The sequence below is a fragment of the Paenibacillus glycanilyticus genome, from assembly GCF_030161375.1.
In the GTDB taxonomy this organism is placed as follows: domain Bacteria; phylum Bacillota; class Bacilli; order Paenibacillales; family Paenibacillaceae; genus Pristimantibacillus; species Pristimantibacillus glycanilyticus_B.
Map to the genome: position 1 here is coordinate 230685 of NZ_BSSQ01000005.1, position 57671 is coordinate 288355.

Annotated in this window: 43 protein-coding genes and 1 pseudogene (2 of these 44 cut by a window edge); 9 read left to right on the top strand and 35 right to left on the bottom strand. The window is 51.3% G+C overall.

Going from position 1 to position 57671, the window contains the following annotated elements; translation table 11 throughout:
* From QQK89_RS06900 to QQK89_RS06910, 3 genes are all read right to left on the bottom strand, one after another.
* A protein-coding gene (locus QQK89_RS06900; protein ID WP_284237763.1) for an extracellular solute-binding protein crosses the window boundary here: on the bottom strand, positions 1 to 663 show its beginning. The gene continues 978 nt to the left of window position 1, outside the view; the window shows 663 of its 1641 coding nt (coding positions 1-663); its start codon is at positions 661 to 663; its stop codon lies off the left edge, out of view.
* A 102-nt stretch (positions 664 to 765) separates the two neighbouring features.
* Positions 766 to 1650 (bottom strand): carbohydrate ABC transporter permease, encoded by an 885-nt coding sequence (locus tag QQK89_RS06905; RefSeq protein WP_284237764.1) that lies wholly within the window; start codon positions 1648 to 1650, stop codon positions 766 to 768.
* Between the two features lie 14 nt (positions 1651 to 1664).
* Complete coding sequence (locus tag QQK89_RS06910) at positions 1665 to 2588, bottom strand: ABC transporter permease (protein ID WP_284237765.1); 924 nt, start codon at positions 2586 to 2588, stop codon at positions 1665 to 1667.
* A 181-nt stretch (positions 2589 to 2769) separates the two neighbouring features.
* Between QQK89_RS06910 and QQK89_RS06915 the strand changes: the two genes are divergently transcribed.
* Positions 2770 to 4398 carry a response regulator transcription factor gene (locus QQK89_RS06915; protein WP_284237766.1) on the top strand — a complete coding sequence of 543 codons (1629 nt, stop codon included), beginning with the start codon at positions 2770 to 2772 and terminating at the stop codon, positions 4396 to 4398.
* Positions 4395 to 6161: a sensor histidine kinase gene (locus QQK89_RS06920; protein ID WP_284237767.1), complete on the top strand. Its 1767-nt coding sequence runs from the start codon at positions 4395 to 4397 to the stop codon at positions 6159 to 6161. Before QQK89_RS06915 ends, QQK89_RS06920 begins: the two co-directional genes overlap by 4 nt.
* A 76-nt stretch (positions 6162 to 6237) precedes the next feature.
* Here the strand turns inward: QQK89_RS06920 and QQK89_RS06925 are convergent, their stop codons facing one another.
* Entirely contained in the window at positions 6238 to 7545 is a 1308-nt protein-coding gene (locus QQK89_RS06925) for a glycoside hydrolase family 140 protein (protein WP_284237768.1), read from the bottom strand.
* Between the two features lie 506 nt (positions 7546 to 8051).
* Here QQK89_RS06925 and QQK89_RS29715 point away from each other — a divergent pair.
* Positions 8052 to 8277 (top strand): annotated as a pseudogene (locus QQK89_RS29715) (IS1182 family transposase); the annotation flags it as partial.
* A 174-nt stretch (positions 8278 to 8451) separates the two neighbouring features.
* On the opposite strand, the gene QQK89_RS06930 reads toward QQK89_RS29715, so the two are convergent.
* Both QQK89_RS06930 and QQK89_RS06935 read right to left on the bottom strand, forming a co-directional pair.
* Positions 8452 to 8808 (bottom strand): nucleotide excision repair endonuclease, encoded by a 357-nt coding sequence (locus QQK89_RS06930; RefSeq protein ID WP_284237769.1) that lies wholly within the window; start codon positions 8806 to 8808, stop codon positions 8452 to 8454.
* A gap of 52 nt (positions 8809 to 8860) precedes the next feature.
* Positions 8861 to 10273, bottom strand: a complete 1413-nt coding sequence (locus tag QQK89_RS06935; RefSeq protein WP_284237770.1) for a PLP-dependent aminotransferase family protein — start codon at positions 10271 to 10273, stop codon at positions 8861 to 8863.
* 105 nt (positions 10274 to 10378) lie between these two features.
* Here QQK89_RS06935 and QQK89_RS06940 point away from each other — a divergent pair, with 105 nt between their 5' ends.
* Positions 10379 to 10927 carry a pyridoxamine 5'-phosphate oxidase family protein gene (locus QQK89_RS06940; protein ID WP_284237771.1) on the top strand — a complete coding sequence of 183 codons (549 nt, stop codon included), beginning with the start codon at positions 10379 to 10381 and terminating at the stop codon, positions 10925 to 10927.
* 86 nt (positions 10928 to 11013) lie between these two features.
* Here QQK89_RS06940 and QQK89_RS06945 read toward each other — a convergent pair whose 3' ends face one another.
* Entirely contained in the window at positions 11014 to 11991 is a 978-nt protein-coding gene (locus QQK89_RS06945; RefSeq protein ID WP_284237772.1) for a 2-hydroxyacid dehydrogenase, read from the bottom strand.
* 166 nt (positions 11992 to 12157) lie between these two features.
* On the opposite strand from QQK89_RS06945, the gene QQK89_RS06950 reads away from it, so the two are divergent.
* The gene (locus QQK89_RS06950) at positions 12158 to 13024 is read left to right on the top strand and encodes a helix-turn-helix domain-containing protein (protein ID WP_284237773.1); all 867 of its coding nucleotides are present in this window, start codon (positions 12158 to 12160) and stop codon (positions 13022 to 13024) included.
* A 25-nt stretch (positions 13025 to 13049) separates the two neighbouring features.
* Here the strand turns inward: QQK89_RS06950 and QQK89_RS06955 are convergent, their stop codons facing one another.
* The 3 genes from QQK89_RS06955 to QQK89_RS06965 form a co-directional block, all read right to left on the bottom strand.
* Complete coding sequence (locus tag QQK89_RS06955; RefSeq protein ID WP_284237774.1) at positions 13050 to 13766, bottom strand: response regulator transcription factor; 717 nt, start codon at positions 13764 to 13766, stop codon at positions 13050 to 13052.
* A gap of 91 nt (positions 13767 to 13857) precedes the next feature.
* Entirely contained in the window at positions 13858 to 15633 is a 1776-nt protein-coding gene (gene pnpS / locus QQK89_RS06960; RefSeq protein ID WP_284237775.1) for a two-component system histidine kinase PnpS, read from the bottom strand.
* A 51-nt stretch (positions 15634 to 15684) separates the two neighbouring features.
* A complete protein-coding gene (locus QQK89_RS06965) occupies positions 15685 to 16602 on the bottom strand; it encodes a bile acid:sodium symporter family protein (protein ID WP_284237776.1) in 918 nt (305 codons plus the stop codon).
* Between the two features lie 224 nt (positions 16603 to 16826).
* On the opposite strand from QQK89_RS06965, the gene yfbR reads away from it, so the two are divergent.
* From yfbR to QQK89_RS06980, 3 genes are all read left to right on the top strand, one after another.
* Positions 16827 to 17423, top strand: coding sequence for a 5'-deoxynucleotidase (gene yfbR / locus QQK89_RS06970; protein ID WP_284237777.1), 597 nt, complete (start codon positions 16827 to 16829; stop codon positions 17421 to 17423).
* 149 nt (positions 17424 to 17572) lie between these two features.
* On the top strand, positions 17573 to 18577 hold the full coding sequence (locus tag QQK89_RS06975) for an ABC transporter substrate-binding protein (RefSeq protein ID WP_284237778.1): 1005 nt from the start codon (positions 17573 to 17575) through the stop codon (positions 18575 to 18577).
* Entirely contained in the window at positions 18564 to 20195 is a 1632-nt protein-coding gene (locus QQK89_RS06980; protein ID WP_284237779.1) for an AraC family transcriptional regulator, read from the top strand. Before QQK89_RS06975 ends, QQK89_RS06980 begins: the two co-directional genes overlap by 14 nt.
* A 39-nt stretch (positions 20196 to 20234) precedes the next feature.
* On the opposite strand, the gene QQK89_RS06985 is transcribed toward QQK89_RS06980, so the two are convergent.
* Genes QQK89_RS06985 through QQK89_RS07005 form a run of 5 tightly spaced genes read right to left on the bottom strand, consistent with a single transcriptional unit; the run spans position 20235 to position 27691 of the window.
* Complete coding sequence (locus QQK89_RS06985; protein ID WP_284237780.1) at positions 20235 to 21284, bottom strand: glycoside hydrolase family 18 protein; 1050 nt, start codon at positions 21282 to 21284, stop codon at positions 20235 to 20237.
* Positions 21285 to 23927 carry a transglutaminase domain-containing protein gene (locus tag QQK89_RS06990; protein ID WP_284237781.1) on the bottom strand — a complete coding sequence of 881 codons (2643 nt, stop codon included), beginning with the start codon at positions 23925 to 23927 and terminating at the stop codon, positions 21285 to 21287.
* Entirely contained in the window at positions 23924 to 24958 is a 1035-nt protein-coding gene (locus tag QQK89_RS06995) for a carbohydrate-binding family 9-like protein (RefSeq protein WP_284237782.1), read from the bottom strand. The genes QQK89_RS06990 and QQK89_RS06995 overlap by 4 nt, the downstream gene beginning before the upstream one ends.
* Positions 24959 to 24984: 26 nt before the next feature.
* Complete coding sequence (locus QQK89_RS07000; protein WP_284237783.1) at positions 24985 to 26271, bottom strand: alpha-L-fucosidase; 1287 nt, start codon at positions 26269 to 26271, stop codon at positions 24985 to 24987.
* Positions 26272 to 26296: 25 nt separating this feature from the next.
* Positions 26297 to 27691 carry an alpha-L-fucosidase gene (locus QQK89_RS07005; protein WP_284237784.1) on the bottom strand — a complete coding sequence of 465 codons (1395 nt, stop codon included), beginning with the start codon at positions 27689 to 27691 and terminating at the stop codon, positions 26297 to 26299.
* 117 nt (positions 27692 to 27808) lie between these two features.
* Between QQK89_RS07005 and QQK89_RS07010 the strand changes: the two genes are divergently transcribed.
* Positions 27809 to 30067: a helix-turn-helix domain-containing protein gene (locus QQK89_RS07010; protein WP_284237785.1), complete on the top strand. Its 2259-nt coding sequence runs from the start codon at positions 27809 to 27811 to the stop codon at positions 30065 to 30067.
* 84 nt (positions 30068 to 30151) lie between these two features.
* On the opposite strand, the gene QQK89_RS07015 is transcribed toward QQK89_RS07010, so the two are convergent.
* From QQK89_RS07015 to QQK89_RS07110, 20 genes are all read right to left on the bottom strand, one after another.
* Entirely contained in the window at positions 30152 to 31789 is a 1638-nt protein-coding gene (locus tag QQK89_RS07015; protein WP_284237786.1) for an extracellular solute-binding protein, read from the bottom strand.
* A 41-nt stretch (positions 31790 to 31830) separates the two neighbouring features.
* The gene (locus QQK89_RS07020; RefSeq protein ID WP_284237787.1) at positions 31831 to 32739 is read right to left on the bottom strand and encodes a carbohydrate ABC transporter permease; all 909 of its coding nucleotides are present in this window, start codon (positions 32737 to 32739) and stop codon (positions 31831 to 31833) included.
* Between the two features lie 13 nt (positions 32740 to 32752).
* Entirely contained in the window at positions 32753 to 33715 is a 963-nt protein-coding gene (locus QQK89_RS07025) for an ABC transporter permease (protein WP_284237788.1), read from the bottom strand.
* A gap of 302 nt (positions 33716 to 34017) precedes the next feature.
* Positions 34018 to 36888, bottom strand: a complete 2871-nt coding sequence (locus QQK89_RS07030) for a family 78 glycoside hydrolase catalytic domain (protein WP_284237789.1) — start codon at positions 36886 to 36888, stop codon at positions 34018 to 34020.
* 16 nt (positions 36889 to 36904) lie between these two features.
* A complete protein-coding gene (locus QQK89_RS07035) occupies positions 36905 to 37879 on the bottom strand; it encodes an aldo/keto reductase (RefSeq protein ID WP_284237790.1) in 975 nt (324 codons plus the stop codon).
* 122 nt (positions 37880 to 38001) lie between these two features.
* Entirely contained in the window at positions 38002 to 38532 is a 531-nt protein-coding gene (locus QQK89_RS07040) for an HAD-IIIA family hydrolase (RefSeq protein WP_284237791.1), read from the bottom strand.
* Between the two features lie 72 nt (positions 38533 to 38604).
* On the bottom strand, positions 38605 to 40212 hold the full coding sequence (locus QQK89_RS07045; RefSeq protein ID WP_284237793.1) for a glycoside hydrolase family 3 protein: 1608 nt from the start codon (positions 40210 to 40212) through the stop codon (positions 38605 to 38607).
* A gap of 29 nt (positions 40213 to 40241) precedes the next feature.
* Positions 40242 to 41864, bottom strand: a complete 1623-nt coding sequence (locus QQK89_RS07050) for a response regulator transcription factor (RefSeq protein ID WP_284237794.1) — start codon at positions 41862 to 41864, stop codon at positions 40242 to 40244.
* Entirely contained in the window at positions 41861 to 43681 is a 1821-nt protein-coding gene (locus tag QQK89_RS07055; RefSeq protein ID WP_284237795.1) for a cache domain-containing sensor histidine kinase, read from the bottom strand. Before QQK89_RS07055 ends, QQK89_RS07050 begins: the two co-directional genes overlap by 4 nt.
* A 26-nt stretch (positions 43682 to 43707) precedes the next feature.
* On the bottom strand, positions 43708 to 44565 hold the full coding sequence (locus QQK89_RS07060) for a carbohydrate ABC transporter permease (RefSeq protein WP_284237796.1): 858 nt from the start codon (positions 44563 to 44565) through the stop codon (positions 43708 to 43710).
* Entirely contained in the window at positions 44565 to 45446 is an 882-nt protein-coding gene (locus QQK89_RS07065; RefSeq protein WP_284237797.1) for a carbohydrate ABC transporter permease, read from the bottom strand. Before QQK89_RS07065 ends, QQK89_RS07060 begins: the two co-directional genes overlap by 1 nt.
* A 257-nt stretch (positions 45447 to 45703) precedes the next feature.
* The gene (locus QQK89_RS07070) at positions 45704 to 47077 is read right to left on the bottom strand and encodes an ABC transporter substrate-binding protein (protein WP_284237798.1); all 1374 of its coding nucleotides are present in this window, start codon (positions 47075 to 47077) and stop codon (positions 45704 to 45706) included.
* A 190-nt stretch (positions 47078 to 47267) separates the two neighbouring features.
* The gene (locus tag QQK89_RS07075; protein ID WP_284237800.1) at positions 47268 to 47453 is read right to left on the bottom strand and encodes a hypothetical protein; all 186 of its coding nucleotides are present in this window, start codon (positions 47451 to 47453) and stop codon (positions 47268 to 47270) included.
* 9 nt (positions 47454 to 47462) lie between these two features.
* Positions 47463 to 50357 carry a DEAD/DEAH box helicase gene (locus tag QQK89_RS07080; RefSeq protein WP_284237802.1) on the bottom strand — a complete coding sequence of 965 codons (2895 nt, stop codon included), beginning with the start codon at positions 50355 to 50357 and terminating at the stop codon, positions 47463 to 47465.
* Positions 50354 to 51940: an SWIM zinc finger family protein gene (locus tag QQK89_RS07085; RefSeq protein ID WP_284237803.1), complete on the bottom strand. Its 1587-nt coding sequence runs from the start codon at positions 51938 to 51940 to the stop codon at positions 50354 to 50356. Before QQK89_RS07085 ends, QQK89_RS07080 begins: the two co-directional genes overlap by 4 nt.
* 133 nt (positions 51941 to 52073) lie before the next feature.
* Positions 52074 to 53822 carry a sensor histidine kinase gene (locus QQK89_RS07090; protein WP_284237804.1) on the bottom strand — a complete coding sequence of 583 codons (1749 nt, stop codon included), beginning with the start codon at positions 53820 to 53822 and terminating at the stop codon, positions 52074 to 52076.
* 80 nt (positions 53823 to 53902) lie between these two features.
* On the bottom strand, positions 53903 to 54580 hold the full coding sequence (locus QQK89_RS07095) for a tetratricopeptide repeat protein (RefSeq protein WP_284237805.1): 678 nt from the start codon (positions 54578 to 54580) through the stop codon (positions 53903 to 53905).
* Between the two features lie 174 nt (positions 54581 to 54754).
* On the bottom strand, positions 54755 to 56593 hold the full coding sequence (locus QQK89_RS07100) for a glycoside hydrolase family 127 protein (RefSeq protein ID WP_284237806.1): 1839 nt from the start codon (positions 56591 to 56593) through the stop codon (positions 54755 to 54757).
* 25 nt (positions 56594 to 56618) lie between these two features.
* Positions 56619 to 57449 (bottom strand): carbohydrate ABC transporter permease, encoded by an 831-nt coding sequence (locus QQK89_RS07105; RefSeq protein WP_284237807.1) that lies wholly within the window; start codon positions 57447 to 57449, stop codon positions 56619 to 56621.
* On the bottom strand, positions 57449 to 57671 hold the final stretch of the coding sequence (locus QQK89_RS07110) for a carbohydrate ABC transporter permease (RefSeq protein WP_284237808.1). 728 nt of this gene lie beyond the right edge of the window; only the last 223 of its 951 coding nucleotides appear in the window; the start codon falls outside the window, past its right edge; it ends in the stop codon at positions 57449 to 57451. Before QQK89_RS07110 ends, QQK89_RS07105 begins: the two co-directional genes overlap by 1 nt.

Consider the following 57671-nt stretch of genomic DNA (forward strand, 5'->3'; position numbering starts at 1 on the left):
ACTGGTCAGCGCCGTTAAACCGGCTTTGCCCATAATATCGCCGCGAGCCGCAAGCCCGGCATCCTGGTACTCAAGATAGTTACGCGGTACAGCTATAATTTTGCCGTCGACGGTCGCATTCGACCAGGCTTCAGGCGGCAGCTTTTGCTCGGCATTTGGCGCGTATTTGTCCAGCATATCTTTCGTAAGCTCCGTGAATGCGCCTTTCTTTGCGTTGTCGCTGTAACCCAGCCAACCAGCGGTATAGATCATGTCGACATTTTGGCCGGACATAAGCATAAGCGGATATTTGCTGTCGAGATCCCCCCAGCCGATCCAGACGAAATCAACGTCGGCATTTAAATCCTTGTTCGTCATTTCGTTCAGCTTTGCTTTCACCGCGTCGAAATCTTTTGGCGGGTCGCCAAGCGCTGCCCACGTCAACTTCACGTGCTTGGAAATGTCCGGCGTGGAAGCGGCTGCGTTCGTACCCTCGGAAGCGGTGTCGCTTGTAGCTGCGGCATTGTTGCCTGTCCCCTTCGTATTGTTCGCGTTGTTTGAGCTTTGGCTATTTGCCGTATTGCCGGCTCCATTGTTGTTGTTGGATCCGCAAGCTGCCAACGATGAGCTGACGATCAGCGCCAGCATGCCGATCATGATCGCTTTCTTAGTCTGCGTCTTCAATCGGTTTGACCTCCTCATGATTGTTCGTTCGATTGGTTTATTTGTTCTAAAATGGCTCTATGTTAATCCGCTGTACGGTATTAACCTAAGTAATGCCTTGCGTTACCCTTTCACCGCGCCCACCGTCAAGCCTTTGACGAAATACTTCTGCACGAACGGATAGACGAGCACGACTGGTCCGATCGAGACGACCGTCATCGCCAGCTTCACCGTTTCATGGGGCAGCTCGACTGTCGGAATGCCGTTATTGCCGGCGGCATAGGAGAGAAACTCGATGTTCGTAATCATTTTGTACAACATGTATTGGAGCGGAAACTTGTTCTGATCGTCAATGAACAAGGCCGCTTGATACCAATCGTTCCAATAGCCCAGCGCGATAAACATGCCGATTGACGCAAGCGCCGGCTTCATGAGCGGCAAGCAAAGCCGCGTAAAGATCGTAAATTCGGTTGCCCCGTCAACCTTCGCCGACTCCGGTATGGCATCTGGAACCGCATTCAGAAAGTTCCGCATGATCAGGATGTACATGGGCGACAAGAGGAGCGGCACGATGAGCGCCAGCAAGCTGTCTTTCATATGGTAATACTTCAGCATAATGAGATAATAGGCAACCAGTCCGCCGTTGAACAAGGTCGTAAAGTAGAAGAAGAAAGCGAATTTGTGCCGGTACCTGAACTCTTTGCGGTAGAGCACGTAAGCAGTCATCGCCGTTAGGAACAATCCTACGAGCGTGCCCGTTACCGTTATGAACAACGTCACGCCGTAAGCTTTCAGCAAGGAAGTCGGATCCGTCAGAATCGCGCGGTACGAGTCTACCGAGAAGACGGACGGCCACAGTCCGTAGCCCTTCGCCACAACGGCGCTTTCGGAGGTAAACGAGCCTGCCAGCACCATAAGGAACGGAATGACGCATAAGAGCGCGACAATCACAATGACGGCATAGGCGACTACGTTAAGCGCCACTTTATCTATTCGAATAGCTTTCATGTCCCGTCCTCCTTCTAGTAGAGCGCGTTTTCTTTGCTGAATTTGCGGACAATGCCGTTGACGACGCTAATGGTCAGGAAACACATGACGGACTGGATGCATGCCGCGGCCGATGACATTGGAATGTCGCCCATCTGGGATAACGACCGGAACACGTACGTGTCAATAATGTCCGTTGCGTCATATAGATTGCCGTTATTGCCGACCAGCTGGTAGAACATGCCGAAATCGCCCCTGAAAATATTGCCTACCTGCAGCAGCACCATAATGATGATCGTTGGCACGATGTTCGGCAGCGTAATCCGGAAAATTTTCTGAAATGCATTCGCCCCGTCGATATCCGCAGCTTCGTACATTTCTTCGTCGACGCTAAGAATCGCCCCGAGATAAAGCACCGAACCGTAACCGATCCACTTCCAGTTGTTGAAGAAGACAAGAATGTACTTCCACATCCCCGGCGAGCTGTATACATCCACGGGATCCAGACCAAAGGCTTTCAGCACCCCGTTCACAAGCCCATAATCGTAATTGAACAAGTTGTAGAAGAAGGCGCCTACGATAACCCAGGAGATGAAATACGGCAGAAACATCAGGCTTTGAGAGAACCGGCTAACGAACTTCGAGGAGATCTCAGACAGCAGAACCGCAACTCCGACTTGAAACACGGTTCCCGTTACGATAAAGGCTAGGTTATAGAAAAACGTGTTTTTGAAAATATTCCATATTTGCCCCGAGAGGAACAAGAACCGGAAATTGCCGAAGCCGTTCCAATCGCTGCCGAAGATACCGCGGTCGAACCGGAAGTTTTTGAAGGCCACGATAATTCCCGCCATGGGCAAATAAGAGAATAGGATAAAGAAGATTACCGCGGGCAGAATCATCAGCAGAAACGGACGATTTTGGCCAAGATAGAACAGCAAATTTCGTTTTCGGACCATAAGGTTTGCACGCTCCATTGTCGCTGATAGTGAATCGCTATAGCCTCATTATAGGAGCATGTAAGCACTTCCAATAGGATGCGCTTTTATAATTTGGTGCACTATTCTATAGTCCGCGCAATGTTTGTATTGTAGCACGGACGCACAATCTGCTATGTTGAATTTAGGAGATTTATGAAGGATGGGAGCTGGATGCTGCTTGCTCAACCTATTAATCGTAGACGACGAGAAACGGACACGGGACGGGCTTAAGATGTGCCTGCCCTGGACAGACTTTGGAATCGGTGAAATCCGCGAGGCCGATGACGGCCACACCGCGCTTGAAACCGCGCTTGCCTTCAAGCCGGATATTATACTGTCCGACATCCGAATGCCAACGATGACAGGCATCGAACTGGCGGAACGCATACAAGCCGAATTACCCCGATGCAAGCTCATCTTCATTAGCGGATACGCGGACAAGGAATATTTGAAAGCCGCCATTCAACTGAAAGCGGTCAGTTTTATTGAGAAGCCGATTAGCGTTCCCGAGCTTAGAGCATGCATCGCTACCGTGATTAACGCATGCAAGCAGGAAGCGGAGCAATCCCAGCTTCTCGCGGAATCTGCCGCCAACCTGGAGACGAGCATCGGGATGCTGCAGCGCGAGTACGCGGTTCATCTCGCCCAGGGCAATCCCGACGCCGACAATATAAGCCGGCTCTTGGCCCAATCCAAATCGGGTTTAGGACTTCCTTCGAACGGCAATTATGTAAGCGTTTTATTTCATATGCATTTCGCTTCGGGCATCCCCGTGGAACTGGCGGTCTCGCTGCGCGGCTCCCTAGAAACGGCGGTTGCGCGGGAGTTTGTCCGTCAGCGCATCGCTTACGTAGCCGGTACGATAGACGGGACGCGCCTTGTGGCGCATCTCCTGCTAACACCGGCGCTTAGCCTGAGCGATCTGCGCGCCTCCGCGAATCGAATCGCAAACGAATTTGCCGATTCTAGCGGCGAGAATGCCAGCGGGCATCTGCTCTTTGCGGGCATCGGGCAGCCGGTGAAGGGCCTTGCGCAGCTGCACCGATCTTATCAGACGGCGTTGGCCGCGGTGAAGCAGCTGTTCTTCCTTGGCCATAACCGTGCCGTTGTCTATGAAGAGCAACCCGTAAAGTCATCCTTCGCGGGCGATCTATTCGCGCAGGAGTTCGGGCAGCATGTCCATTCCTGCAACAATGCCGTCTTCCCGTTTATCGACGCGCTTGCCCGCGAAATACGCGGATCTGCCGCTGCATCGATTGATGAAGTAAGGATGCTCTTCTACAAAATGCTGGTTGTGCTCTACACCGAAGCGCAAAACAAATTCCTTGGCCGTTATATGGAAGAGCGCAAAGAAGAGTATTTATGGCACCGGGTCTCGGACAGCGGCACGTTAAACGAACTTATCGCTTTTCTGGAGTCGGAGGTACGGGCCTACTTCGACGCCATCGCATCCGTTGGCGTGCAAAGCCGCGTCGTGCATGAGACGATCCGTTACATTGAGCGCCATTACCAGAGCGGAGGCTTCACCATTAGCGATATCGCCTCCCATCTCCATCTGACGCCCGCGTACCTTAGCCAAATTTTCAAGAAAGATACCGGTCAAACGATCAACGACTATATGAATGCGTATAAAATCGACCGGGCGAAGGAGCTGCTAGCCGACCGCGGAGTCAAGCTGGTCGAGGTGGCAGCGCGATGCGGGTATAACGACGCCAAATATTTCACCAAGACATTCAAACGGATTACGGGCATTACGCCTTCTGAATACAGGGAGAATGTACTAAAATGACGGTTAGCATCAAAACAAAGCTGCTCGTCTCTTATCTCGTTCTTATTTTCGTGCCGCTGATCGTGCTGACTGGCCTCACTTATTGGCGCGTGTCGACGCAGATGGAAGACAATATGCAGCGCACGTCGCGCAACGCGCTCGCTCAATCGGCGACTTATCTCGAGACTAAGCTGAACAATCTGCTTAATGCAACGGATATCCTCTACTTCGACAAGACGCTGCAGGATGTCATCACGGTTAGTCCCGCCGTCTATGACGAGGATTATATCCAGCAGAACATGGACCAGAACAATTTAATTGCGCTTATGGGCCAGATCGAACATAATACCGACGTGCTTCACGTTCGGCTGTACATGAGGGAAATTCCCGGCTATCTATACGATAACATGCGTTTCTTTGTGTTCAAGAACATGGACGGTTTGCCGTGGTACGAAGATTTGAAGGCATCCAATTCCGTCGTCACTTGGATCGCCCCAAGCCGGTTCTCGGCGGAGACACAGGACGGCGTGCCGATCATTTCGCTCGCTAGACGGATTACTCTCAAGACGTATAATGTCGCCGACGGCGTCATTCGCATCGATATGCGCGAACCGGTCGTGAAGGATATCGTTACGCAAGCCAATGTAACTTCCACCGGACTTTCGTACATTGTGAACAGCAGCGGAGAGATTATATCCGCCGCTGGCAATCCCGACTTGCTCGCCATGACCGATCTGCGCAAAGCCGCTGAACTTGCAGCGCATGATCACCGGGACAGCAGCGATATTCACGCGAACAATGCGGATTTTCTCACCTTGTCCCGACCGATCGCGAATACGGATTGGACGTTCATATCAGTCATTCCGTACAACGAAATTAAATCAAGCGGCAACGATATCCGGTTCTACATGATCCTCATGCTGCTTGCGACCGGCGCCATCGCTTTTCTGCTTGCTTATCTATGGTTCAACTCAACCGCGCTTCGCCTGAAGCATTTGGCCCGAAATATCCGGAATGTAACGAGCGGCAACTTCCATACCCGAATTCGGGTCTCTTCCAAGGATGAGCTCGGCCAAATCTCTCAAGACTTCAATTACATGGTGACTGAGATGGCGGCGATGATCGAGGAGAGGTTCGAGAGCGGCAAGAAGATCAAGTCGCTGGAGCTGCGGTCCCTGCAATCCCAGATCAACCCCCATTTCCTGTACAACTCGCTTGATATGATCAACTGGTCGGCCGTCATGAGCGGCAATTCCGAGATTGAGACGATGATCCAGTCGTTGTCCACCTTCTACAAGATTGGACTCAGCAAAGGAGACGACATCATTCCGATTAAGCACGAGTTAGAGCATGTGCGGGCATTCGTTACGCTGCAAAACTTGCGATACCAGGATCAAATCAACCTTGAGCTTGATTTTGACGAAGATATTATGGAACTGCTGATGGTGAAGATTACGCTGCAGCCGATTGTGGAGAACGCTATTCTGCACGGTATTTTGCGCAGTCCGACCAAATCCGGCACGATTCGGATTTCGGGCTCCAGGCGTGGCGATATCGTAATCCTGAGCGTATCCGACGACGGGGTGGGCATGGCGCCCGAGACCGCCTTGCATATTCTGGACGCCGATTCGCCCGATGAGTTCCATGGATACGGCATCAAGAACATTCATGAGCGCATTCAGCTTCTATACGGCGCTTCGTACGGCCTTTCGTACGAGAGTTCGCTTGGCGCGGGCACTACGGTTACGATCATATTGCCCGTGGAAACTAGACGAATGCCATAACAGAAGCCATGTAAACCAAAAATACCTTCAAAACCGCGTTACTGGTTTTGAAGGTTTTTTATAGTTGCCGCTTGGCTTAGTTTGCCACGGTCAACACGAGTACCCAGTCATTCCCTCTGCCGCTTGTTGGAGGCGCGAACAACGTCGCTTCGCCTTGGTTATTGAACTCTCCAATGGCTTGATACTCGCCCGTGCGCGGATCAAACCAGGAAGCCGATACGCGGCTGCATGCCAAGCTGTCAAACGACGCGCGGAACGGAATGCCGTTCGGACTGTAGATCAGGCCGTAATTCTCGCCGCGCGTAGCGACCATATAGTTCGCTCCTTCGTAATTGCCGGCGATCAGGCTTTGGTCCGGTACGCGGTCCAAATACGATCTCGACTCCATCAAAGCGCGCAAATGACGCATTTGCGTTGCCCCCGGCCGGTTCAGCGCATCCTGCCACGTCATAATGAAATAAGGTGCGGGCTCCGTCGTCATCGACCAGATGCTGTGATGGCCGTAAGTCGTGCCGAATCCGCCCGCGAAGACGCCATAATACGCGCCTGTTCTAACGTCCGCTTGGTCGAAATAACCGCGGGACGCGTTAAAATTAACAGGATGATCTTCATAAGCGGGTTCCGCGTCGACCGTAGGCTTAACCGGCTGACGATTATAATCCTCGCCGATGTGCTTGTAATTTTCGCGGATCTGCTCATGATGACCGGATTGAATCATATTGAAATCGAGCCACGGCTCGTCATGCATATGCAGCGAAGAAGAGGCATTGCCGCAAGGATGGAACGTAATAAGCTGCGTATCGCCGACCGCTTCCCGCAGTCCGGCAGCCAGCCCGTTGTTCACTTCGAAATGATTGCGAGTAAGAAGCGAACGGTCTCCGCCAAGCACCCAAATGATGTTGGAGCGATTGCCGTAGCGTTCACCAAGCCATTGCCCGTATACCCTTGCATTCTCGCCATTAAAAATTTCGGGTCCTTTGCCAAACGAAGCTTGATGGTACTTGTCTCCCCAAGTCGGAAGAAGCGCCACATAAAGCCCATATGTAGCCGCCAGATCGATAATGGCATCGACATGAACCCAGTAGTTGTCGTCGCCATCCGTATCCGGCATCGTTGGATCGTACTGGCCATGCGCGTTCCGCTTCAGCGGTTGGCGGCCGTAAGCGGAATTCGTCGCTACACCGTCGAACTCTGCCAGCGCCACGGCTTGCACGACATTAAATTTCAGCTCCGCCCGGTTCCGCAGATAGATCTCAGCTTCCTCGCGGTTCAGCTTGTGAAACAACTCCCAGGCGGTATCGCCCAGCCAAAAGAACGGGGTGCCGTCTTCTTGAATCAGAAATCGCTTATTGCCGCTTACTTTCAAACGCTGCAAGGTTGACATGCTTAACGTTCACGCTCCCGATTGGTATAAATGGATGGAATAATGAAATCCAATGCTGACGGCACTCGCCGCTCCCATGAAACCGCTTAGCCGTAATCTTAGGCTATCACATTTATTTATTGTATACAATATAATTATTAATTGTATACAATAAATGAAAAAATGAGGTGACCCATAAGTCATGAAAATGACGGATGGGCACCCCATTTTTTATCTAGGTTAAACAGCAGTCTGCGCATTAAATGTTCTTCCGATCGCCATTGCTCAGGGATTCCTTGAATGAATATTTCAGAAGTAGGAATCCCTTCACAAAAACGAACGCTTCAAAGCTTTCTGAAAGAAAGCTACTTCGTAAGCATGAGCTTTTCTCCAGAATCATTTAATGCTCCGTCTGCCCTTCACCTGTTCATGAAATGCTTAAACAAAAAGAAGCCATCCCTTGTTTGAATAGAAGTACCAACAACCATTCTAAATAATGAGAGGCTTCTTTATGTACAAAGAATATATCAGTTCAGCAACTAGAAAGCTGGCTCCAACAAAAGCCAAAGGACAAACCGTTTAAGAAAGCTGTGCGCCTTGTTCAGAAAGATCTTCTGCCGCGCCTGCAAAAATATGAAGGGCAGCAAGAACCGCTCGGCAGCCGAACGACGTTCATGCCTCGGTTACAGCATTCATCAACGTCCAACAGATACGCGTTGTCTCAACCCACACGTCGACAAATTAAAGACCTCACGGTTCGACGGATGCATGAACCGGAGAGTGTGTTTGGTCAAATCAAAAATATTGCTGCAAGGGTAACCCTCTTGCAGCGAATTTCATAAAAAACACTCTTTAATTGCTAACGCGAGCCGTCTTCACAGTGAGCGATCACCTTTTGGGACGGCCTTTTGCAATCGAACGTTATAATTAACGGAACAATACCTTGTCCACATTATATCTCGCCTGGAACTTATTGATCAGATAAGTCTCGTAAATCTCCCGCTCTACCGGATCCTCGTTCACGTAGATCTCGATCTTGGTCACTTCGTCGCGGTAATTTTTCATAGGAGATACGCTGTCTTCAAAGTGCTTCTTAATGCGCGGTCTCAGCTTTCTCGCCTTGCCTACGAACAATACGTCACCTCTGAAGTTGTAGAAAATAAAAAATCCGCCTTTTTCGCGCGTAATCAAATGAAAATCCGTGAAATTGTAAATATGGCTCAGCTGCGGGTCGGTCTGCTTGTAAATCGTAACGTCCGGTTCCGGAATCGTAATCGTAATCAAAACTAGTCACTTCTCTTTCCTTATCTGTTTAACTCGTATTGTACCATACTCGTCAACCAAACCAAGCTTGTTTCAGCCTGCCAATCCCTTCCCGGATTAACTCCTCGCTTAATCCCCCGAATCCGAGCATGATATAAGACGGCGGGCAAGCTTCTGCATCCAGCCAATGCTTCCTTGGCGTATACACGATCACCTCATGCTCCAAAGCCTTCATTACGAGCTCATCGCTTGAACGTCCATGCACATCCAGCAGAAGATGCATGCCGGAACGTTCCCCAATAACCTCAACCTGGCTGCCAAGCTGCTCCTGAATCGTTCGAAGCAACAATTTATGCCGGGACTGGTACAACTTCCGCATCTTGCGGATATGGCTTTCGAAATACCCTTCCTTCATAAATCTGTACATGGCCGCTTGAATAAGCGGCGATACGGACTGGCTGTAGGCTTCAAGCTTATTCCGGTATTCCTGCGTCACCCGTTCGGGAAGTACCATGTAACTGAGTCGTATGCCCGGCAGGAACGATTTCGAAAACGTACCCAAATAAATGACTTTGTCTCCGGTGTCTAGCGCCTTCAGCGCCGGAATCGGCTGGCCTTGGTAACGCAGCTCGCTGTCGAAATCATCCTCGATAATATATCCGTCTTGCTCATATGCCCATTGCAGAAGCTTGATCCGGTTCTGAACCGGCATAATCATTCCAAGCGGGAATTGATGCGAAGGGGTCACATATACCGTCTTCGCCTCGCATTGCTTGAGATACTCCGTTGAGATCCCGTCGGAATCCAGAGGAATCGGAATCATGTTTCGTCCCATGTTAAGAAGGACTGTCCGGACCCCGTGATAGCCAGGCTCTTCCATGGCAATATCCCGCGGCAAAGGCAGCAACTGAGCGAGAAGGCTGATCGTCGTCTGCGTGCCCGCGCTAAGAAAAATTTGCTCCTGAGAGCAAACGACGCCACGCGCCTGGTACAAATATTTCGCGATCTCGCCGCGTAGTCCCGCATGCCCTTGCCGGTCGCCGTATCCGTAAACTTCCACCGTACATTCTTCAAGCGCATCAACCAAGCATTTCTTCCATAACCGAACCGGAAAATGCTCCAGCTCTACGTCGCCGTATTCAAAATTAATCGCATGCGGCAGTTTCGCCGCGGGATCCATTATAGGCCCCGTCTTGACCCGCTTCTGCTCCACCGCTCCTTCTAACTTCTCGAGCGCCATCACGTATAATCCGCTACGCAGCCTGCTATGTACATACCCTTCCGCGAGCAACTGCTGATAGGCCGTCTCGACCGTATTCTTGCTGACTGACAAATACGCGGACATTTGCCGGATCGAAGGAAGGCGTTCGTTCTCCTTCAGCAAACCGGACTCAATCTGTCCTTTTAAATAATGAAATAGCTGCTGATAAAGCGGAATCTCACTCTGTTTATCCAGCTCCGGAGTTAAGCTGATGATGGCAACCACCCTCTTCTGTACCCTTCGTTATCATCAAAACTGTACCTTTTGACAAGGACAGATTCCTCTTACAATGATAACACAAACCACGACACCGAAAGGTAGGAATCAACCATGTTTCCCATTCGCCTGCAAAAAAGAGCTTGTACCGACGAAGACAAAATCCAAACGTTCCTCGAGCAAGCGCGAACCGGATTTCTGGGCCTTGCCTCAGACCATGTCCCTTATGTCGTCCCGTTAAACTTTGTTTGGACGGATAACGCGATCTACTTTCACGGCGCATCCGAAGGAAGGAAAATCGACATGATTGCGGCCAATCCGGAAGGCTGCTTCACGGTTAGCGAAGAATATGGCACGATTGCCGATCCTACCCCAGCGCATGTCGACACCGCTTATATGAGCGTCATCATCTACGGCACAATCGAGAAAGTGACCGATTGGGATGAAGCGAGTGCAGCCATGCAGGTGATGTTGAACAAATACGTTCCCGGGTACTTCGACCGGCCGCTCGCGAAGAGCCACCTGGAGCGTTACGTTTCTTCAATGGGCAGCACAACATCCGTATTCAAGCTTGTCGCAAGCTCCGTCACTGCCAAAGAGAGCGAACCCAATCCAGCCAAAATGTATTATGAGGGCCGGAAGAGCCACGAAGAACGGCACTGATTGGTTCAACCTTGTTAAACTCTGTTCAACCCTCAAGCCGCATACCAAAAAAGATGCTGCCCCATCACGGGTGCAGCATCTTTCTCTTATCCGTTCTTTAATTCCGGAATCACATATTGCGGCTCCCGGCCATACAACGCATCGACCAGGTTCCGGGCAGCGACCATGGCCATGTCGTCACGCGTCTTTTGGGTAGCTGAGCCGATATGCGGCAAGGTCACTACATTATCCAGCTGCAGGAGCGGATTGTCCGCGCTGACCGGTTCCTTCTCGTACACATCAAGTCCCGCCGCATAAATGCGCTTATCGCGCAACGCCTCAATTAGAGCCGCTTCGTCAACCGTTTCGCCGCGCGATACGTTAATAAAGATCGCGGTCCGTTTCATCCGGTTGAACTGCTCCGCGCCGATCATATGTTTCGTCTCCGCCGTCAGCGGCGTCATCAGTACGATGAAATCCGACTGCCCAAGCAGTTCATCTAGCGGCGCATAGTTCACGCCAAGTCGTTCCTCCGTCTCCGGTTTACGGCTTCGGTTATAATACGATACCTCCATATCAAAACCAAATTTCGCGCGTTTCGCAATCTGCTCGCCAATCCGGCCCATCCCGATAATGCCCAGTTTCGCATGATGGACATCAAGGCCAAACAGTTGATCGCCGATCCCGCGCTGCCAACCGCCCGCACGGACCAAGTTGTGGAGTTCAGTTACCCGCCTCGCTGCTGCCAGCATTAGAGCGAGCGTCAGGTCGGCGACGGTATCATCAAGCACATAAGGCGTATGAGTTCCGATAATGCCGCGTTTCTTCATCGCATCAAGATCGTTATGATTGTAACCTACCGAAATATTGCTGACCGCCCTAAGTTTAGGCGCGGCGCTCAGAAGACGTTCGCTGATCGCGTTACCGGCTGCGAGCAGACCGTCAACGTCGCCGATTTTATCGGCAAGCTCCTGTCCTGTAATCGCCCTCTCCGGATTTTGCCACATCTCGCAATCGCAATGTTGATCCAGATAAGCTTTTACCTCGTCCGATACTTTCGAAGATATGTATACTTTTGGCCGCATGCCGTCATCCCCTCTCCTGTTCTTCTTCTATTATACCTATCCCAAATGCAGTTTGGCGAATGGTTGCCTTTACGTCCGAACCCCACTACAATGAAATAGGCTGTATGAATCGCTTCTGGCTGACAAGTGCAGAACTAATTATCTACGTAAGGTGGGATCGGCAAGGGTGGAGCCGTTTAACGAAAAAGTTGTCTATGAAAACCCTTTGTTATCCTTGCGTGTCTGGCAGCCGATTCGAAAAGATGACGATTTCACCAATTGGCATTATCATCGGCAGCTGGAGCTGCTTTATATTATAAAAGGCAGGCTGGCTGTTGATATCGAGGATGAAAGCTATCATCTTGAAGCCGGAGATATTATTATTATTGGCGCCTCCCAGTTGCATCGCGACCGGAGCGTCGGCAATTTGGATTATATCGTCCTGCAATTCGAGCTCGAGCCGTTTTTCGATCAAAGCACAATCGCCTATATGCGATATTTTTCCGAAACGGAAAACTCGCTTAGCCACGCCAATTATATATTTAAGGAAAACAACATTGCTAAGAAGCAGATCGGCGACTATATCCGACAGCTTCATCACGAAGCCGAGCGCAAAGAAACCGGCTACGAGATAGCCGTGAGCGTCCTCATCAAGCAAATTCTGCTTACGCTGCTTCGCAACGATAACAAGAAGATGCTTGCCGAGCAGGATGACTTCGACCGCCTTCGGCTCAAGCCCGTGCTGGACTATGTGGAGAACAGGCTGACCGACCGGATTCAAGTCGAGGAAGTATGCCGGATCGCCAATATGAGCTATTATTACTTCGTAAAGTTTTTCAAAAAAACGATCGGCATGTCCTTCACCGAATTCGTGAATTACCGGAAAATCAAATGGGCGGAGCGGATTCTTCTAACGAAGGATTTAAGCATTAGCGAAGTCGGAGAACGTATCGGCATGCCAAACATGGCCCATTTCTATAAGATGTTCAAGAAATACAATGACTGCTCGCCTAAGCAATTTCAACGCAAAATGCTCGATTGGAACCGGCAATAGCCAAACAAAAAACTCGTCCACCAAATTATTTGGGTGTGACGAGTTTTTTCGACATTACTAATTTGTAACCAACGCCGCGGATGGATTCGATCTGCACGGATTGTCCAAGTTCCAGCTTCTTGCGAAGCGAGCTAACATGGACGTCAACGGTACGTTGTCCGCCAATGTAATCAAAGCCCCAGACTACGTTCATCAAATCATCTCGCGTAATAACCATGCCCGGACGCTGTACGAGATACAGCAGCACTTCGAATTCCTTCGGACGAAGTGGTACGGTCTCTCCGTTCAGAATAACTTCGTATTTCTCCGGATAGATCGACAAATCGCCAACCGTAATGACCTTTTCCGAAGTTTCGATTGGAACGATGTCATCCTGCTGAGTCCGGCGCAATACAGCCGACACCCTCGCGAGCAGCTCAGCTACCCCGAAAGGTTTCGTAATGTAATCATCAGCACCATGCTTCAGCCCTTGAACGACTTCTTCCTCCGCATTGCGGGCGGTCAGAATAATAATAGGCGTCTTAACGCCGTTCTGGCGAAGCCTTGTTAATATTTCAAAGCCGTTCAAGCCTGGCAGCATGATGTCCAAAATAATCAGATCAAAATTACGCTGCAAAGCCGTTTGCAGACCAGTCGCGCCATGATCAATAACCGTCGTATCGTATCCCTCTTGCGTAAGATTATACGACAAAAGTCGAGCTAATGTCGGTTCATCCTCAATAACGAGTACTTTATGTGACATGACTTCCTCCAGCCTGTCCAGCCTGGACACTTGTATTCTACCTTAGTTTATCACGATTTCATGAAGAATGGGTAAATTTTTAGGCCGGCTGTTATTGCTGTAGAACAGGCAGCTCGATCACGAATGTCGAACCCACGCCAACCGCGCTTGTCACCGCTATTGTGCCTTTATGCAGCTCAACCAGATGCTTGACGATGGAAAGGCCAAGTCCCGTACCGCCTGAACTGCGGGATCTTGCCTTATCCACCCGGTAGAACCGCTCAAAAATTCTCGGCAAGTCTTTCTTCGGAATACCGATGCCGGTATCGGTGATCTGAATTCGGATATGATCCTCATCGATGCTTGCGATATTAACCGACACTTTTCCGCCTTCTGGCGTATAGTTTATGCCATTTGCAATGACATTCATCATAATTTGTCGCAAACGGTCTTCATCCGCTTCCACATACAAGCCATGTTCGAGTTCCAGCTGTAGCTTGATCGATTTCCGGGCGGCTTCAGCCTCCATCATCGTGACGGTCTTCGTCATAAAAGCGTCCATATCGACCGGCGAGAAATAAAGCGGAATCCGCTTGGATTCAATTTTGGACAGGGCCAGAATATCGCCGATCAAACGGTTCAGACGATCGCTTTCGTCATAAATGATTTGCAGGAAGGAACGCGCCGTCTCCTCATCGTTCACCGCGCCGCCAAGCAGCGTCTCCGCAAAACCTTTTACCGCCGCGATTGGCGTCTTGAGCTCATGGGACACGTTCGCTACGAATTCGCTGCGCATCCGTTCAAGACGGCGAATCGCCGTAACGTCCTGAAGCACAAGCAACACGCCGCTGAACTCCTGGTTCTCTTGGTTGATCGGCACCAGATTGAGCTCAAGCAAACGTTCTTCAGGGAAATAGAACGTAATCTCCTCGCGAATATGTTCACGGCTGTCCAAAGCTTCCTGAATAAGCTGCGACAGTTCGTATTGCTGTTTGGCTTCCGCATAATTCCGTCCGACCAGCTCGCTTGAAGCGATGCCGAGCAATTCGCCCGCCCGCCGGCTCATAAGCAGAATTTTGCCTGCCGGATCAATCATCATAACGCCGTTGATCATATTGTCCAGCACGCTTTCCAGCTGGCTTTCATTTTGCCGGATTCTTGTCATTTGAATTTCAAGGCTTTCCGCCATCGCATTAATAGCATGACCCAGCTCGCCAACTTCATCCTGCTTGGACACTTTCACCCGTGCTTTATAATCCATTTGCTTAATCCGCTGGGCGACCTTCGTAATTTGTTCAAGCGGCCTGGTTAAACTAAGCGCAATCCGGAAGCTGATGAACGCGGCAATGATGAACAGAACAAGCAGTCCGATAATTAATACCGTCCACAGCTGATTGATGCTTTTGTCCACTTCCTTCAGACTCATCGCCAGCCGGATGACTTTGGACTGCGGATTGGATGGATCGGCCGCAACCGCAACGTACAATAAATCTTCCTTCAAGGTGTCGCTGTAACGGATAGCGCGTCCAACCCCGTCTTTATGGGCCTCTACGACTTCAATCCGCTTGCTGTGATTATCCATCGTGTCCGGCGCATGATCCGAGTCGCCAAGCACCGTGCCGTCTCCTGCAATAAAAGTTACCCTCGAACCCGTATAGCTCTTGAGATTCTGGGCTTCCTGCGTGAAATATGGGAACAGGGCTAAGTTATCTCCCTCTTTCCAATCGGTTTTGGCCAAGATGATATGCATTTCCCGGACCATGTTATGCTCCAATGCATCGATATGATTGTCTTTAAATGTCTTTGCCATGAAAAAACCGGCTGCGGTTACGGATAACGCGAGGATTATGATCATGGTTAACGTTAATCGGTTGCGAAAGCTGTTCATGGCCATTCATCTCCAATTTGCCTTTTTGTCACTCGTATATCGTACATGCCGTTATGTAGCTTCGCTAGTCTTGTTTTTATTAATTTTTTGTAAAACAAAATGATGCACCGTAGCAAGCGGCTGCTGCACTAAGATGGATAAGACCACGGGCACGGCCGCCAGCGGACTGAAATAGCCCAGCGCCAGCACGATGCCAAGCGAAATATTCCGCATGCCCGTCGCATAGGATACCGTTACTTGAACCTCTTTGCCGCCGTATTTGGCCGTTCCGAGGAAACCTACCGCATAACATACCCCAACCAAAACGATGACAAGCGGAATGAGCTTCAGCATGTCGTGCTTAAGTTCGTCCACATAAGGCGCTATGGCCGAAGCGTTCAGTGCGACAACGGCGACGAAACATAACTTCGAGATCGGCATAGCCACAGGCTTCACTTTGTTTTGAATCCGGCCTTTGCTCAGTTCATATAAAGCTACTCCTACAATCGTCGGCAACACAACAATAATAAACAAATCGAACATAATGGGTCCAATTGGAATATCCACGCTTGTATTAAATAAGAGATGAATGCCAAACGGAACAACAAACGGGCTTAACGCCGAGTCCAGCACGACCATGGCGAGCACAAGCGGTACGCTTCCTCCCGACATCCCAACCCAGAGTACGGTCGATACGCCAAGCGGAATAATCGTAAACAGGACAAGCCCAACCACATAAGGCGATTCGGCGCCAAACAGCATGGTACCAAGCCCATAAGCAACAAGCGGCGACAGGACATGCGCCAGCATTAACGTCCAGATCAGAATGCCCGGCTTTCTAATCACTTCATATAAATGTCTTACACCGCAGCCGATTCCCATTGTCAGCGTAACATAAGCAAACAAATAAGGTACGGCATCCACCAACGGAGCAAGCGTATCGGCAAAAAGAAACCCCAGGACAAGCGATCCCGGGATCAGCAGAAACATCCATCGTTCGAAAAACTGATTGAAGTTCAGTCCAAATTCCCTCGTAAGTCATCCCTCTCTCCTAGAATATACTGGATCAACATGATAACTTTAATGATAGCATGGTTGTCAAACCTCTGGACTGCCACCAAAATGCAATGCGTACTGTAGATGTGAGCTTCCCATATGGTAGGATGTAGTAGAACCTTCTGCTTAGAGGAGACCGAGAGGAGCTTGCCGTTTACATGGAGAGTCATTTTTTCGCATATATGTACCGTCTGAAATATATTGAACGCTGGAGTCTGATGAGGAATACAACCAAAGAGACCGTTGCGGAACATTCCTTCCACGTCGCGCTGCTTGCCCATATGCTGTGCGAGATCGGAAACAGCTTTTTTGGCCGAAGCTTCAATGCGGACCGTGCCGTGACGATTGCGTTATTCCATGATGCAACGGAGGTATTTACCGGGGATATTCCCACGCCCGTCAAACATCATAATCCGAAGATGCTCGCAAACTTCCGCGAGATTGAAGCGATGGCGGCGGAACGGCTGCTCGGCATGGTGCCCGAACCGCTTCAGTCCTCGTATGCCCCGCTGCTTGGCAAGCCGGGAGGCACGCTGAGCGAAGAAGAGCAGCTCTTGCATTCAATCGTAAAAGCCGCCGACCTGCTTGACGCTTACTTGAAATGCTTGACCGAGGTATCCACGGGCAACCGGGAATTTCTCGTGGCCAAAGGGCAGACGGAAGCGGCCATTGAGCGGCTTGGGCTGCCGGAGACCGAATGGTTCCTCACGAATATGGCGCCTAGCCTAGGCATGACGCTTGATGAATTAAGTTAGCCTTGCGATCCGCAAGGCTATTCTTTTTTGCAAAAATGCGGTGCTGCACGAAAAAAACAGCACAAAACCTGATTCACAAGTCGAGTCGTAGGCACTATACTAGTCTCTAGATAATGATAATCAATTTCAATTATAGGAGACATTCGAACATGAAACGATTTACTCGCTTGGCGCAAAGCGCGCTTATCCTTATGCTGATTGCCCTTTTGGCCGCTTGCGGCAGCAACAACTCCAGTTCGGTCGGCAACAACGAAGCTGCAGAGTCCACCTCTTCTGCCGAAGCACCTGCCGGAAATGCTGCAAATGCAACGGAACAGCCCGCTAGCACGGATAACGGGGTCCGCGTCTTGAAGGATGCCATGGGGCATGACGTTCAAGTACCTGCTCACCCCAAGCGGATTCTTGCCCCGTTTATGGAAGATCCGCTGACCGCGCTCGGCATGTTGCCTGTCGCGCAATGGGGAGCGGCCGGCGTACCGCAGCAATACCTCCAGGATCAGCTGAAAGACATTCCGGTATTAAACATGGAAGGCGGATTGAAGCCGGAAGAAGCTCTCTCCTACCAGCCTGACCTTATTATTTTCCTTGCGCCGACCTATCTTGCGGACGGCAGCTACGATCAGTTTGCCAAAATCGCCCCGACCTTCGTATTATCCGACAATGAAGCGGATTGGCGCGGCAATTTGGAGAAGCTTGGCAATCTATTGAATGATGAGGACGCCGTGAAAACCGCGCTTGATTCCTACGACCAGAAAGTGGCGGACGCAAAAAGCCAGCTTGGCAATCTTCCTTCCGAGAAAACGGCCGTGCTGATGCAAATAGACGGGGAAAAAGGATTTAAGCTGTTTGGTCCTAAGTTTTACGGCGGTGAAACGCTCTACCAGACCTTGGGCTTCCAGCAGCCTGCCGTATTAACAGGCGACTACGATACCTATTCGATCGAAAAACTTGCGGATTTGAATGATGTCGATTATATCTTCGTCATCTCCGGTCCGGGACGCGGCAAACCTCCGGTAGACAACTCTTTGTGGAAGTCCCTGTCCGCGGTTCAGAACAATCATGTGTTTGATGCGGATTCCGGCCACTGGTTTAATGCCAATGCCATCGCCAACGGTCTCATCATCCGGGATGTGTTAACAGATGTTCTCCAATAAGCAACCTTCTCCTGGCCTCCAATCAGAGGCCAGGCTTTGCTATAAGCTGCTGAATGTTGAGCTGCTGTTAGACGATTGTGACACAACCCGGGCAGACCGGCAATTTATTGAGACCAAATCCCATCTGCTCATTCTCTCAAACGCATCGGGGAGAAGCATCATTATCGATGGAAGACCTTATGTTCTGAAGCCCGGCTGGCTATACGTCTGTTCGCCGCGGCAATTAATGGAATGGACGAACCATATAGGCCAGCAGCTTGAACTGCTTCTGCTGCATTTCGACGTATTTGTTCAATCGGACCGGCAGCAGGAATCAGCAGGAACGGGAATTGAACCGTTGTTCCCGTACATTGGGGAAGCTCCTCTCCAACCTGCCATGGCGTCAGAGGCCAGCCGGCTTTTCGATACGATTAGCAACAACTGGAGGCAAGGCACGTCTTCGGCACGGCTTCGGTGCGAGGCGGGACTTCTGGAGTTGCTCTGTTTCGCCCTCGCGCACCGGGAACGCCAAGCAGAACTTGCTCTTGATCTTGCCCGTTTGGAGCTTGAACATCATTATGCAAGCGAGATCGCGATCGAGTCTTTAGCAAGGATTGCCGGGCTTAGCCGCTTTCATTTCATGCGGCTCTTCAAAGAACGTTTCGGCAAAGGTGTTGCAGAATACCGGACGGAGCTTCGGCTTCGCGAAGCCAAGCGGTTAATGAGCGAGAAGCAGTTGGCACTGGCTGAAATTTCCGAGAAGGTCGGCTACAAGAACGAAAGTTATTTCAGTACGTTGTTCAAGAAGCAGACCGGGCTTGCCCCCGCCGTCTATCAACGCAATCGGCAACGGAAAATCGCGGCCTATAGCTGGATTAATCTCGGCCAACTGCTCGCCCTTCAGATGATCCCCGTCGCAGCCCCAATGGATCACTATTGGACAGACCGTTACCGTAACAAGTACAGCTACGAAGTCACGACGCCTCTCAGCCATCATTACGACTTCAATCTGCAAGCATTGCGGCAGGCTAGACCCGAATACATCGTAGCTATGCATGAATTTATTCCCGAGAAAGAGCAGGATAAGCTAAGAGAATTGGCACCTGCCCTATTCTTAAGCTGGGAGGAAGATTGGCGCACCCATCTCTTTCAAATCTCGCGGTTTCTGGACTGCGAAGAAGAAGCGGAGATATGGCTTAAACGGTATGAGCGGGATGTGCGGAGTGTCAGGGAGCGGATCCTCCCCGTTCTTGGCCAAGATCAATTGCTTGTTCTGGCTGTCGGCCAGAATCAATTGTCGGTTTGGGGTCAGAGGGCAGGCACCGTGCTGTACGATGACCTTGGATTGACATTGCCTACCGCCTTGCGGGAGATTCAAATGATCAAACAAATAGAACATACGGAACTTACGGCGTTGCACGCTGATCGAATCCTTGTCCATGTTGAACAGGGTCCCGCCGCGGAAGCCAGATGGCAGCAATTGTCCCGATCGGATATATGGAGGAACCTTCCCGCCGTTCAATCCGGCAAAATCCATCTCGCAATCGCATATAGCTGCTTTGACGCGCCATGGAACGATTATGCGGCCGAGCCGATCGGCCGATTTCTTAACGACGTACCAAGCTTGTTCGGAATATGAAACATTAAAAAGCCGAGTCTGTGAAGACCCGGCTTTTCCTTATACCGTCTGATTTGCCGAGAGACTGCCATGCATCGCGTTCAATAGCTGGCGTGTCCGGTCGCAGCCGAACTCCCAGAACATCATGCCGCCTATTCCGGCGGTTTTTATATATTCGCACTTGTGCCGGATCGATTCCTCATCTTCGTAGGAGATAAAGCTAGACCCGTTGAACAGGTATGGCGCGCACGCCTCCTCATCCCAATAGCGAATATAACCGTTCTTGCCAATGTAATTGGCTGACAAGGCGGTGAAGTCCGGCCCGTACCCTCCGACACTTCCGGCCATCTGGTGAAGCCCGTTATTCCTGTCAGGCACCTCATTCCACATCCGGGAATAAAACGCTGCGCCAATCACGATCTTCTCTCTCGGTACCCCGGCGCGAACGAACAGATTGACGGAGGCGTCCGTGCTGATTCTGAACAAATCTCCCGTCGGCGTGTACAGATTGGTATGATGCCCCGTCAATACTTGAAATCCGCCCCGCATATCGTAGGTCATAAGCTGTACGAAGTCCAAACAGCGGTGGACTTGATCCATCTCGGTGCCGTCAATGTAATATTGATCGGCCCCGGCCGCGATCGTTAGCAGATAATGCCGGCCATCCAGCTGCCCTTGCCGGTCCAGCGCTTCCCGGATCGCGGCGAGCAGCAAAGTAAAGTTTGTACGGTCCTCCGGGCTCGCCGCGATGCCCGCTTCTCCGTAACAGGGATATTCCCAATCCAAATCTACCCCGTCCAGCGGATATTCGGTCACAACGCGAACGGCCGATTCCGCCATTCGCCTTCTTCCCGCCTCGGTAGACGCCGCTTCGGAGAAGCCACCCGCGCTCCAACCGCCTACGGAGAGCAAAATACGGAGCTGCGGCTGTTCCGATTTGATACGCTCCAACTCGCCTAGATGGCGCATATGATCGGTGGTGATGGCATCGCTTCGAACATGGCCAAACGCGATATTGATATGCGTTAATTGGGCCAAGTCTTCCCTTGTCAGACCGGGAAGATCTTTATCGCCCACATAACCTGCGATCACATAGTTCTGCTGTTTCATTTAAGCTTCGCTTCCTTTCTCTTGCGATGATTCTTCGGAAGTCTGCCTAACGGCAGCCAGCGCTTGCCATGCTTCCTTGCCCATTCCGATCTTATAGCCCGATGCGGCGTAACGGATGCGGTTGTGGTTATCCAGTACAAACAGATGCGGATAACCGGCCTCGCCAGCAGCAGATTGCGGCAGCAAAAGCTCTGAACGATCCCTCGCGAATAAAACTTCCGACGGCAATTGCGGGTATTGCGCCGGATCAAACGACGGGGTCCATTCCGCGTCTCCGATCATGAGGAGGATCGGCCCCTGCCGTTCAGCCTTAGTAACCGCTAGCTCCCCTAGTTCGCGCAACAAATGTTTTGTCGGTTCCCGCTCCGGCTCGATCCAAGCGACGATTGCTCCATCTCCCGCGAGTTGTTCGCTCATTATTAACGCTGAACCGTCCAACCCTTCGAGCGGTCGCGCAACGTCCATTCCCCCAAGCACAGGAAGCTCCCGAGAAGTTATGCGATATGTAAGCTCAACATCCGTATTCTCGCCTGCTTGAACGGAAAAGTAAGTTAATCGTGCCAATACCGTGCCATCCGGCAGCCGCACACCGGTCGTAAGCCGGTACGAACCCGGTTCTGCCTCAAGCGGCTTGTCGTACACATCGCCATATTTAGGCGGATAGATGAGCGTTTTGTAGAAACCGTTCTCCTCCAGCCTGGCCAATGTGAAGTTCTCGGCATACGACGGCTCCGTCGCTGCCGCCGTAGCTGCGGGATCGCGCAACAGCCGAATGCTGCCCTTGACACCAAGAAGAGGCTGCATCGAATTCGTGCTTAACGCCACGTCCCGCCATTCGCCTTCCGCCTTGTATTGCGGCTTCAGCTCATTTGGATGCAGCCTTGCCGGGATACCTAGACTTCGGCATACGGCGACGAAAACAATATCGAGCGAACCTGCGTCCCCCCGCTTCAACTTATACGTGCCTACCGGATTGCCTTTTCCCTTCAGGTTCGGGAGATCTTCCCGCTCGGTATGCCTATCGCTCAGCCAACGCGCCAGCACGGACGGATCCGAACGGAAAGTTACCAACTCCTGCTCCGCAAAAGCTCCTTGAAAAATTTGCCGATACGGCACGATCATCTCGTTTAATACACGCGGGCAAAGCACGTACGGCACAAATTCGTCATCCGGCAGATCGCCGCGAACGGCAAGCGAACCTAACAAATGATCGTCCAACGTGTCCTGCCTCACATCAATCCAATCTTTCTCGCGGAGGCTCTGCAATAGCCGCAGCGGCCATTCGCCAAATTCGGCCGTTCTCTCGCGCAAGAAGGAAGCAACCTCGCTAAAGTTCCCGCGCGCCAAACGAAGAATATCTCCCACCTGCGCTGCCGGAAGTCCAAGTGAAGCCGCCAATTCCTCAGCGTCTTGTTGAGTCGCGAACGTGCTCTCGTAGGCGGCCCGAAGCCGCGCTCCTTCTTCAAGCCGGTGTGCATGGTCCCACTCCTGTTCCATGGACAGAGGTTCCCCGGGTTCGCCAGCGCCTTCCGGCGGGGGAACCATATCGAGGTCGAACGTCCCTCCCGGTTGCCCCGTCTGATCCAGGACGAGTTCAAGCCGGTTATCCCCATAGGCGGACAACTTAACCTCTCCCCAAAGGCCGTTCGCAGCCCCCCGGACCAGCAGATCGCCATTGCCGGTCTTGAAGCGGATTTGTCCGAAGACGTCCGCAAGCAGCGTGGCGATGGGATAAAATTCGGCCATATTGTACAGCTCGAATCGCACCTCGGCACCAGGTACCGGATTACCGTCTTTGTCCTTCACCGATATCTCAACGGTGCGGGCCGGCGCATAATTTTCGAGCAGATTAATTTCCGTGAACGATTCGTTTGCTACTATGATGTCTTCCGGTCCCGGATATTCGGCGAAGATGCGCGTATTGAGCAGCATCGCCCGGCGAGCCGGCGGGCCAAACCATCCTTGGTCTAACCTCGCTTCCGGCTCGCATGCGCCGAGGAAACGCCACCGTCCGTCTGCCCAAGCCTCAACCCAAGCATGATTATCGTCGCAATGCGCCCATCGCGGCGTGTATACCTGACGGGCGGGGATGCCGATGCTGCGCAGCGCCGCAACCGCCAGCGTCGACTCTTCACCGCAACGTCCCCTTGCGCTTCTTATCATCGTAAGCGGCGACATCGTCCTCAGATCGCTGCCGATGTAGGTGGCCTTCTCATAACACCAATAATTCGTCTCCAGAATAGCCTCTTCCATCGTTAACGACTTTGTCCGCTCCGCCAATTCTTCGTACAAGATACCGCGGTGATCTTCGATGTTTTCCGTATTCACACGGTATGGGAGAACATAAGGAAGGAACAAGGAATCGGGAACTTGTTCTCCCCAAGGCACAAGCGCCCGAATCGCCAGCGTCTGGCACACGTGCCGCAAGAACAGTTGGCCATCGTAATCCGCAAGATCGTTCACCGGCATGTAGGCGAACAAATACTTGAGCGCCCATCGCTCTTCCTCCGACAGCTCTTCCCCGATCACTTCAAACAATTCATGTTCTCTAGCCTGCGCCAACTGGCGTTGGATGCGATATTTGCTCTCAATCCGTTCAAGCTCCGCCGCGCTAAGCGAGAACGGCGTTGTCCCAGTTGTCATGTCTCCATACTCTCCTTCCACAGCTTCCCGTCTTCGCGAATGCACCACAGCGACGTTCCGTCCGCTGACAACGCCGAGATCTGAAATAGGCTTCGCGTCGTCTCGACGGTTGCTTCGATGCTCAGCTTATCACCTTCCATCAATCGTCTCGCGTCCGTTTCAAACCTGCCTTCAGCCGCATAATGGTTGCGCTGGCGGTAATACAGCTTCCTCAGCTCCCACTTGATGCGCTCATCCTCCGGCATTGCAAAGGAATCCGGGCCCTCATCGCCGGCAAACAACACATAACCCCACAATTCCGGATAATGCATATTCACGATGCCCATCGGCGACCACACCCAATTATTCTCCGGATATGGCTTGCCGGTCTGCGGATCGATGACCTTGCGATAGCCGCCTTCCGCCTGCTCCGCTTGCCACTCCACTCTAGAGAAGTTGATGCGCCAGAATTCTCCCGCCATCGGCGGCCTGCTCTCCGTCGCGCACTCGCGCAAGCTCGCCCAAGGAATGGCGATTTCAAGACTCCACATCCGGTTGTCCGCCGCTGGATTATTCAATTCGCCTTCTATATAAACGGCGGTCTCAAGACCCGTGATGTCCCAGCCGTTCACCGGCGGCCCGCCGTCGCGATACGGCTTGACCAGCAACAGATCCCATACCGTATTCAGCGCATTAACCTCTATCTCGTAATAGCCGTGCGTATCTCCGTCCGGATCAATAAAGATTTCGAAATCGTTATCGTAAAAAATAACCGAATCCCGCTTCGTGAGCGTTGCCCAAATCTGATCCTCGATGAGCTCCGCGCCAACATAGAGATAAGCGTCATCCCACAGCATCTTGACCCGTGTCCGCTTCGCAGGTTTGGGACGCAAGTCTCCTTCGATATCCACGAAGTCTTCCGTCCATTCCGCCGCTTCCCAGAACGTTTTGTCCAAACGTCCGTCGAGCACAAGCGGACCTTGTGCCCGACGGCATATATAATGCTGTGGTCCATATTCGATAGCCGGTTCCGGCACTCCGCTAAGCATCATGTCCTTCCTCCCATCGTTTAAGTCCGCTAGTTATGGGTCACCACGGTTCCCGTACCTCCGTAAAACTTCACTTCCTCATCAAATTCCAGCTTTAACACCGTTACCTGCTCATGCGTATCTTCCGAAGTTAGCCCGATCCAAGTCGTGCCGGGAATGTCAAACCAAGGAACGCCGCCGTGAATGTCATGCGTCAGGTCTTTGCCGGAGTGCAGCACGGTAATCCGCTTAATCGGATTGCACAACCCTTTCAGGCATATATGCTCCTTCGGATCGTCATAGACAAACAGGTAGAGAGTTTTCTTGTCCGCAGACATCGTGCTCCCTCCCAAATAATAGCGCGCCATGATCCCTTCCCGCGTTCCGTATACAGCCTCCGCGTGCTGCCGGATCCAATCGCCTAGGCCAAGCAAAATATCTTCCTGCCGCTTATCAATCGTCCCGTCTTCCCGCGGCCCGATGTCGAGCAGCATATTTCCGCCCATCGATATGCAGTCGCAGAACATACGGATGATCATGCCTAGCGATTTATAGTGGTTATCCGTCGGCACATATCCCCAGGAACCGTTAATCGTCGTGCAAAATTCCCACGGCCCTTCCGGTCTCGTGATCGGAAGTCCTTGCTCGGGCGTCTTGTAATCGCCATGTCCTCGCAGCCTCGAGTTAATGATTAAATCGGGATTAAACGATTTCAAGTATTGCTTGAATGCCGGCAAATTCCATTGCTTGGCGCTCCGCTCCCAATCTCCGTCGAACCATAGCAGATCCACCTTGCCGTAATTCGTGAGCAGCTCCCGAAGCTGGCCATCGTTAAACTGCAAGAACTTCTGCCACTTCTCCTCGTCTTGAAGACCGTCCGCGGGACTTGAATACCGGTTCACTTGGCTCAAATCCTCCGGAATAATGCCGTCTTGATAGACGCTTGGATAATCCGGATGCGACCAGTCAATCAGCGAGTAGTACAGTCCAAGCCGCATATCCCGCTTCAGAATCGCGTCCGCGAATTCCCGAATCAAATCCTTTCCCGCCGGCGTCTTCTTCACGACATTCAAATCATTAAGCTGCGTATCCCATAGCGCCACGCCGTCATGATGTTTCGTTGTCAGCACGGCGTACTTGGCACCCGACTTCTCGATCAGATCAGCCCACCGGTCCGCATCGAAGCTTGAAGCCGTAAACCCGTCTAGCTGTTTCATATATTGTTCATAAGACATCTTCCCATTGTAGAAAGACCATGATTCCGCTACGCCATCCACCGCATAAATGCCGTAATGAATGAATATGCCCAGCTTTGCGTCTTCGAACCAACTCAACATCCGGCTCATCCCTCTCAAAAGTTATTTACGCATGAATCCGAAACACATGCGCGATCGGCGCTTCCGCGACATAACGCTCCGACTCCGGCAGAAGAACGGCAATGCCGCTGTCAGTTCTGCGATAGTCCAGCCTCTCCGGTCCGCCAACCAGATCGATAATCCCCGCTTCTCCGGTCCAAGGCAAATGGATCTCCCCAGGAACCTGCTCACTAGCAGACTTATATAGGTACATCGCATATACGACACCGTTCTTCTGCGTGAAACACACGTTGTCTACTACATGCGGTTCGCAAATTCGCGTTCCGTAAATCGCCTCACCGTGAACTTTGAGCCACTCTCCCATTCCTTTCATGCGGGCAATCGCCGCCTCGGACAATCTGCCGTCCGGCTGCGGGCCGATGTTAAGCGCCAGGTTGCCGCCTTTTGCAACGATTTCGATAAGTAGCTGGATGAGCTGGCGAACCGATTTGTACCGGTCCTCGTAACGGAAAGAGAAAGACGTGCCCATCGTAATGCAGCTCTCCCATGGCACCTGGAGTGCCCGCTCCGGCAACGTCTGCTCCGGCGTGATCAAGTTCTCGTAAGGCCCGCCGACAGTCCGGTCCGCCGACAGCAGCCATGGCTGGATTTGACGCGCTTTCTCCACGACTTCGCCTAACCGGATATTTTGGCTGCGATAATCGTTCACCCATCCCGCATCGAGCCATAACACGTCGATCCGGCCGTAATTCGTCATTAATTCCATGATCTGCTCATGCGTGAATTGAACGAACTTCTCCCATAACCAAGGATATTCCTTCGGGTCGTAGCTCGGCCCCCTGGACGTCTTCGTATCCGGCCGGATGCCCGGCGTCCAATAATAAGGAGAAGACCAATCCGCTTTAGAGAAGTAGGCGGAGATACCAAGCCCTTTGGCCCGGAACGCGTTGAATAGCTGCTTCACGATATCCGCGTGCTTATGGGCATGAAACGGACATTCCGCTCCCGTAACCCGATAATCGGTCGTGCGCGTATCCCACATGCAGAACCCGTCATGATGCTTCGTGGTGAAATTCAAATATTGGAAGCCGCTCTCCGCCGCGAGCTCAGCCCACAGCTCAGGCTGGAAACGAAGCGGATTAAACGTCTTGTTCAAGGCAAAATATTGCCGTTTCAGTTCTTCTCCGTCAATGTCCCAATCGATTCCGTTCCGGGACCAATCCCCATCTTCGTCGCTAAGCGCCCATGATTCTACCAGACCGAGTTGAGAGTAAGGCCCCCAGTGCATCATTAATCCCAGCTTCTGATCTTTGAACCATTCCAGCCGCTCAAGAAGAATCGGATCTTCCGGCTGAACCCAGCTGTCTTCGCTGCTGTAATTATGAACGCCTTGGTCAACCGTCTCTTCCTGCTCTGCTACTTCCTGTACCTTCTCACTCATCCTATTTCCTCCTAAAAAACCATTCTTTCAAACGAAAGAACGTTGTATAATAGATGTAATTTTCAGATATTTAAGTTTTGTAAAAGAGATAGATAACCGTAGTCAGGGGGCGAACCATTGAACCGGAACTATTTCAAGTCCAAGCTGTTTCTGAAATATACCTGGTCCTATTTATTCATTTTGTTAATTCCGTTGATCTTCACATCCATCTTTATTTACGAAAACGCCTCGCAACGCCTTCGTTCCGAAATCGAACGATCCCATCTCGACCAATTGACGCAAGCAGAGACCATCATCGACGGTCGCATGAAAGAATTAAGCGAGATTGCGGTTCGAATCTCCTACGATCACCGTCTCGCCTCATACCTCGTGCATGATCCCATACATAGCGGCGAAGCCATCGAAGCGCTGGATCAGTACAAAGCAACAAGCTCGATTATCGGTGAGCTGTACTTGTATTTTCACAAGGACGACCGCATCTACTCTAGTGAAGGAATGAACCACTTCGACGTATTCACTGACAATCTTCTATTTCAGAATTGGGATAAAAACGCCGTATTCAAAGATTTGAACGATGTAAAATTCCCGACGATGCGACCTGCTGATATCGCCAGCAACTCTAAAGGCCGACAGCAATCGATGCTGGCTTATCTCATTCCGATCAAACCCAATAATCCGAATCCATACGGAACCGTCATGTATTTAATTCCGAAATCGGAACTTACGAGTCTCATCGATTCCATTCTCGGCAACTATCAAGGCCAGACGTATATTCTTGACAATCAAGGCCAAATTCTGGTGGACAACCGGCAAGGAGAATCGCTGTCCGATGCGGATAACCGTTCTTTGTTTGGCCATTTGACCCCGGGCATTCAAAAACATGTCCTGAACGGCGAGGAGCATTCGATTGTCTCCGTTCAGTCCCCGGTCAACGGCTGGACCTATGTGACGATCATGCCTAGCAAACAGTTTTTCAGCAGCGTCCTGCATGTTCGAAGCTTCATCATTATGCTGCTCATCTTTGTCGTCGCCGCGGGAGCCGCAATCGCGCTTTTGCTTGCCCGCATGCAATACCGCCCAATATCGACGCTTGTTGAGTTCGCTGCCTCCAAGAGCGGCAAATCCTTAAGCCGCCCTGGCGAATCCCGCAACGAATTGGACCGGATTCGCACAACGCTGATCGAATATTGCGCAAGAGTTGACCTGCAAGAGCCGTACGCCCGCCATCATCTGTTATCCATGCTACTCCGCTTTGGCAGTTCCCGGGTTCAAACGACCGAGCTACGAGAGGCGCTGGATCTCCGGTTCGACCATTCTCTTCACTTCGTCATGGTAATCGGCTGGATCAAGAGCGACAAGAACAGCATAATTGAGCATCAAGAGATTCTGGAGCTGCTCACGCATATGGAACTGCCTAATCTGAACGGTCACGGTTATGGCGTCGAGCTTTCGCAATTAGGACAGATTGGCGTTCTTATTTGTTTCGATCCTGATGAAACTACAGACGAATTCGAACATAAGCAACTGATCGTCGAAGCCTTGCGCAGCCACTTAATCGAATCTTGCGATATTCAACCGGTTATTGGCGTTGGCACCAACTATTCCGGAGCCGATCAACTGAATCAAAGCTATATAGAAGCCTGCTCCGCTTACGATCTGAGAGTGTCATCCAACACCGGCTCGGTCAATTACTTCGAGAAACAGTCCTATACGACGGATCAAACGTATTGGATTTCGAACAACACGCTCTTGAAACTTTCCCAAAGCTTAAAACAAGGCAACTTCGAAGTCGCATCGCAAATGATTCAGTCCGCCATACTGAGCTTGCAACAATCCGAGTTATCCACTCTGCTCATCCGCTGCATCGGCATCGATCTGTTGAATACGATATTGAAAACCGCTTCCGAACTTGAGAATCAGAAGCTGATTCAAGAGATTGCGCCGCATATGATCGCGGGCCAATCGCTTGACGAGCTGGAACGCAATCTCCTTCATCTGGCAGCCCGGTTATGCGAACAGGTCGAGCAAGCCAATCAGAAGGAAGAACAATCGCTGACTGACCGGATGATCGCTTACATCGAAGCCCATTTTGCGGACAATGCCCTTAGCCTCGAGTCCGTCGCTTCCGAATTTAATCTGTCGCCGTCCCATATCAGCCGCTCCTTCAAGGACAAGATGGGCGTGAACTTCGTCCAGTACATCTGGCAGAAACGGCTAGAAGAAGTGATGCACCAGCTGAAGACGACGGATGACGCGCTCAAAGACATTATTATCCGGGTCGGCTACGTCGACGCGCCTAACTTCATCCGCAAATTCAAGAAAGAGACAGGTTATACGCCGGGCCAATACCGCAAACTGTATGCCTATGCCCAATAACAACGGCTGCTCCTAGCTAAGGAGCAGCCTATATTGGCGGGAGAGGCAGCGGCCGGAATCTCCGGCCATCTGCCTCTTAGACATTTATTTGCCCGACTTCCAACGGTCGTAAGCGCCTTGATACACTTCCACGATCCGGTCTCCGCCCATCTTCTTGACTTGGGCCAGATACTTGTCCCAACCCGACATCGGCTCTTGTCCCGTTACGAACTTGGCTTCCATCTGTTGAACGTAAGTATCGAGGTCAGACAGCAGAGACGTAATTTCGCTTTGCTCATCGTTTGTCAGATAAACGTTAGGGAACGGAGCTTTGCCGATTGGCTTAAGCTTCTCTTCGCTTTCCTTCTGAATCCAATTGTCAAATTCGGTCGTAAGACCGTTCGTCAGTTCGTTGATCTTGATCCCAGGAGTCAAGATCCCGAAGTTTGGCGTAAGCGTGCCTCTATAATCCTCTCGCTCCTGGCCGTCCGGAAGCGTCACCCATTCCTTCTCGTGCGTATCCTTGTTCTTGTATTTCCAGAGCATGCCTTCCGGACCTTGGTTCATAAGCGTTGCGCCTTCATAGCTGTACAGATAATCAACCCAGCGCATCGTTGCTTCCGGATTCTGGTCTTTGCTTGTGATGGCAAACGTTCCGTTCTTAGAAATACCCGGGTGCATGCCATAGACAGGAGATCCCGCGATTTCGCTGCTGACCGGCGTCATAAGCGGATTATCCCCGCTAGGCTCGCCGCCAAGCGTAAAGTAAGGGAAATAGTCGTTAAACAACGCGATCTGGTTATTCTGGCCTTTCGCTTTTTTCTGGTCAGGAGTCTGCGAGAATGTCTCGTGATCCAGCAGATTCTCGTTCCACAAGCGATTCATGAACGTCAGGTAACCCTTGTAGCCTTCTTCTTGCGGGGAGTAGTGCACCTTGCCGTCCTTGTCCGCATACACTTTCTCGTCGTACATACCCCAGAATCCAAAGAAGAACATGCGCAGATCGTCAAGCTTCACGGAAGTGAGCGGGATCTCGTCCTGTTTCCCGTTTCCGTTCGGATCCGAGTCTCTTACCTGCTTCAGGTAGTTATACAATTCCTCTGTCGTCTTCGGAAGCTCCGTAACGTTTAAAGATTTAAGGAACTTGCCGTTGTACCACATCGGGCTGCGGTACCAGATGGCCGACAGATCAATATACGGGAGGGCGTACATATGCCCGTCCGGCGTCGTGAACGACTTGCGGATGTCCGGATACTCGTCGAATATTTTCTTCAGATTCGGCGCGTATCCTTCGTCAATATATTTCTCTAGCGGAATAAGCACGCCTTGCGTTCCGTACGTCACTTGCTCGGCCGCCGTCAAGTCCGGGGCATACAACACATCCGGCAAATCTCCGCTCGCGAACACGAGATTTTTCTTTGTGGAGAAGCTGTCTAGCGGCGTCAGCTGGTAGGTGAATTTAATATTCGTAAGCTTCTCCATTTCCTTCAGCGCCGGCATGGTGTTCCAGTCTGCTTTGCCCACGTCCTGCGACATCATCTTCAGCGTAATGGGCTGATCAACGATCGGGAAGCCGTCTTTTTTCACGCCGCTATCGGAAGAACCCTCAGGCGTAGTTGCATTCGCGGAAGACGATGGCGAAGCGGAATTGTTGTTCTCGTTGGAGGAGCTGCAGGCTGCCATTATGCTGGCCGACATGGTAACACAGAGAATAACGGATGATGCTCTGGTGATCTTGTTCATGCAATACAACACTCCTTTTATATTGGATAATATGGGAAGATTCAGCCCTTGACGGAGCCGATCATTACACCCTGAACGAAATACCGCTGCAAGAAAGGATAAATAACGATAACCGGAATGGTCGCGACGATAATGACCGCATATTTGACGAGCGCCGCGATCTCCGCTTTGCTGTTCATGGCCGCCGCCGAGGAGACATCGATTGCTCCTCCCCCTTGGGCCCCCATCTCCTGAAGAACCAGGATTTGACGCAATACAAGCTGCAACGGGTACTTGCCGGCATCATTCAAATAAATCAGCGCGGAGAAATAGCTGTTCCAGTTGCCTACCCCGTAGAATAAGGCCATAACCGCGATAATAGGCAGCGACAGCGGCAAAATAATTCTCAGAAACAGCCGCATGTTCGAGCAGCCGTCGATTTGGGCCGCTTCCTGAAGCTCCTTCGGGATGGAGCTCTGAAAAAACGTGCGGGACACGATTATATTCCAGATGGACGCGGCGGACGGAAGAACGATCGCCCACATGGAATCCATCATGCCTAGTTCCTTCACGAGGAGATATGTAGGAATCAGACCCCCGCTGAAAAACATCGTTACCATAAACATCGCCATGAAAAAATTTCTGCCAACGAAATCTCTTCGGCTCAGCGCGTAGGCAGCCGGCAGCGTAACGAGCAAATTGATCAACGTGCCAACTACCGTGTAGAGGATGGTATTCTCATAGCCAATCCAAATGTTTGTGTTCTCGAACACCCGCTTGTACCCTTCGAACGTAATGCCTTTTGGCCACAGCCACATCTCTCCGGAAGCCACAGCCTTCGGATCGCTGATAGATGCGCTAATCATATACACCAGCGGATAAAAAACGATCAGAAAAGCGATTAACACATAAAGATAATTGCATGCGAGAAAAATTTTATCGCGCCTGGTCTCTTTAATCCCATAGAACATCTGGCTTCCTCCTTTACCACAAGCTGTTCTCGCTCGTCCGGCGAACGACCTGATTCACGACAATGAGCAGTATAGCGTTTATTACGGAATTGAATAAGCCAACCGCCGCCGAGAAGCTATATTGGGCATTCTCCAGACCCGATCGGTAGACGAAGGTGGCGATGACGTCGGAAGACTCCATGTTGAGCGGATTCTGAAGCAATAAGATCTTCTCGAACCCGACGCCAAACAAACTGCCCATATTCAGGATAAGAAGAATGGTCATCGTTGGAATTAAGACGGGAATGTTAATGTGGCGAATCCGCTGAAACCGCGTTGCCCCGTCAATGATGGCCGCTTCATGAAGTCCGGGATCTACGCCCGACAACGCCGCCAAATAAATGATCGTGCCCCAGCCCGCGCTCTGCCATATATTCGAGAACACGTACATCGTCTTGAACCATCGCGGATCCGTTAGAAAGTCCGGCTTGCCAAAGCCTAGCCATTCAATCAGGTGAACCAAAATGCCGGTAGACGGCGACAGGAAAGAAATGATCATCCCTGCCATGACAACTACCGAAATAAAGTGGGGAGCATAAGTGACCGTCTGGGCCATCTTCTTGAAAAAGCCGTTTCGCACCTCATTAAAGGCGAGCGCCAGTATGATCGGAATCGGAAACCCTATGGCCAGATCATAGAGACTAACGCTGAGCGTATTCCAGATCAGATCCCAGAAGTAATAAGAATGGAAGAAACGTTCGAAATGATCCAGACCAACCCATGGGCTTCCCATAATGCCTTTGGTGGGAATAAAGGACTTGAACGCGATCTGGACGCCATACATCGGCAAATAACAAAAGATTAGAAAGTAGAAAAACGCCGGCGCAACAAAGAAGTACAATTCCCAGTTTTGCAAAATTCTCTTGCCGAGCCGCTTGGTCGATGGCCCGGTTCGTAGCGTAACGCTGCCCGTTGCGGCAGCTTTTGAATCTTGCATCGGATCACCTCTTCCAATAGGTTAAAGTGCTAAGATTGGATTGCCCGTGCTGTTCAGGATCGATAACTCGTCCTGTTAGCGCTTACTTCCGAGGATAGAACAAGGAGCTGCTAGGCGTAAATATGTCGTTTTCCGCGAGCCCGGAAGTGCCGCCCAGCAAGGCTTGATCCCGGATGACAATTACACTGGACAATTGGACAATGTGTCATTCTCGCAAGCGAATGGACATGTCAAAATTGACATATTCCGCTTCGGGCAAAAAAAAGAAAAGCCAGGTCTGTGGTAAAGACCCGGCTTCCTCATTATAACGGTAGCTTTTTCGTTCTTACAATGGATACTTTGCCAGTTAGCGCTTCCGGCCATTTAACCTCAAGCTCAATATCCTCCGGCGCCGAAACGCGAATGGCCATCCCTTCGTCCCCGATGCTCCAATCTACTTCGATGGTGCCGCCGTTTGGCAACGGCACCGCGCCTCTCGCCCATGTCAAATCGCATGGATCCGGCTCGATCAGCACCTTATTCCAGCCGTCGCCGATCCGTTTCACCCCAAGCACCGTTCTGCCGAGGAAGTAAGCCGGACCAGCGGACCAAGCATGGCAATGGCTGCGGGTGAGCAAATCGGCATTCGCCCGATTTTCCTTGAAGTTCGGGTACATTTCCCAGCAAGTTGTTGCATCATTATCTACCATGAGGCCATAGTTGCGGCGGATGTCATCCAGCATACGCGGTACTCGTCCCATCGCTTCCAGCGCTTCATAATAGAAGAAGGACATAAACGGACTTCCGATTTGCACGAATGATGCCGGCGGTTCAATCAGATAAGATTCCAGCTTGTCTTGACGGTCTCCTTCAGCTACTCCGCTTAACAGCGCAACAACTTGCGTCTGCATGCTATAGATGTCCGAACGGCGGCCGTCCGCGTGAATACAATCGAGGTAAGCATCCCGCTCCTGATCCCACAGATGAACGTTTATCGCTTGAGCTAACCTGGAAGCCCGTTCTTTGAGCGGCTTCCCTTCGCTTGCTTGACCTGCCGATTCCGCCATAAGAGCGGCTTGGCGGAGCGTCTTGACCAGAAATAGATTCTGGTGGGTGACGATCCCTTCGTTCGGCTGGTCAATCGGCGCCCAGTCGAGAAGATTCCAACCCCGCATCTCGAGCAGTCCGTCCGCGTTAACATGGGTCAAGTAATGTTCAAGCGTAAAGCGGACATGCGGCCACATCTCGGCTGCGAAAGCTTTGTCACCTGTATGCTCCACGTATTCCATCGTTGCCAGCACCCAGAAAAACGTCCAGTTCGGAATGACGCTTGTCCATCCGCTTGGCACTTGATCCATATATAACGGAGATCTGTCCTTTGAACCCGGAACGAGACGCAAGCAACGTTTCACAATATCAAGCTCGCCAAAAACATAATAATTCACGAGCGCTTCGTTGCGACTGTCGCCAACCCAATAGGTTTGCTCGTAAGAAGGACAGTCGACGAACGTATCCTCCATGCAATTCCGGGTCGTATGCTGGCTAATCGCCCAAATGTCGTTCAGCAGCGGATCGGAGCTTTGGAACGTCCCCGCTTCCACAACCGGGTAAGTGCTCTGCACCATATAGACCTCATGCAGTTTCACCGGGCCAGCCGTCCCTCTTATCGTTACGACCGCATAGCGGAAACCGCGCCGTACCGGCGACTCGTATTGTTGACGGCCTTCCCGGCAAATGTACCTGAACGTATTATCCAGACCAAACGTATGCTGGCGGAAATCGTTCTTCATATATTCAAGGCCGTATACATCAACAACCGTACCGGCCGGAGCTTCAATCTTGAAGCCAAAAAATCCGGTACGCTGCTTGCCGAGGTCAATAACCAGCTCCGTGTCGCCATCCCGGAACTGAGGAATAACCCCATACTGCTCAGTTGCCGTCAAGCAAGCATTCAAGCTAGGCGGCAACGCATACCGCTCGGCTACAGGACGCCATACGTTGGAGCCAAATACATCCTGGTCGGTATAATAAGCAGCAGCCAATGGACGAATCCAAGACTGAACGGACGCCAGTTCCTCCAATGAAGCCGCTCCTGCTGCTTGGATATAATGAGGCTCATTCCGGTCGATCTGTTTGTTTTCCCTAGTATCGATATATTCCGCATCGTCAAACGGCCCAACAAGCAGCCACGGCGTCTCCCCGGCAGAATCCGGCGATTGAAGCGAGAACTTCAGCTCCGAATGGATCGCCAGATGGTAAGCTCCCCCGTGATCGCCTTGCGTTATATCAAGCAACAAGAAATGGTCGCCGGCTTCCAGCTCTGCCTCATAGTAGCGCTCCGGATCAATGCCGTAACTCTTCTCTATGCGTTGTCCGTTGATCCATAGCTTCTCGCCCCGGGATTGCATAATGCCAACCGTCACTTTCCCGGCTTCGGCCAGTGACAACGTTGTGGCAATGTAGCCCATATATTGAATCGGATTGGCATGCTCCTTCGACGCGGGGACCATCGCGTTCCGAAGATCGATAGCAGCCGTATAGACCGGCGGCTTGACCTTTTGCAGCGACTCGATGCGGGAAGGATACAGCTTCTCTTCCGTCAGGAACGGAATATCGCGGGGGATCAGGCTTGTCCATGGTCCCTCGCCGACTTCAGCAACGGCAGCAGCTTGCTCCCATAACGAATCATTATAACCCGGTTCGATCCAGTCCTCTTCGAGCTCTCTTGCGTCTATAATCTCCGCGAACCCTTGCTGGCAAGACATGCGTGGCGAAGAAGAATCCTGCCCCTTGAGCTTTGCCGTCTTCCAGGATGGGTCCGTAGCCGCAAGTACGTTGCCGCCTGATGAGATCTCAGCGAGCAAACCGCCTCTTCCGCGCAAATAATAGAAGTTGGTCACGCCAAAGTGCAAGACAAGGACAGCGATTGTATTCTTGCCTTCGGACCTTAGCAAATGACCAATCGAATACGTATCGAAGAACTGCTCCTCCGGCCAAGAGCGGACAGGGCCTCGTCCAATGCGAACCCCATTGACATAAGCCACATATCTGGAATCCGCGCTAATCCGCAGAACCGCATCTGCTGCCGTTTCCCGCGTTACGTCAAACGAAGAACGGAAGCAGCGCCATTCATTGCGGGGGCTTTCATCATTGCCTCCCCAAATCCATCCAGCTTTCCAAGTTGTCTCCTTCATTGCTGCCCCTCCAGGTTCATGATTGAAGCGCTTGTCTGATTAGCTCGACCTCTTGTGCGGTCAAAGGTTTGCCCGCTGCCCCGGCATTGGATTCCACTTGACGGGTATTTTTAAACCCTGGAATCACGCATGCATTCGGAGACTGCGCTAGAGCATATTGAATCGCAACCCTGACCAGATCCTGCGTCTCATGTCCGAGATGCTCTTTGATCGGCTGAAGCTGCTTGCGAATCTCCAGTAAACGGCTCTTCGTATAGGATTGATTAGTAGAGCGAATATCTCCCTCGCCGAATTGAGGCGGATTGTCCGGATCAAACTTATCCAGCAGCAACCCTTGGGCAAGCGGTCCGAACATGACCATGCCGAGATTTTGTTCTTGCGCCCACTTGAATAGATTGGTTCCCTGTCTATCAAACTCACTGCCAAAAGCATTGTAATGGAATTGCAGCACATCCGGACGCGTAACCGGACATACCCGCATAAAATCGGCATAGCTGTAAGCAGATTGGCCAATGACGCGGATTTTCCCTTCTTTTTGAAGCTCGCGCATCGTATCGGCCGCTTCCTCCAAATAGAGATCCTCCGGTCCAAAATTGGTATTATGGAAATAAAAAAGGTCCACGTAATCCGTACCTAGATTCGTAAGCGTTTGCTCCAATTGATGTCGAATATGTACCGGCTGCATCGCATTAGGCGCGGTTCCTCTGAACCAACCGACTTTGGAAGCCACAACAACGGAATCACGCGGCACGTCTTTCAAGAACCTGCCTATAACTCTCTCGGAATGACCGTCACCGTATACATCCGCCGTATCCAGATGGTTAATGCCCAAATCATGGGCTCTGCGGAGACCCGCTAGCGATTCGTTATCATCGTTACCGGACCAGCCAACAGGTTCCCCATCCCGCCAGGACGGCCCTCCTATTGCCCAGCAGCCCAAACTAACTTCGCTTACCCGCAAGTTCGATTTCCCTAATATCCGATATTCCATGATCATCACCTCATAGAGTCATTTAGATATTTGATATAACATATGATGCAAAGCTATTATAGCATTTGATATCTTTCACGTTCACTGCGGGAATGCGACATAAATACTTATGAATTCAGACATCATTTTGGTTTCAACAACCAATTGACCGCGTCCAGCAGATCTTCTGCCACATATTCCGGCGTTGCCTGTTCATACCATTTATCCCGGTACAAGTCGAGTGAGGATTTGCCCCAGCCTGTTTGAACGATTATTTTTCTTGCTCCTACCGCCGCGGCAGCTAGCATGTCGGTTGAACCTACGTCTCCAATGACGACGCATTGGGTTAAATCCAACTGATGCTCCGCTGCAGCCTTTAGGAGCATTCCGGGGCGTGGCTTATGGCATTCACAGCCTTCTTCAGGTTCATGAGGGCAAATATAAACAGCGTCAAAGCCATAACTTTCGAATTCTTCATGAAACTCCGCTTCCGTTGCTAGACCTTTAGCAATGTTGTGCTGATTGGTGAGCGCGATCGCTTGGATAGAGTGAGCTTTCAAGAGCTCCAATGCCTCCATCGTTGAAGGGAATAACCGAAAATCCCGCGGGTGAATAAATCGCCCCGTTCCGCCTAATGTTCCATCCCGGTCAATAAAAACAGCTTGAATCGTCATAGGAGTCCTCCTTTGGAAGAAAAAAATGCAAATGCCCCTTAAGGTCATTCTAGACCATAAGGGGCATTTCCTTTACAACGTGACATTCCAGCCAAACGGATATTGCTCGGATAGATCTAGCGGCAATTGGCCTGTTGGCTTAAGCTCGCCGGTTAATGCCTTGGCCGCCGATTCCAAGGCAAGCGGACGGCACTCATACACCGCAAGGTAAGCCTTGGCATCCGGGTATACCTTCAGATCGAGCGGATTGCGAACGGATACGGCAACGGTACGTTCACCTGCCAGCCGAATGACCTGCTGGGCAATCTCGCGTTCGATCAGATGTTTGGTCGCATCATAAGTAACTAAGACAATCTGCTCGAATGCATCCAGATCCGCAAGCGGATGATTGCCGCTCATCAAACGCTCCTCGACTTGATCCATGCGAACCTTCAGGAAATCGCCAAGCGTCCCATCGCCGGATAACATCTCATCGGCAACCGATACCGGCTTAATATCCGGCCACAACACAAGCGTACGGGCTTCCCGGTCAAGCGGCAATAAAGCTCCTTCGTTCTTCACGAGCGTCGCGGACGCTTCGCTCCATTGCCGGGCAACCGCTTTGCTTGCTTCGGTAGCAAGCTTTGGTTCCACCTCTTCCCACGACAGGAGCGGCACATCGATCTCGTAGTCCTGTTTCAGCTGCATAACACGCGCAACGGACTCGTCGATCCGGGCTTCAGACAATTCTCCGTTCTCCACGGCAGCAACAACCGCTTCAAGCGCGGCAACCTGCTTCTCATGCGTATGGCTGACAAGCACCATATCCGCGCCGGCCTGAATGGCCATGACCGCACCTTTCTCTGGACCGTAAAATCTGTCAATCGCGTCCATCTCGAGGCAATCCGTTACGATAACTCCCTTGTAACCAAGCTCCCCGCGAAGCAAACCGGTTAGAACCGGCTGCGATAACGTGGACGGTTTCCCCGAAGGATCCAGCGCAGGCAAGCAGACATGAGCCGTCATCACCGCTGCCGTCCCCGCCGCTATCGCCGCTTGGAACGGTGCGAGTTCAATGGCATCAAGTCTCTCACGGCTATGAGGGATGACCGGCAAATCATGGTGAGAATCAACCGCCGTATCCCCGTGCCCCGGAAAATGCTTGACCGTTGCCGCTACCTTGGATGCCTGATAGCCTAACAAAGCAGCTTTCCCAAGCTCTCCAACGACCTGCGGACGATCGCTGTAGGAACGGACATTAATAACCGGATTATCCGGGTTGTTGTTGACATCAAGACATGGAGCATAGTTCATGGTCACCCCGAGCAGACGAAGTTCTTCGCCGCATACGCGTGCCGTTTCGCCGGCTCCTTCCGCCAAGCCCGCCGCGCCAAGCGCCATGTTGCCCGGCATTAGCGTTACGCCTTCCACAATGCGGGCAACCATTCCGCCCTCTTGGTCAATAGCCACAAGCACATTCGGACGGCCGGCCCGGTCAGCAATATTTTTCAGCGAACCGGATAGTTCATGAACCTGCCGCGCATTGCGCACATTGCGTCCAAAATAAATCGTTCCGCCAATCCCGTATTTCTCGATTAAGGAGGTGATTTCCACCGTTGGCTCGTAACCGTGAAATCCGAAAACAAACAGCTGGCCAACCTTCTCCCTAAGCGTCCATTCCTTCCAATTCCGCTCTCCCATTCGCCGCATCCCCTTCTTCAAACGATGATCTAGCTCTCTGCCTGAACGGAATCACCTTGATGCTTGTTCCGGTAATCCGTCGGATTCTCCCCCGTGTATTTCATAAATACTTTCGTGAAATATCTGCGTTCCGCATACCCAACTTCCTTGGCGATTTGAGCAATGCTCTTCATCGTATCGGCAAGCAGCGACTTCGCCTTCTCCATCCGCTGGCGGGTTACATATTCGATAAAAGTCTCGTTATACGTTTGTTTGAACAACAAGCTGAAATAAGAGGTGCTTAAACCCACATGGGTTGCCGCCTCTTCCACGCTTAAATCCCGGTACAGGTTGCGGCCAAGGAAAGATTTGGCTTCCGCCATCGAACGCTCGGATTGTTTTTTCTTATCCGTCGATTTGTCGGCAACCGCCTTGGTCACCTGCAGAATGACGGACAGCAAATCCTTGATGCCAAACCTCCGGTCGAGTTTCAGCCACAGCAGATCTTCCTGTTCGCGCGAAAAAATGCCCATTTCTTTCGTCTCGCGCATCAAGTTTAATACGAAGAAATGCAGCATCGGCTTGAAGCGTCCAAGCGAGGTTTCATTCATCAGCTGCAGTTGCGTCGTCAGATGCTTCAGCTCGTCGTCAACAACAACCGTATCGCCTCGCTTCACGGCGCCAATCAGCTTCTCGGACGTATCCCAGAACGCTTGATCCTCGCGCGACGAACCCGCCAGGTCATTCGGATAAACCGTTATCGCCTCCTGCAACGGAGTGAGTTGCATCCCTTGCTGCACTAGCTTATAAGCTTGGGACAAAGCGGTAATATCGGCGTATTCCCTGTAAATTCCCGCATAAAGCGATAGCTTGACGTGATTTTTCACGGCGCTTAGGAGCAGTTCTGTCCAACCGGAAATCTGCTTCATGTCATACGCCTGCGATGGTTCGCTTTCAATCAGCACGCACCATTCGCCGTCCCGAATTTGAATAACGGCATGATGAAGGCCGTTCTGCTGCAGCTTCTCCCGAAGGACATTGCATACCGCGAAATTCCACAACTTCCGCTCTTTGTCCGACCATTCGCGCCAATCCTTGGTCCGCTCCGAGCTGACGTCGAGATCAAACACGATCAACGCGTATTTCTTGTCCAGCTCCTGCTCTTCCCCGCTGAATAGCCAATTGCCGCTTGTGACTTCCGTGTAATCCATCAATATATCGTACAAAACTTTTTCGCTAGCCAGATCGATCATCCGGCCAATCTTTTGTTTTTCTTCGTTCAGCTGCTTTTTCTTCTGGCGTTGGTTCGCCATTACCCGGGCAATAACTCCCGTTAATTCGTCATATGGTATAGGCTTTAAGACATAATCCTTCACGCCGTATTGAATAGCTGCCCGGGTATAAGCAAAATCCTGATAACCGGACAACATAATAATGTCGCTTTCCGTCCCTTTTTCCCGAATATGCCTGACGAGCTCAAGTCCATCCATGACCGGCATCCGAATATCGCATAACACGAGATCAAACGATTCCGACTCTAGAAGCTCAAGAGCCTCCATTCCGTTTTTTGCCGTCCCGCCAACGGTTAAGCCAAGCATTTCCCATGGAATGACCTTCTCGAGATTCCTAGTAATATGCGGCTCATCATCTACGAGCAATACTTTGCCGTTCATAATCGTTCACCTCGATTTTTTGGGATGGTGCAGCGGATCACCGTGCCGTATCCTTCCGCGCTGCAAATCCTTAATCCGTAAGATGGACCATAATGAATGCGAAGGCGATCCGCTACGTTCCGGAGCCCCAGTCCCCGCCGTTCTCCAAGCTCTGCGGCATTGCGCCGTTTGCCGCTTGGCAGCTGCTGCTCTCTTTCAGCGAACTTCTTGAGCGTCTGCTCGTTCATGCCATGTCCATTATCGCTGACCATAATAACTATCTGATGCGCTTCGACGATAACTTCGATCGTAATGATGCCAATTCCGTCTTCGAGCCCTTCAAAGCCATGTTGGATACTATTCTCAACGAGCGGTTGAAGCGTAAGCTTAAGGATAGAATAATCAAACGCCTCTTCCGATACGTTCAATTCATAAGTAAATAAATCCTCGAATCGGTATTTTTGAATTTCCAGATAACTGCGGACATGCTCAATTTCCTGGCTTAGGTAAATCTCTTCGGTATGATGCATGCTCGTGCGCAGCAGATTGCTTAAACGACGCACCATCATCATAATTTTACCGCCTTCATTTTGCGCGGCAAGGGCATTGATAGACTCCAGCGTATTAAACAAGAAATGCGGCTTGATCTGCGCCTGCATCAACATCATCTCGGCATGTTGCTTGCGTTCCTGTTCGGTTCGAACTTCGGTCAGAAGCTCGCCGATCCGCTCTACCATGCTGTTGAAGCTATTAGCAAGAAGCACCGTCTCGTCTTTCCCTTGCGCATTAACTCTAATATCAAGAAGACCTTGCTCCACTAGACGCATTTTGCGGACGACTTTAATAATGCTTTTGGCTACCCGGTTCACGAAGAAGATGTTGAACAAGATCGCGGACAAAATACAAAGGATCGTAATCATGCCGATCCATTGGACAAAACGTTCATTTTCGTTCGTCAGATTATCCCAAGACTTCACCGATACGAGAACCCAACCACTAAACCCGAGATTATACGAGGAGACGAGACTGTCTTCCCCGTCAAACCGCAACCTTGCGCTTGAGTAATCGGCGGTCTTTTGCGGCAAAGCGCTGGAATATTCCGATATATTCGTTCCTTCGAAATGTTTATTGCTATCAAGCATCACAAGGCCTTCGGAGTTCACGATCACATATCTGGAATTTGGGCCTTCCGCCGCCGGATTGAGGAAGGTATTCAGCATGGAATACACTTCTTCCGTCTTGTATTGCGTGATCATAAGCCCTAAGTCGTCTAGCGTCTCATAATCTTTAACAAGCCTCAGCTGGGTAAAAAGCGGCGGTTCTACGCCCGTCAGCTCCTGATGCTCGTAAGGGCCAATCCACTTCGGACGGCCTCCCAATTGAATCGTTTCATTATATAAGGACTGGTCCTTGAGCGCCTCAAACGCGATAGGCCGAAACGTCGTAGGATCATTGCGGAATGCGCGGAACATCGTGCCGTCCATCGCGTACAGCACCACGTAGCTGACCGCCGGATGCTGGAACAGAATCCGCTTCATTTCCTTTTCCGATTGGTTAATGGCAATTAGGGTGCTTGCGTCATCGCTGGAATAATATTTCGTGTAATTCAGCGTATCCTGCACCTCGGAGCTCGTTAAATTACCGTCGGAGAGCTGATCAAGTTCTTTGAAGAAATACTTGATATTCCCTCCGACAGCCTTGAGTGAGATTTCGGTCTGCTCGCTGTATTTTTTCTCCAGGACGGTTTCCGTGTTCAGAAAAGATACGATACCAAGTCCAATCATCGGAAACACAACCAGAAGGATAAAAGCAAGCATCAGCTTTGGTCTCAAGTTCATCTAGCGGGCTCCTTCCGATATGTCTGTCAGCCCTTCACGCTTCCCGCCGTCATGCCTTCAATTATCTGCTTCTGCAAGAAGAAGTACACAACCAGCACCGGAATAATGCTCATAATAACGGCAGCCGACAATGCGGCAAAGTTCGTGCGGTAGCCGTCATTAAAGCTCGCCATACCCGTCGGCAGCGTGCGGAGTGATTCTGACGTAATAAATAATTGGGATAAAATATATTCGTTCCAGTTGCCGATGAAATTAAGAATCGTAACGGTAACAAGCGCGGGCAGCGAGATCGGCAGAACGACTTTTACAAATAACCCGCCGGCCGAAAGCCCGTCCATAATGCCCGCTTCTTCAAGTTCACCCGGAATGGATAACATAAATGCATAAATAATAAACACGGTAATAGGCAAAGCATATGTGCAGTATACCAAAATAAGGCCGAAATGCGAATTGTATAAATGGATGCCGCCAAGGCTCATTTGCTGAATTAAACGGTAGAGCGGAATGAACAACGCACCGGGCGGAACAAGCAAGCCAAACAGGATAAATTGGTACACCGCTTTATTCATCCGGGAATATTTCATGCGGGACAAAGCAAACGAGGTCATCGCCGCAAACAACAGCGTAATGAGACAAGCAAGCAACGTCACTTTTACGCTGTTCAAAGCGTACAGGCCAATTTTCGCCGTTTCCCAAGCCTGCCGGTAGTTATCGAAATTGAAATGTTTCGGAAATCCCCAAGTATTGACCGTAATCTCGCGGCTCGTCTTGAAGGAAGACATAAGGAGCCAGACAAGCGGGAATAACGTGCAAACGATGTAAACAATCAACGAAAAATGAATCCAAAACTTCCCTTTGCGCAGTCCCGTAATTGCCGCATTCATTAGTACTGCACCTCCTCATGCTTCGTCAGTTTTTGCAAGATGCCCGTAAGCACGAGAATCAGAATAAACATCGTTACGCCAATCGCGCTGCCGTAGCCAAGCTCCATTGAACGGAAGCCGACTTTCAGCATGTACGTGGACATCACTTCCGTCGATTGGAACGGACCGCCGTTTGTCATAATCTGAACGATATCAAGCACCTTCATCGTGCCGGATACGGTGAGCAGCAGCATAACGAACAACACCGGACGGATGAGCGGAAGCGTAATGAGCCAAGTTTCGCTCCAGCCGTTGATACCGTCAATCTTGGAAGCTTCCACAATTTCTTTCGGAATGTTCAAGATTGCGGCCAAGCATAGGACGATAAAGAAGCCGATATTTTGCCATGCGTTAGCGATCAGAATCGAGAGCATCGCAAGTTTGGGATCCGACAGCCATTCCCGTGCCCAGCTATCCGGAGCGACCAGACGGATGAATTGGTTGATAAGTCCGGAATCATAGTTGTACAACACGCCAAACAATATAGCGACCGTAGCCGTCGAGATAACGACAGGTACAAACACGGCCGACTTGTAGAAGTCACGCATGCGGCCAACCTTACTGATCAGAATCGAGATAAGGAAGACGAGCGGAATATTCACAACTAATGAGAACGCCATAAAATAGAAATTGTTCGCAAGCGATTTCAAGAAAACTTCGTCTTTCCACAGTCTCGTGAAGTTATCGATGCCGATAAACACTTTTTCCGTAATGCCGTCCCATTGATAAAATCCGTAAACAAACGATACGATAACCGGATATACAAAAAACAAAGCATACAATACAAGCGTTGGGATGATGAACGCGATGTATGTGAATGGATTTCTGAGCGCCTTGTTCATAACTTCGCCTCCTGCTTCCTTCCTTTAAAAAAGCTAAGGTTAAGTTCAACCTTAGCTTTTTTTCCTCTTCCTTTTTTCCAAGCCTGTGCAGTTGTTTAGATATTCTCGCGTGCCGCACCAGCGGAGCGAAAGTATCATTCTGGAGAAGCCTGCGTTCGCTTTTGCCACCCGAATTTCATCCGCTAAGCGGATTGCAATGAAGAAATTCGGTGGCAACGGCGATCGGAAGAATGATACTTTCGCGTAGCGGTCACATCTTACTTAGTTGCAGCGTTAGCCTTGTCTTGTGCGGCCTGAATATCTTTTGCAACCTTCTCAGGCTTGCTCACCTTACCGATCAGCTCTTGCAGACCTACGTTAACAACAGCGCCAACAGCAGGTTGAACGATCGCGTCATAAGCTTTCCAGGAAGTCGAAGCGTTAGCCATAACCGTCAGTACGTCAGAGATTAGCGGATCTACGCCGGACAGGTCGGACAGCTTCATCGAAGGAAGAACCTTGTCTTCGAGCAGCGTGCGTTTTTGGATTTCTTCACTGTAGAAGTTAGCGATAAATTTCTTAACCATGGCAACTTGATCTTCGTTCAGGTTAGCCGAGAAGCCAAATCCGTTCGAGTATGAAGCGTTGATCGACGTTTGGTCGCCGGCTCCGCCTGAGATCGACGGGAAGTTGAAGTAGCCGATTTGGCCTTTCAGATCGCCTGCTTCGTCGCCCGTGAAGCGGTTAGCATCCCACGAGCCCGTAAATACCATTGCCGCTTTGCCGGACAGAAGTTGCGCGCCTTGATCCGCGTATGCCAGACCGAGTGCGCCTTTTGTGAAGTAGTCATTGTTTACAAGCGTTGCGTAGTCAGTAAAGCCTTTCACAAAACCTGCGTCCGTCCATTTTGCTTCGCCGGTTACAAGTTTGTTGATCGCGTCGATACCAACGTTGCGCTCCATAACCGTATTCCAGAGCATGCCGTTTACCCAACCGTCTTTTGCTGCCAGACCAAGCGGCGTAATGCCTGCTGCTTTGATTTTGTCAGCCGTTTCGATCAGTTGATCCCACGAAGTCGGAACGGACAGACCAAGATCTGCGAAGATTTTCTTGTTGTAGAAAATACCTTCCGAGTAGCCGCCGAATGGCAAGCCGTATACTTTACCGTCAACCGTGAACTCGTCAAGGCTGGCGAATTTGTCTTTAATGCCAAGTTCTTCAATGATCGGAGTCAGATCAAGCATGCGGCCTGCTTTGACGTACAAGTTCAGGTCGGCGCCGCCGAACACTTCGAAGATATCAGGCGGGTTGCCCGCTGTCATTTCCGCTTTCAGCTTTTGATCGCGGTTAACGACTTCGTCAATGCCTTCCAGCTTGAAGGTAAGGCCAGGATTCTCGTCTTGCGTTTTCTTTACAACGTCTTCGAGAATTTTCAGGCGGTTTTTGCTTGTCTCTTTAATTTGAGTATGACGCAGGGACAATGTTACGTCTTTTGCTTCAGGAGTTGGAGTTGCTTCTGTAGTAGCCGCCGGCTCTTGCGAAGGTTCCGTGCTGGCTTTGTTATTGCCGCCGTTGTTATCCGAACCGCAAGCCGAAGCGACCATAGTAAACGCGGCAAGCATCGTGGCGATGAGCATTGTACTTTTTTTCATTTAAGAAGACCTCCTCGATATAATGTTGCTTGTTTGCCTTGCACCTTTATTATAGATTCGATAATTCATTGCTCGGGAGGTCGAAAATAAGCAGGAGGAGGGATACAATTCTATTATTTTTCGAAACAGGGATAAAAAAACACAGCTCGCCGGGTTACTATTTCCGACAAGCTGTGTAATATAAAATCACCTATTGCTTACGCATATCCTCTACATGAGCTCGAATAGCCTTATAAAAAGCTTGCCACTCTTCGTTTCCTTGCGCCGAACCTGACATACCCCGATCAACGTTATCCTTATGCGGCTGCTGCGGCTCAGGGGAGGCAACATGCCGTTCCGTCATCGCTTTTGCCCACTTGTCTTTCTCCTCGGACATTTATCCCCCTCATCCCTTCAGCCAGTTTTTGCGAAGCGCAAACAGCTCTTTCAATTCATCCGTCGACAGCTCCGTAATCCATTGCTCCGATTGTCCGACGACCTGCTCGTTCAACTGTTGCTTGCGGTCAATCATCTCGTCGATTTTCTCCTCAAGGGTGCCAAGCGTAATAAACTTATGAACCTGTACCTGCTTGGTCTGGCCAATCCGGAAAGCACGATCCGTCGCCTGATTCTCGACAGCCGGATTCCACCACCGGTCGAAATGGAAGACGTGGTTGGCGGCCGTAAGATTAAGCCCTGTACCGCCGGCCTTCAGCGACAAGACAAACGCGCAGCAAGGAACCTCTGGGTTCTGGAAATTCTCGATCATCTCGTCCCGTTTGGCTTTCGGAACGCCGCCGTGCAAATAAGGAACCTTTAGCTCCAGCCGCTCTTCAAGCAGCTTCTTGAGCTGCTCGCCCATATCAACAAACTGAGTGAAGATCAGGCAGCGTTCGCCTTCGGAAGCAATCTCCTCCACCATCTCGAGCAGACGCGCAACCTTGTTCGAACGGTTCTCGTCCCACTGCTGCAATTCGCGTTCTTCGCTTAGCATAGACGGATGATCGCAAAGCTGCTTAAGCCGCGTGAGGGAAGCGAGTATCAGCCCCCGCCGCTGCATAGGTCCTAGCTTATCCAGCTTCTCGAGCAGATCGGCAACGATATTCTCGTAAATGGCGCCTTGTTCGGCCGTAAGCGATAAATACGTTTTCGCTTCGTTTTTCTCCGGAAGCGACAGCTGGATGGCCGGATCCTTCTTCACCCTGCGCAGCATAAAAGGTTTCACCCAGCGCTGCAAGCCGCTGATGACCTGCTCGTCGCGAGTGCGTTCGATCGGAAGCACAATCGCTTTGCGGAATTCGCCCATGCTGCCCAGGTAACCCGGGTTAATGAAATCGTAGATCGACCACAGCTCGGTCAGCCGGTTCTCCATCGGCGTACCGGTCAAGGCGATCCGGTGATTGGCGGGAAGGCCGCGGATGGCGGCCGACTGCTTCGTATACACGTTTTTTATATTTTGAGCTTCGTCTAGACATAACGCATTCCACTCGATCTGATTCAGCTCTTCTTCGTCAATTTGGGCAAGCGAATAAGAAGTGATGACGATATCGGCATCCGCAATCGCTTCTTGGAGCGCTTCGCCTTTTTCCCGTTTGGGCCCATAATGCAGGTAGGCCGTCAGCGTTGGAGCGAACTTCTCCAGCTCCTTCTGCCAGTTGCCGATAACCGACGTCGGACAGATTAGGAGAGACGGACCAAAACTATGATTGCCATGCTCTTTCACATAGGACAAATACGCCATGAACTGGATCGTCTTGCCAAGACCCATGTCATCGGCAAGCACGCCGCCAAGGCCAAATTTCCGGAGAAATAGCAGCCAGGATACCCCTTGCAGCTGATAAGGACGCAAGGAACCGCGGAAGCTGTCAGGTATATCGACAAGCGGAATCTCCGCTGTATGCTGCAGCTGCTCGAGCCATCTGGTCAAATGGTCATTTAATTCCACTTCGGCCCGCAGATCCAAGGAAGCATCTTCCCCGTCTTCCGTCAAGGTACCGCCAAGCAAATGCATTTCCATCACGTCGCGGAAAGACAACCCTTTGCGTTTGCCTACCCGCTTCATCCAGTCGCGGATTTGGGCTACATCTTGGGGATCAAGATGAACCCACTCTCCGCCAATATTCATCAGCCTGCGGTTTTCCTCGGCAAGCCGTATGAACTCCGACTCCGATATGTCGATATTGCCAAGCGCCATCTTCCAGTCGAACTGCACGATCTGATCGAGGCCGAACATCGGCTGCGCATCGGAACCTACCGAAGATTTCATCTTCGCCTTTAGCCTTACCCGGCGGGAACGGACTGCTTCCCACCAGCTTGGCAGAAGTACCGGACAGCCTGCTTCCAGCAGCTGCAGACTAGCTTTCTCCATAAAGAACCAAGCATCGTTATCCGAGAGTTGTCCGCGCAGCTTCTCCGGATCAGCTTCGTCTCTCCAATCCGGCAGGGCTGCAAGCCACCGTCCTTGCTCCTTCGCAAGCCTTGACTCCAGATGCGGCAGCCAGTCTTCCGGCAGCGGTCCGTCTTGTTCAAACAACGCCTGCCAGTTCCCTTTGGAATAAACGACCGGAATCCACGGTCCGCCATTACGGTCTTGCAAAGCAGGCCGAAGCTGCCAGCTTGCCCCTGGGGCCGGTTCTGCCAACTGGAGAGCAACTTTGAACGGCATCGTATCCTTATGAAGGCCCAGCGCAATCAGCCAGTCCTCTTCATCCGCTGCCTTATGCTGCAGAACGGTCTCCCCGCCTGCCGCAGCGGTGATTGTGCGCCAAGCGGCCACAGCTTGGTCGTTCTGCGCCAGTATTTCTTCAACCGCATCGCTTAGCCACTGGTCCGCGCCGGCGATGCCGGAATCAAGCACCAGCCGCTGCCATTCCAGCGCAAAAGCAGCTTGATCGGCCGGAACCTCCAGCCTCCAAGCCCGTCTATGCTCTGACCAGCGTCCCCAGTCCGGCTGAAACCATCCTTCCAGCAAAACTTCACGAAGCTTACCTGCCAGCTGCATCAAGGATTGAAGCCTATCCGACCATTCCACCTGCAGAAGCCTTACATGCTGGGGAAAAGACAAGTAATCGACGGCAAGCAGAGGGGGAAGCTTCAGCGCTTTCCCGCCTTCCGCCTCTATTTCTTCAACCTCTGCGCCATACCAGGAGGCCTGATGCCAGGCAAATAGAACCTGCTTCAGCCTGACCGGACTTTCCTTACGGTCGGATGCCGCAAGAATGATGCCACTGTCTCCCGCATGTTCGCCATGCTTCCAGTATCCGTCCACGAGTAATGCACGAGCGCCGATGAATGATTTCATGTTACGATTTTTCCTTTCCACAGCTCTTCCTGGAATGCGCGAAGCCGTTGGTACTTGCTCACGATCCCTTCAATGTAGCGCTCCCATTTGTCCGCGTGTTTACCGGCATTATAGAGCTTCTCCAGCTTCTTCAGCTCTTTCACGGCAAGGCGGTAACCCTGCCGGTTGCGTGAATTGATGGACTCCTCAATAGACTGATGATAGAGCGGTATCAACACATGCGGTGCGGCCTTCGTCATCTCGCGAATATTTTGAACGCCAAGATCATCCGGCTTCATTCCGATCAGGAGCTGGAGATCCGCCCACTCGTCGTACTTTTTCACGGCAAGCCAATGATCCGACAAGTCGGCGTAAGAATGCGGCAGCATCTCAACCATATAACGGGTCCAGAGCGGTTCATCGGGCTGATCCGTATCCGCTCTTCTGCACAACGTCATAAACGGCCCAATCGTCCTTGCATTCTTAACCTTTGAAATATGCTCATACAGGAAGTTCATCCAAGAGCCGATGATGGTCCAGTCTCCTTCTTCCAGCCGTTGCGCTACGCAAGGATAAATGACCTTCTGGGAGCGCTGGAAATCCGTCTTGCCGAAATGCGCAAGCGCAGCTTCGTCATCCCGTCCAAAAAAACTAAGCATCGCTGCCGCGGTATGGATGAAACTCACATTAACCGACTCATCCGCTTCCCGGTATTCTTCCTTCGCCATGTTGTCTAACTCGCGCGTATACCACTGCGCATCCGTAGACATCCGTTCGCATATCGCCAAATAAATAAAGGTCCAGTCAAACAGCTGCTGCTCGTTTTTCATCGCTTTGCTCTTGGCGTAACCCGCCAAATAATCAATCCAATGGCGGAGCTCCCCGTCCGCTTCGGACGGTTCCAGCTCAAGCGCCAGCGTATAATAATGCTCTACCCATGGCTCCGCCATGCGCAGAAACGACATTTCGTGATAATAACGGCTGAACGTATCGACCGTCTTGATGGCCTGCTCCGCCTGATCGAGCACGAACAAAATCACGCTCATCCAGTGCAGCCGCTGGCTTCGTTTATCCCAATGCTTCGTAGTTCCCTTTAGAGCCGACAAGACCGGCTGCAAGGCATGAAGCGAATGACGGCAGCTGCGCCATGTTTCGCCGTATTCGTCCTCCATCCAGCGTCCCCACTCTTCCGGCGAAGCATCGTCCGACGGTTGATCATGCCGGCCGCTAAACTTCGGCACGCTTACGGTAACCGTCCCCTGCTGCTTCTGGTCATTCCCCATAATCCGGTCGTAGGCCGCTTTCGCCGCCGCTTCTCCGTCCAAGCTATGGCAATAGGCGAAATAAACAGCCGCCATATGTTTGCAATAATCATTAAAGGGACAAGTACATTTGCTGTATTTGAAATGGTCTGAATCAAGCAATACGGAGTATACATCCGAGCCCTGCACGGCGCCGTATAACGTATCTTCGTCCGCCTGCTTGACGTTCAGCACCTGGCCGCTCCGATAATAATTCCATCCGCGGCGAATGATTTCTTCGTTCAAATGTTGTCCCAGACTATGTTCAAGCGCTGTATGAAGCTTATCATCAAGACTTGCCAAGTTCGTTCACCCGCCCTCTTCCGTTCACCTAGCATCTTATTAGTATACCACAACAAATGCCCCCTCTGAAAAGACAAAAGCAGCCCATTTCCCTCCCGAAAGAGTAAATGGACTGCTGAATGGATAATAGCTATTAGTGCGGAATGCGAATATAGAACGTAATTATGCCCTCATCTTCCGTGATGACCTGAATGGTTCCTCTGTACTTTTCCGTAATCGACTTGACGGTAAACAACCCAAGACCTTGATGGGCATCGTCTTTGGTAGTGAAACCCGCTTCGAACAAAGGTTTTGCCGTTACTTCCCGGGCATTGGAACAAGTATTGCGGATGCAAAATTCGAGATAGTCTTCCATTTGGCTGCCCGTAAGTTCAACCTCCCGGCATCCCTCGGCATATTTCATAACCTCATCAAACGCGTTATCAATCAGGTTGCCGAGCATCCGATTCACGTCAAGCGTCTTGAGCCCCATCTCGAGCCGGTTAAGTCCGCTGAAGGAGCAGGAGAACGCAATCCGGTAGCTTTCGGCCTGCGAGATTTTTGACCGGATGAGTGCCGCAATTGCCGGGTTCCCGATATTAATAATATCGTTCATGAGCCGGATCTCGCCGGTCAGTTCTTTCGTATACGCGACCAGTTCCTTCGATTTGTTGAGCTCCGCAAGGGAATGGATCGTCTGAACATGATTCAGGAAATCATGCCGCTGCGCCCGGATCGACTGGAACATGCTGTTGATCTCATCGACATACGTCTGCTGCGTGACTTCAACGACCTTCTCGCGAGTCTGGCGGAAATAGCGCATCGCAACGAGGGCGACCACGAGACTGATTCCGGTAACGAGGAAGATGACGATGCCAATGTTCAAAAATTGCGCATCCAGCCTGTCTTGAATGACTTGGTAATCGGATACCAGTGACAGAACGTATCCATGGATTGGATTTCCGTTCTCATCAACGAGGTTGACGCCTTCGCTGCCTGTCGACACCGGAATAAACAGTTTGAGCACGTGTTTACCGTTAATCTTTTCGTTGACCGAAATAGATGTGCCGGTAGCAAATGCTTTGGTTACATGGCCGATGTCGCCATCGTCCTGGTAACGGTACGTTCCGTAAAAGATATCCTTCTGCAGCAAATGCCCCTGCAATTTCCCGTCTTCATTAACGGTATCAAAAGAACCTTTGCCTAATGTAGTCGGGTTAAAGACGGTTGCTTCCAGCAAGGAATCGCTGCTTTTGATCGATTTGTCGATTAACTCGTCAATGCCGGTCAGCTTTTCGTAATCGGCGAGCGTCCTGTAGCTGACGTACGGATCAATAATGTAGTTGGTCGTGCCGTCGTGGTAATAGCCCCACTTGTAGATGCTGTCCGGGTCGGTGGAAGCGACCTCAAACGGTCCGCTCCAGAAATTCGGAAGCGTCTGCCCCAGCCAATCGATACTGACCTCATGTTGGTCGAACAACTGATTAAAGGCGACATACCATGGGTCCCATGTTTTGGTCCCTTTGCCCAGTTCGTTCTCGTCCGAGGACTTGTACAAAATAATATTGTCCGCCGTTCTCTTCATCAGCGTAATATGCTCGACGCCCAGCTTGGCGCTTAATTCCTTCAACTGCTCGTTCGTTACCTTCTCAACGTCGGGATCAAGCGCGTATTGTGCCGCGATCGCCGCAACCCGAAGTTCCCGTCCGATCTGATCCTGGAATTTCTCGGCACCTAGCCTGGATTGTTCGACGGAAAATTCGATTTGCTTTGCAACAGCCCGCATCTCATGGTTAAGCGCATCTTCCAGCGTTTGTTTGGTCAGAAAGTAGTAAGCGGCATTGCTGAGTAAAACGATGATAACGCTCAAGCTGATCGCCATGAGCCAGATATTGCGAGGCATATGTTGCTCCTTTAAGCTCTTGTAGTTTAATTCGATTATACAATATCCGCCGCGTTATAATGAGCAAGAAGTTGTTTCCATCATCCGCGGGACCTCTTCATCAATAAGCGAAGCGCCCATTTGCGCTCGGTGCGCTTCTTGTAACGGGGCAAAGCCCGGTAGATCCGCAGTCCTTCCCGGATCGCTTCCAACGCGTCATCCTTGCGGTTCATTAGCTCGTATATTTCAGCAAGGCGATAATAGGCTTCGCAGGACGAAGAATGAATCTCCTGGAACGCTTCGATATAGGAGAGCGCTCTCTCCGCATCCTGCTTCGAGTAATGGGCAGCCAGTCTTAAATACGGCGCTCCATACTTCACTCTAGGGTTCAAGAGCAGCGCTTTGCTCATGGCGGATTCGCCGGCTTCGGGCTTGCCGGTCTGCATGAGGCACAGTCCCAGGTCATCCCAATACTCCGCCGAATCATCCAGCACCCGTTCGAGCGGATCAAGCAAACTCAGCGCCTCGCGGTACTTTTTCTTGTCGATTAATATGCGGGCGATCTCTACCTTGGCAGACGTATCATTGGGAGACTGCGCAATATGGCGCTTCAGCTTTCTTAAGCGGGACGATCTTCGGAGCGGCTTCAGCAAGCTTGGCGAGAGGCCAATAAACCGCCGGTCCAAAACATATACAATAAACAGGATTGCGATGATCGCAATAATCGGATTACCGAAAATCCATGTAAAAAAGACGAATAGCAAAAATAATTTCCCCATAAAATCCCCCTGATTTATCTCAAACTTATTGGTGTAATTTGTATGAATAAATCTTTCGTCAATTCTAACATATTCTTGACATTATTGCGTTTATTCTAGAAAAAAAGAGCTGTCCCCGCGGCCTAGTCATACGGCTCGCAAGAACAGCTCTTTTCTTTTCCCTAACCTTATTCATTAACGGTACAGGCCGTTATCTTCCGCTTCCTTCACCCATACTTGCATAAATCCGGCTTCCCGGTTATCCCACGCATAATAAGGAATGAGTTCGCAGGAGCGGCCATCCGATGTTCGGCCCCGCAATACCGTTACCCCGCCAAGCAAATGGCTCTGATGCTCCGAAACAAACGGTTCCGATGCTTTGAGGGAGAACTCGTCGTACGTTAGCAGCTCATTGCCGGTCTGCTCCAGGCAATACACGACCGGCCCGCGCGCAAAAGCAATGCGGCCCTTGTTGGCTTCGACTTCGCCCCGGGAACGAACGGCCGCAACCGGCATATCCAGCTCCAGCTCAATCGTATCTCCCGGCAGCCAATGCCGCTTCAGCACGAGATAACCTTTCTCCGCCAGCGCTTCCTCGCCTGATACCGCTTCGCCTTGAACCTTCAGCCGGTAGCTTCTGCACCAACCCGGCAACCGCAGCCGCACGGTAAATGCTTCCGCCTGTTCCGGCGCCAACCGGAGCTGTACGCGGCCATCCCAAGGATACGCGGTCGACTGGGCTAACTGAACGCTTCTTCCGCTTGCCAATTCAACCTTGGTTTCACTGCTCAAATATTGGTTGACCGCAATGCCGTCATCCGATTTGGCATACGCGTATTGGCCGATGGACGGCAGGAACCGCGCAAGGTTTGTCGGGCAGCAAGAAGTGTGGAACCATTCCACCCGGTGATGCTCCCCTTTGGATGCGAGCGGATTTACGTAAAAGAACCGGTCTCCGGATAACGATATGCCCGACAAAGCGCCGTTAAACATCTCCCGCTCCACCAAGTCCGCATATTTGCCGTCGCCATGAAGCAACGTCATCCGGTGATTCCAGAACGCCATGGCAATGGCCGCGCAAGTTTCGCAGTAGGCGGACTCATTCGGCAGATCGTAATCATGCGTAAAGCCCTCGTTATGGACGGATGGCCCAATGCCGCCGGTAATGTACATATTGCGTTCAACGGTATGCGCCCATACCCGGTCAAGCGCCTCCATATAGGTCGGATCGCCCGAGGCAAGCACGACATCCGCCATTGCCGTATAGAGATACATCGCCCGGACGGCATGCCCTTTCACTTCGCGGATATCTTTGACCGGCACGTCATCCTGGCAGTACGCCGGACCCCAATCCTCTTTATCCCAAATCGCGCCAATGCCATGGCCATGGCCGCGTTCTTCCAGAAGCCAGAGCGCGAGCTTCCAATACCGTTCTTCTCCGGTCACGCCAAACAGCTTCACGAGCGCAAGCTCTATCTCTTCATGGCCTTCCGCCCAATGGCGTTTGCCCGGGCCAAACAACGAGTCATAATGATCCGCCAGACGGCAGGCCACGTCAAGCAGCTTCCGCTTGCCGGTTGCTTGATAATAAGCAACCGCGGCTTCCAATAGATGGCCGCCGTTGTACATCTCGTGTTTTTCCATGTCGGTCCACTTCTTGTCAGGAGCTTCGACCGTATAATACGTGGACAAGTAACCATCGCTCTCTTGCGCCGCCTCGATCAAATCGATGATGCGGTCAATTTCCGCTTCAAGCTTCGGATCGCGCTCCGTCATAAGCGAGTAGGCAGCACCTTCGAGTACTTTGTATACATCGGAGTCGTTATAATACATGCCCTCGTATTTGCCTTCGGTTAATCCGCCGGCAAGCGCGAAATTCGCAATCCGGTTCGTCTTCTCGCATTGGTCAAGACACACGCCCATCGTCACGTCTTTCAGCGTCTGGAGACGCGGACGCCAGAAGCCTTCGTTAATGGCAACCTCGGAGAACGGGACTCCGCGCCAGCCTTTGATCTGCTCATTCGTTACGGTCATGGTTTACCTCCTAAAAATTACTTCATTACCCTTTAAGCCCCGTCAGCGTAATGCCCTCAAGGAAGAACCGCTGACCGATCAAGAACACAATAACGCATGGCAGTACAACAGCCGTTGACGCGGCCATGAGCAAGTCCCACTGCGCGTTATAGCTGCCCTGGAACATTTGCAAACCAAGCGCAAGCGTAAAGCGGCTATCGCTCTTCAAGTAAATGAGCGGCCCCATGAAATCATTCCAAGAAGCAAGGAACGTAAAGAGCGCAACTACGATGACAGCCGAACGGCTAAGCGGAAGCAGGATCCGCCAATAGATCTGGAAATACGTTGCTCCATCCACGACAGCCGCTTCGTCAAAGTCCTGCGGAATCGACATATAGAATTGGCGAAGCAGGAAGATGTTGAAGATGCCGCCGCCGAAATACGACGGTAGGATCAGCGGGTAGAACGTGTCGTAGAAGCCAAGCTCTTTCCAGCCGATAAAGCTTGGAATCAACGTAACGGCAGCCGGCAGCATCATGGCGGACATCAGGATGGCGAATATCGTATCCCGGCCCTTCCACTTGATGCGGGAGAAGCCAAACGCGGCGATCGTACTGGATACGACCGTCCCGATTAGAACGCCAACTACGATAATAAGTGTATTTTTGAAGAAGGTTCCAAACGGCACAACCGTCATGGCATCCTTGAAGTTTTCAAAGTGAAAAGGCTTTGGAATCCATTGCGGAGGCATGATGAAGATTTGGGACAAATCCATCACGGAGCTGCGCAACAGCCACAGAAACGGTACGATAAACATCGCGGAAACGATCAGCAGGGCGGTAAACCCGGCCGTAAGCTTCAGCCTGGATTCTCTCATTATTGTCGTTCCCCCTCATAATGCACCCAAGATTTCGAGGTCTTAAAGATAAAGACGGTAAAGATCATAATGATAATGAACAATACCCATGCCAGCGCGGACGCATAGCCCATTTCCGTATCGCGGAACGCGGTCCGCCACAGGTAGAACACGAAGAACAAAGATCTGTCGTTAGGTCCGCCCTGCGTTAGAATATAAGCCTCGCTGAACACTTGGAAGGAA

What these genes read in the sequence shown, in the direction of transcription:
- QQK89_RS06905 (WP_284237764.1), bottom strand. Translation starts at nt 1,650, where the DNA reads ATGAAAGCTATTCGAATAGATAAAGTGGCGCTTAACGTAGTCGCCTAT.
- QQK89_RS06910 (WP_284237765.1), bottom strand. Translation starts at nt 2,588, where the DNA reads ATGGTCCGAAAACGAAATTTGCTGTTCTATCTTGGCCAAAATCGTCCG.
- QQK89_RS06915 (WP_284237766.1), top strand. Translation starts at nt 2,770, where the DNA reads ATGGGAGCTGGATGCTGCTTGCTCAACCTATTAATCGTAGACGACGAG.
- QQK89_RS06920 (WP_284237767.1), top strand. Translation starts at nt 4,395, where the DNA reads ATGACGGTTAGCATCAAAACAAAGCTGCTCGTCTCTTATCTCGTTCTT.
- QQK89_RS06925 (WP_284237768.1), bottom strand. Translation starts at nt 7,545, where the DNA reads ATGTCAACCTTGCAGCGTTTGAAAGTAAGCGGCAATAAGCGATTTCTG.
- QQK89_RS06940 (WP_284237771.1), top strand. Translation starts at nt 10,379, where the DNA reads ATGTTTCCCATTCGCCTGCAAAAAAGAGCTTGTACCGACGAAGACAAA.
- QQK89_RS06945 (WP_284237772.1), bottom strand. Translation starts at nt 11,991, where the DNA reads ATGCGGCCAAAAGTATACATATCTTCGAAAGTATCGGACGAGGTAAAA.
- QQK89_RS06955 (WP_284237774.1), bottom strand. Translation starts at nt 13,766, where the DNA reads ATGTCACATAAAGTACTCGTTATTGAGGATGAACCGACATTAGCTCGA.
- pnpS (WP_284237775.1), bottom strand. Translation starts at nt 15,633, where the DNA reads ATGAACAGCTTTCGCAACCGATTAACGTTAACCATGATCATAATCCTC.
- QQK89_RS06965 (WP_284237776.1), bottom strand. Translation starts at nt 16,602, where the DNA reads ATGTTTCTGCTGATCCCGGGATCGCTTGTCCTGGGGTTTCTTTTTGCC.
- yfbR (WP_284237777.1), top strand. Translation starts at nt 16,827, where the DNA reads ATGGAGAGTCATTTTTTCGCATATATGTACCGTCTGAAATATATTGAA.
- QQK89_RS06975 (WP_284237778.1), top strand. Translation starts at nt 17,573, where the DNA reads ATGAAACGATTTACTCGCTTGGCGCAAAGCGCGCTTATCCTTATGCTG.
- QQK89_RS06980 (WP_284237779.1), top strand. Translation starts at nt 18,564, where the DNA reads ATGTTCTCCAATAAGCAACCTTCTCCTGGCCTCCAATCAGAGGCCAGG.
- QQK89_RS06985 (WP_284237780.1), bottom strand. Translation starts at nt 21,284, where the DNA reads ATGAAACAGCAGAACTATGTGATCGCAGGTTATGTGGGCGATAAAGAT.
- QQK89_RS06990 (WP_284237781.1), bottom strand. Translation starts at nt 23,927, where the DNA reads ATGACAACTGGGACAACGCCGTTCTCGCTTAGCGCGGCGGAGCTTGAA.
- QQK89_RS06995 (WP_284237782.1), bottom strand. Translation starts at nt 24,958, where the DNA reads ATGATGCTTAGCGGAGTGCCGGAACCGGCTATCGAATATGGACCACAG.
- QQK89_RS07000 (WP_284237783.1), bottom strand. Translation starts at nt 26,271, where the DNA reads ATGTTGAGTTGGTTCGAAGACGCAAAGCTGGGCATATTCATTCATTAC.
- QQK89_RS07005 (WP_284237784.1), bottom strand. Translation starts at nt 27,691, where the DNA reads ATGAGTGAGAAGGTACAGGAAGTAGCAGAGCAGGAAGAGACGGTTGAC.
- QQK89_RS07015 (WP_284237786.1), bottom strand. Translation starts at nt 31,789, where the DNA reads ATGAACAAGATCACCAGAGCATCATCCGTTATTCTCTGTGTTACCATG.
- QQK89_RS07020 (WP_284237787.1), bottom strand. Translation starts at nt 32,739, where the DNA reads ATGTTCTATGGGATTAAAGAGACCAGGCGCGATAAAATTTTTCTCGCA.
- QQK89_RS07025 (WP_284237788.1), bottom strand. Translation starts at nt 33,715, where the DNA reads ATGCAAGATTCAAAAGCTGCCGCAACGGGCAGCGTTACGCTACGAACC.
- QQK89_RS07030 (WP_284237789.1), bottom strand. Translation starts at nt 36,888, where the DNA reads ATGAAGGAGACAACTTGGAAAGCTGGATGGATTTGGGGAGGCAATGAT.
- QQK89_RS07035 (WP_284237790.1), bottom strand. Translation starts at nt 37,879, where the DNA reads ATGGAATATCGGATATTAGGGAAATCGAACTTGCGGGTAAGCGAAGTT.
- QQK89_RS07040 (WP_284237791.1), bottom strand. Translation starts at nt 38,532, where the DNA reads ATGACGATTCAAGCTGTTTTTATTGACCGGGATGGAACATTAGGCGGA.
- QQK89_RS07045 (WP_284237793.1), bottom strand. Translation starts at nt 40,212, where the DNA reads ATGGGAGAGCGGAATTGGAAGGAATGGACGCTTAGGGAGAAGGTTGGC.
- QQK89_RS07050 (WP_284237794.1), bottom strand. Translation starts at nt 41,864, where the DNA reads ATGAACGGCAAAGTATTGCTCGTAGATGATGAGCCGCATATTACTAGG.
- QQK89_RS07055 (WP_284237795.1), bottom strand. Translation starts at nt 43,681, where the DNA reads ATGAACTTGAGACCAAAGCTGATGCTTGCTTTTATCCTTCTGGTTGTG.
- QQK89_RS07060 (WP_284237796.1), bottom strand. Translation starts at nt 44,565, where the DNA reads ATGAATGCGGCAATTACGGGACTGCGCAAAGGGAAGTTTTGGATTCAT.
- QQK89_RS07065 (WP_284237797.1), bottom strand. Translation starts at nt 45,446, where the DNA reads ATGAACAAGGCGCTCAGAAATCCATTCACATACATCGCGTTCATCATC.
- QQK89_RS07070 (WP_284237798.1), bottom strand. Translation starts at nt 47,077, where the DNA reads ATGAAAAAAAGTACAATGCTCATCGCCACGATGCTTGCCGCGTTTACT.
- QQK89_RS07075 (WP_284237800.1), bottom strand. Translation starts at nt 47,453, where the DNA reads ATGTCCGAGGAGAAAGACAAGTGGGCAAAAGCGATGACGGAACGGCAT.
- QQK89_RS07080 (WP_284237802.1), bottom strand. Translation starts at nt 50,357, where the DNA reads ATGAAATCATTCATCGGCGCTCGTGCATTACTCGTGGACGGATACTGG.
- QQK89_RS07090 (WP_284237804.1), bottom strand. Translation starts at nt 53,822, where the DNA reads ATGCCTCGCAATATCTGGCTCATGGCGATCAGCTTGAGCGTTATCATC.
- QQK89_RS07095 (WP_284237805.1), bottom strand. Translation starts at nt 54,580, where the DNA reads ATGGGGAAATTATTTTTGCTATTCGTCTTTTTTACATGGATTTTCGGT.
- QQK89_RS07100 (WP_284237806.1), bottom strand. Translation starts at nt 56,593, where the DNA reads ATGACCGTAACGAATGAGCAGATCAAAGGCTGGCGCGGAGTCCCGTTC.
- QQK89_RS07105 (WP_284237807.1), bottom strand. Translation starts at nt 57,449, where the DNA reads ATGAGAGAATCCAGGCTGAAGCTTACGGCCGGGTTTACCGCCCTGCTG.